This window comes from Tessaracoccus sp. ZS01, assembly GCF_022342445.1.
GTDB lineage: Bacteria > Actinomycetota > Actinomycetes > Propionibacteriales > Propionibacteriaceae > Arachnia.
The window spans coordinates 57,672-115,077 of record NZ_PQFE01000009.1; the positions used below are offsets into that span (position 1 = coordinate 57,672).

45 protein-coding genes, 1 pseudogene and 1 riboswitch (1 of these 47 running past the window's edge) are annotated in these 57,406 nt (G+C 69.3%); of the genes and pseudogenes, 29 read left to right on the top strand and 17 right to left on the bottom strand.

The window, feature by feature from the left end:
• The 3 genes from C3E87_RS09725 to C3E87_RS09735 form a co-directional block, all read left to right on the top strand.
• Positions 1-155: the end of a dicarboxylate/amino acid:cation symporter gene (locus C3E87_RS09725; RefSeq protein ID WP_076062138.1), read on the top strand. 1,102 nt of this gene lie to the left of the window's left edge; 155 of the gene's 1,257 nt are visible here — the last part of the coding sequence; the start codon falls outside the window, past its left edge; the stop codon is at positions 153-155.
• Positions 156-214: 59 nt separating this feature from the next.
• Positions 215-817, top strand: coding sequence for a DsbA family protein (locus tag C3E87_RS09730; RefSeq protein WP_076062140.1), 603 nt, complete (start codon positions 215-217; stop codon positions 815-817).
• A 64-nt stretch (positions 818-881) separates the two neighbouring features.
• Positions 882-1,364: a flavodoxin domain-containing protein gene (locus C3E87_RS09735; protein WP_076062142.1), complete on the top strand. Its 483-nt coding sequence runs from the start codon at positions 882-884 to the stop codon at positions 1,362-1,364.
• Here C3E87_RS09735 and C3E87_RS09740 read toward each other — a convergent pair.
• The 5 genes from C3E87_RS09740 to C3E87_RS09760 all read right to left on the bottom strand — a co-directional run bounded on the left by C3E87_RS09740 (position 1,354) and on the right by C3E87_RS09760 (position 7,625).
• The gene (locus C3E87_RS09740; protein WP_076062144.1) at positions 1,354-2,106 is read right to left on the bottom strand and encodes an extensin family protein; all 753 of its coding nucleotides are present in this window, start codon (positions 2,104-2,106) and stop codon (positions 1,354-1,356) included. The genes C3E87_RS09735 and C3E87_RS09740 overlap by 11 nt on opposite strands.
• Positions 2,107-2,176: 70 nt before the next feature.
• Positions 2,177-3,838: an alpha-amylase family protein gene (locus C3E87_RS09745; RefSeq protein ID WP_076062146.1), complete on the bottom strand. Its 1,662-nt coding sequence runs from the start codon at positions 3,836-3,838 to the stop codon at positions 2,177-2,179.
• An 18-nt stretch (positions 3,839-3,856) separates the two neighbouring features.
• Positions 3,857-4,813, bottom strand: a complete 957-nt coding sequence (locus tag C3E87_RS09750; protein WP_076062148.1) for a TIGR03885 family FMN-dependent LLM class oxidoreductase — start codon at positions 4,811-4,813, stop codon at positions 3,857-3,859.
• A gap of 45 nt (positions 4,814-4,858) precedes the next feature.
• On the bottom strand, positions 4,859-6,532 hold the full coding sequence (locus C3E87_RS09755) for a DUF885 domain-containing protein (protein ID WP_076062151.1): 1,674 nt from the start codon (positions 6,530-6,532) through the stop codon (positions 4,859-4,861).
• A 52-nt stretch (positions 6,533-6,584) separates the two neighbouring features.
• A complete protein-coding gene (locus C3E87_RS09760) occupies positions 6,585-7,625 on the bottom strand; it encodes an LLM class flavin-dependent oxidoreductase (protein WP_076062153.1) in 1,041 nt (346 codons plus the stop codon).
• A 96-nt stretch (positions 7,626-7,721) separates the two neighbouring features.
• Positions 7,722-7,780: riboswitch (guanidine-III (ykkC-III) riboswitch) on the top strand.
• A 35-nt stretch (positions 7,781-7,815) separates the two neighbouring features.
• Between C3E87_RS09760 and C3E87_RS09765 the strand changes: the two genes are divergently transcribed.
• The 3 genes from C3E87_RS09765 (at position 7,816) to C3E87_RS09775 (ending at position 9,891) form a co-directional block, all read left to right on the top strand.
• Entirely contained in the window at positions 7,816-8,130 is a 315-nt protein-coding gene (locus C3E87_RS09765; protein ID WP_076062155.1) for a multidrug efflux SMR transporter, read from the top strand.
• Complete coding sequence (locus C3E87_RS09770; RefSeq protein ID WP_076062157.1) at positions 8,130-8,477, top strand: multidrug efflux SMR transporter; 348 nt, start codon at positions 8,130-8,132, stop codon at positions 8,475-8,477. The genes C3E87_RS09765 and C3E87_RS09770 overlap by 1 nt, the downstream gene beginning before the upstream one ends.
• Before the next feature lie 76 nt (positions 8,478-8,553).
• Entirely contained in the window at positions 8,554-9,891 is a 1,338-nt protein-coding gene (locus C3E87_RS09775) for an ABC transporter substrate-binding protein (RefSeq protein ID WP_076062159.1), read from the top strand.
• On the opposite strand, the gene C3E87_RS09780 is transcribed toward C3E87_RS09775, so the two are convergent.
• Complete coding sequence (locus C3E87_RS09780) at positions 9,884-11,791, bottom strand: penicillin-binding transpeptidase domain-containing protein (RefSeq protein ID WP_076062161.1); 1,908 nt, start codon at positions 11,789-11,791, stop codon at positions 9,884-9,886. The genes C3E87_RS09775 and C3E87_RS09780 overlap by 8 nt on opposite strands.
• A gap of 187 nt (positions 11,792-11,978) precedes the next feature.
• On the opposite strand from C3E87_RS09780, the gene C3E87_RS09785 reads away from it, so the two are divergent.
• Positions 11,979-13,169, top strand: a complete 1,191-nt coding sequence (locus tag C3E87_RS09785) for a TerC family protein (RefSeq protein WP_076062163.1) — start codon at positions 11,979-11,981, stop codon at positions 13,167-13,169.
• 1 nt (position 13,170) lies between these two features.
• On the top strand, positions 13,171-14,535 hold the full coding sequence (locus tag C3E87_RS09790) for a hypothetical protein (RefSeq protein WP_083665546.1): 1,365 nt from the start codon (positions 13,171-13,173) through the stop codon (positions 14,533-14,535).
• 170 nt (positions 14,536-14,705) lie between these two features.
• Here the strand turns inward: C3E87_RS09790 and C3E87_RS09795 are convergent, their stop codons facing one another.
• Both C3E87_RS09795 and C3E87_RS09800 read right to left on the bottom strand, forming a co-directional pair.
• Complete coding sequence (locus C3E87_RS09795) at positions 14,706-15,314, bottom strand: MBL fold metallo-hydrolase (RefSeq protein WP_076062165.1); 609 nt, start codon at positions 15,312-15,314, stop codon at positions 14,706-14,708.
• Entirely contained in the window at positions 15,311-15,904 is a 594-nt protein-coding gene (locus tag C3E87_RS09800; protein ID WP_076062167.1) for a TetR/AcrR family transcriptional regulator, read from the bottom strand. The genes C3E87_RS09795 and C3E87_RS09800 overlap by 4 nt, the downstream gene beginning before the upstream one ends.
• A 91-nt stretch (positions 15,905-15,995) precedes the next feature.
• Here C3E87_RS09800 and C3E87_RS09805 point away from each other — a divergent pair, with 91 nt between their 5' ends.
• The 9 genes from C3E87_RS09805 to C3E87_RS14920 all read left to right on the top strand — a co-directional run bounded on the left by C3E87_RS09805 (position 15,996) and on the right by C3E87_RS14920 (position 29,608).
• Positions 15,996-18,665 (top strand): MMPL family transporter, encoded by a 2,670-nt coding sequence (locus C3E87_RS09805; protein ID WP_076062170.1) that lies wholly within the window; start codon positions 15,996-15,998, stop codon positions 18,663-18,665.
• Positions 18,662-21,271 (top strand): YhgE/Pip domain-containing protein, encoded by a 2,610-nt coding sequence (locus C3E87_RS09810; protein WP_076062172.1) that lies wholly within the window; start codon positions 18,662-18,664, stop codon positions 21,269-21,271. The genes C3E87_RS09805 and C3E87_RS09810 overlap by 4 nt, the downstream gene beginning before the upstream one ends.
• A 111-nt stretch (positions 21,272-21,382) precedes the next feature.
• On the top strand, positions 21,383-22,615 hold the full coding sequence (locus C3E87_RS09815; protein ID WP_076062174.1) for a WXG100 family type VII secretion target: 1,233 nt from the start codon (positions 21,383-21,385) through the stop codon (positions 22,613-22,615).
• Positions 22,615-23,562 carry a hypothetical protein gene (locus tag C3E87_RS09820; protein WP_076062176.1) on the top strand — a complete coding sequence of 316 codons (948 nt, stop codon included), beginning with the start codon at positions 22,615-22,617 and terminating at the stop codon, positions 23,560-23,562. The genes C3E87_RS09815 and C3E87_RS09820 overlap by 1 nt, the downstream gene beginning before the upstream one ends.
• Before the next feature lie 186 nt (positions 23,563-23,748).
• The gene (locus C3E87_RS09825) at positions 23,749-24,090 is read left to right on the top strand and encodes a hypothetical protein (protein WP_143570980.1); all 342 of its coding nucleotides are present in this window, start codon (positions 23,749-23,751) and stop codon (positions 24,088-24,090) included.
• A gap of 1 nt (position 24,091) precedes the next feature.
• Complete coding sequence (locus tag C3E87_RS09830) at positions 24,092-24,790, top strand: hypothetical protein (protein WP_076062181.1); 699 nt, start codon at positions 24,092-24,094, stop codon at positions 24,788-24,790.
• Between the two features lie 185 nt (positions 24,791-24,975).
• Positions 24,976-25,737, top strand: a complete 762-nt coding sequence (locus C3E87_RS09835; protein ID WP_076062184.1) for an MIP/aquaporin family protein — start codon at positions 24,976-24,978, stop codon at positions 25,735-25,737.
• Between the two features lie 42 nt (positions 25,738-25,779).
• Positions 25,780-27,300, top strand: coding sequence for a glycerol kinase GlpK (gene glpK / locus C3E87_RS09840; protein WP_076062186.1), 1,521 nt, complete (start codon positions 25,780-25,782; stop codon positions 27,298-27,300).
• 169 nt (positions 27,301-27,469) lie between these two features.
• Positions 27,470-29,608, top strand: a complete 2,139-nt coding sequence (locus tag C3E87_RS14920) for an ATP-dependent DNA ligase (protein ID WP_076062189.1) — start codon at positions 27,470-27,472, stop codon at positions 29,606-29,608.
• 9 nt (positions 29,609-29,617) lie between these two features.
• Here the strand turns inward: C3E87_RS14920 and murJ are convergent, their stop codons facing one another.
• The 3 genes from murJ to C3E87_RS09865 are packed head-to-tail and all read right to left on the bottom strand — an operon-like array spanning position 29,618 to position 36,118.
• Positions 29,618-33,259, bottom strand: coding sequence for a murein biosynthesis integral membrane protein MurJ (gene murJ / locus C3E87_RS09855; protein WP_143570981.1), 3,642 nt, complete (start codon positions 33,257-33,259; stop codon positions 29,618-29,620).
• Positions 33,256-35,166 (bottom strand): DUF6049 family protein, encoded by a 1,911-nt coding sequence (locus C3E87_RS09860; RefSeq protein ID WP_076062194.1) that lies wholly within the window; start codon positions 35,164-35,166, stop codon positions 33,256-33,258. The genes murJ and C3E87_RS09860 overlap by 4 nt, the downstream gene beginning before the upstream one ends.
• A gap of 7 nt (positions 35,167-35,173) precedes the next feature.
• Positions 35,174-36,118 carry a 1-phosphofructokinase family hexose kinase gene (locus C3E87_RS09865; RefSeq protein WP_076062197.1) on the bottom strand — a complete coding sequence of 315 codons (945 nt, stop codon included), beginning with the start codon at positions 36,116-36,118 and terminating at the stop codon, positions 35,174-35,176.
• A 105-nt stretch (positions 36,119-36,223) separates the two neighbouring features.
• Between C3E87_RS09865 and C3E87_RS09870 the strand changes: the two genes are divergently transcribed.
• A complete protein-coding gene (locus C3E87_RS09870) occupies positions 36,224-38,035 on the top strand; it encodes an ABC transporter ATP-binding protein (RefSeq protein ID WP_076062200.1) in 1,812 nt (603 codons plus the stop codon).
• Between the two features lie 20 nt (positions 38,036-38,055).
• On the opposite strand, the gene C3E87_RS09875 is transcribed toward C3E87_RS09870, so the two are convergent.
• Positions 38,056-38,742, bottom strand: a complete 687-nt coding sequence (locus C3E87_RS09875; protein ID WP_076062203.1) for a Crp/Fnr family transcriptional regulator — start codon at positions 38,740-38,742, stop codon at positions 38,056-38,058.
• Between the two features lie 119 nt (positions 38,743-38,861).
• On the opposite strand from C3E87_RS09875, the gene C3E87_RS09880 reads away from it, so the two are divergent.
• From C3E87_RS09880 to C3E87_RS09895, 4 genes are all read left to right on the top strand, one after another.
• Positions 38,862-39,095: a heavy-metal-associated domain-containing protein gene (locus C3E87_RS09880; RefSeq protein ID WP_076062205.1), complete on the top strand. Its 234-nt coding sequence runs from the start codon at positions 38,862-38,864 to the stop codon at positions 39,093-39,095.
• Between the two features lie 14 nt (positions 39,096-39,109).
• Complete coding sequence (locus C3E87_RS09885; protein WP_076062208.1) at positions 39,110-41,026, top strand: cation-translocating P-type ATPase; 1,917 nt, start codon at positions 39,110-39,112, stop codon at positions 41,024-41,026.
• Between the two features lie 112 nt (positions 41,027-41,138).
• Positions 41,139-41,762: a hypothetical protein gene (locus C3E87_RS09890; RefSeq protein ID WP_076062210.1), complete on the top strand. Its 624-nt coding sequence runs from the start codon at positions 41,139-41,141 to the stop codon at positions 41,760-41,762.
• Between the two features lie 60 nt (positions 41,763-41,822).
• The gene (locus tag C3E87_RS09895; protein ID WP_083665549.1) at positions 41,823-43,859 is read left to right on the top strand and encodes an MDR family MFS transporter; all 2,037 of its coding nucleotides are present in this window, start codon (positions 41,823-41,825) and stop codon (positions 43,857-43,859) included.
• Between the two features lie 47 nt (positions 43,860-43,906).
• Here the strand turns inward: C3E87_RS09895 and C3E87_RS09900 are convergent, their stop codons facing one another.
• Together C3E87_RS09900 and C3E87_RS09905 are read right to left on the bottom strand one after the other, a co-directional pair.
• Positions 43,907-44,977 (bottom strand): FAD-dependent oxidoreductase, encoded by a 1,071-nt coding sequence (locus C3E87_RS09900; protein WP_076062213.1) that lies wholly within the window; start codon positions 44,975-44,977, stop codon positions 43,907-43,909.
• A 175-nt stretch (positions 44,978-45,152) separates the two neighbouring features.
• Positions 45,153-50,672, bottom strand: coding sequence for a carboxyl transferase domain-containing protein (locus C3E87_RS09905; RefSeq protein ID WP_076062216.1), 5,520 nt, complete (start codon positions 50,670-50,672; stop codon positions 45,153-45,155).
• A gap of 314 nt (positions 50,673-50,986) precedes the next feature.
• On the opposite strand from C3E87_RS09905, the gene C3E87_RS09910 reads away from it, so the two are divergent.
• The 7 genes and pseudogenes from C3E87_RS09910 (at position 50,987) to C3E87_RS09940 (ending at position 56,015) form a co-directional block, all read left to right on the top strand.
• Positions 50,987-51,103, top strand: coding sequence for a DUF72 domain-containing protein (locus C3E87_RS09910; protein ID WP_143570983.1), 117 nt, complete (start codon positions 50,987-50,989; stop codon positions 51,101-51,103).
• 244 nt (positions 51,104-51,347) lie between these two features.
• Positions 51,348-53,531, top strand: a pseudogene (locus tag C3E87_RS09915) (nitric-oxide reductase large subunit); the annotation flags it as partial.
• Between the two features lie 128 nt (positions 53,532-53,659).
• Positions 53,660-54,295 (top strand): hypothetical protein, encoded by a 636-nt coding sequence (locus C3E87_RS09920; protein WP_076062218.1) that lies wholly within the window; start codon positions 53,660-53,662, stop codon positions 54,293-54,295.
• A complete protein-coding gene (locus C3E87_RS09925) occupies positions 54,285-55,118 on the top strand; it encodes an SPFH domain-containing protein (protein ID WP_076062221.1) in 834 nt (277 codons plus the stop codon). Before C3E87_RS09920 ends, C3E87_RS09925 begins: the two co-directional genes overlap by 11 nt.
• A 5-nt stretch (positions 55,119-55,123) precedes the next feature.
• Positions 55,124-55,432 carry a hypothetical protein gene (locus C3E87_RS09930; RefSeq protein WP_076062224.1) on the top strand — a complete coding sequence of 103 codons (309 nt, stop codon included), beginning with the start codon at positions 55,124-55,126 and terminating at the stop codon, positions 55,430-55,432.
• A 5-nt stretch (positions 55,433-55,437) separates the two neighbouring features.
• Entirely contained in the window at positions 55,438-55,863 is a 426-nt protein-coding gene (locus C3E87_RS09935; RefSeq protein ID WP_198928275.1) for an HIG1 domain-containing protein, read from the top strand.
• Positions 55,860-56,015 carry a hypothetical protein gene (locus C3E87_RS09940; protein ID WP_158069071.1) on the top strand — a complete coding sequence of 52 codons (156 nt, stop codon included), beginning with the start codon at positions 55,860-55,862 and terminating at the stop codon, positions 56,013-56,015. Before C3E87_RS09935 ends, C3E87_RS09940 begins: the two co-directional genes overlap by 4 nt.
• A 33-nt stretch (positions 56,016-56,048) precedes the next feature.
• Here C3E87_RS09940 and C3E87_RS09945 read toward each other — a convergent pair whose 3' ends face one another.
• The 3 genes from C3E87_RS09945 to C3E87_RS09955 all read right to left on the bottom strand — a co-directional run.
• Positions 56,049-56,207 carry a leucine-rich repeat domain-containing protein gene (locus C3E87_RS09945; protein WP_143570984.1) on the bottom strand — a complete coding sequence of 53 codons (159 nt, stop codon included), beginning with the start codon at positions 56,205-56,207 and terminating at the stop codon, positions 56,049-56,051.
• A 117-nt stretch (positions 56,208-56,324) separates the two neighbouring features.
• Positions 56,325-57,059 carry a hypothetical protein gene (locus tag C3E87_RS09950; RefSeq protein WP_076062226.1) on the bottom strand — a complete coding sequence of 245 codons (735 nt, stop codon included), beginning with the start codon at positions 57,057-57,059 and terminating at the stop codon, positions 56,325-56,327.
• A 124-nt stretch (positions 57,060-57,183) separates the two neighbouring features.
• The coding region (locus C3E87_RS09955; protein ID WP_158069072.1) for a hypothetical protein at positions 57,184-57,406 on the bottom strand (223 nt) is incomplete at its 5' end.

Here is a 57,406-nt window from a genome sequence, read left to right on the forward strand (position 1 = left end):
TCGACTCCTTCGGCACCGCCACCAACGTCACGGGCGACGGCGCCATCGCCGCCATCATCGACAAGTGGGTCCGCTCCTCCAAGAGCCAGGAACAGCTCGCCGAGGAGTCGGCGGCCAAGGCGGACGCCGAGGCGGTAGACGCGCTGGCCAGCTGAGCCTGACGCCGACGGCGAACGTCGCTTCCGTCAATCCGCCGGTGTGGTGAGATGGAGCCATGACGACACACGTTGATTTCTGGTTCGACCCCGTCTGCCCCTGGGCCTGGATGACGTCCCGCTGGATGCTCGAGGTGGAGAAGGTCCGTGACGTGAAGACCACCTTCCACGTCATGAGCCTCTCCGTCCTCAACGACGGTCGCGACCTGCCTTCCGATTACCAGGAGCTCATGGACAAGGCCTGGGTGTCGGCTCGCGCGGCGCTGCTCGTGGAACAGCGCCACGGCTCTGAGAAGCTGCTCGAGTTCTACACGGAGATCGGCACCCGCTTCCACCTCAACGATGAGGAGCGCTCCCCGGAAACCGTCAGGGCGGCGCTCGCCGCCGTCGGGGCTGACGCCGACATCGTCGACATCGCCCAGACCCGCGACATCGACGACGACCTGCGCCGTTCACACCACGAGGGCATGGACCCGGTGGGCGACGAGGTGGGCACCCCGGTGCTGCGCGTCAACGGCATGAGCCTGTTCGGCCCGGTCATCTCGCCCGCGCCGAAGGGCGAGGAGGCGGGGGACCTGTTCGACGGTTTCGTGAAGGTCACCGCCTACCCCGGGTTCTTCGAACTGAAGCGCACCCGCACCGTCGGGCCCATCTTCGACTGAACCCGGGCCCGTTAGGGGCGACCCCGGAGTCGGCGGGCACAACCGCGTCACTATCTTATGGTTCATGACTTCGGTTCTCGTCGGGTACGCCACCCGCACCGCCTCCGCCCGCGACGTCGCACTCACCGTCGCAGATGTCCTTCGTGAGGGCGGCCACGACGTGCGCGTGGCCGACCTCAAGGACAAGCCCGCCGTCGACGGGGCCGGTCTCGTGATCTTCGGCAGTGGCATCAACGCCAACAACTGGTACTCCGAGGCAACGACGTGGGCCGCCTCCCATGCGGAGGCCCTGAAAGGCACCAGGGTGGCGGTGTTCAACACCTGCCTCAGCGCCCAGGACCCGGCCGCGCGTGACCAGTCCCTTGCGTACAACGCGCCGATGGTGGAACTGACGGGTGCGGAGGCCAGCGAGTCTTTCGCGGGGCGTTACGTCCCCGGGAAGGTGGGCTTCTTCCGCCGCCTGTTGATGAAGTCGATGAAGCACGGCGAGCAGGACCACTTCGACCCCGCCGCCGTGCGGGCCTGGGCGGTGACGCTCACCCCCTAGCCGCGGCGTCGAGGAACGCTGCCCAGCCCTCCGTCGTGCTCAGGCGTTGCGTGATGCCGAACTCCTGCTGCAGGGCGCGGGCGGCGTCGCGGGTGGTGGCGTCGAAGTCGCCGTGGGCCGGTACGTCGCGCCCGAAGACCCAGCGCAGCACGCCCTGCACGAGCGTCACGTGCGTGCGTGAGCCCTCGTTGAAGCCGAACGGTTCGTAGCCGCTGACGCCGTTGTCGACGTGGATGTGATTGTGGTGCTGCTCGTTGTAGCGGTAGGTGAGCGTGTAGTTGAAGTGCTTCGCCAACGACGCCGCCAACCGCCAGTACAGGGCGAGCCGCGTGGGGTCCTCCCCGTAGAGGTCGTAGCGGCAGGAGACCTCGGTGCCGTCCTCATGGGTGAGGACGCCGAAGTCGAACGCCCGGCCCGCGGCGTGCCAGGACCCGCACTTGTCGACGTGGGCACCGTAGGTGGACACCGCCGCCAGCGCGCCGAGCCCGCTGACCGCCACCCAGTCGTCGGCCCAGCCCTGCAGTTGCTCGACGAACCGCGGGTCCGCGTTGAAGCTCTGCGGGGTGCCCGTGATCTCGTAGCGCAGGGGCGCTCCGCCGAGCGTGTCGAAGGCGGTCAGTGACTCAGGCGAGCGGCAGGCCACTGGCCCGTCCAGGGGCACGTCGAAGCCGGGGTCGAACCGCCCGCACGCGGCCAAGGGCAGCACCGCAGCGCCGAGGAGCAGGGCGCGGCGGGACGTCATGGCAGCCAGCGTAGATCTGCCGCCAAGCCCCCGCCATCCGCCGGAAGTGCCGGCGCACCCCGACCCTGCCTCAGGTGGCCCGCTTCGCGACGCGGAACCACCGGTAGCCATACCCGTCGAGCGGCACCTCGAAGCCGCCGCCCTCGTGGTGGACCACGGCCTCGCCGTCCAGCAGGTCCTCCACCACGTCGTCGTCCCCGAAGACATCCGTGAGGGAGACGACGGCGCCGTCGGAGGAGAAGTTGTGGAGAGCCACGATGGAGGAGTCATCCAACTGCAGGCGGTTAGCAAGCACGGAGGGGGTCTTGTGCGCCAGCACGCTGAAGTCGCCCCAGCCCATCTCGGGCCGCCGTCGACACACGCCGATCAGGGTGCGGATGAAGGACCACAGCGAGCCGGGATCGTGCTCCTGGTCTGCGACGTTGACGTGGTCGGGGCCGAAGCCGTCCGCCACGGGCCGCTGGATGAGCTTGCCGGGGGGAGCGCTGGAGAAACCTCCGTTGCGGCCGCTGTCCCACTGCATGGGCGTGCGCACGGACATGCGCCCCTCGGCCGAGAGGTCCTCGCCCATGCCGATCTCCTCGCCGTAGTACAGCGTGGGGGAGCCGGGCAGCGAGAACATCAGCGAGTAGGCCATCCGGACGCGGCGGGGGTCTCCGGCGAACATGGGTGGGAGCCGGCGCTTGAGGCCGCGGTTGTAGACCTGCATCTCCTCCTCGGGGCCGAAGGCCTCGAAGACCTCCTGGCGCTCTTGGTCAGTGAGCTTGTCGAGGGTGAGTTCGTCGTGGTTGCGCAGGAACGTGGCCCACTGGCAGGTGGGGTGGATCTCGGGGCGGTCCAACAGCGCCTTGATGAGCGGCGCCGGGTCCTCGCGGGCGAAGGACAGGTAGCAGGCCTGCATGGCGATGAAGTCGAACATCATGTGGAGCTCGTCGCCGCGGTCCTCACCGAAGTACTTCAGCTGCTCCTCGTGCGGCACGTTGACCTCGCCGAGCAGCATGGCGTCGCCCTTGCGGCGGCCCAGGAAGTCGCGGATGCCGCGGATCACGTCGTGCGGGTCCGTGTACTGGGTGGGCGTCGTCGTGGTCTCGGAGTTCTGCAGCAGGAAGGGCACGGCGTCGACGCGGAAGCCGTCGATCCCCAGCTCCAGCCAGAAGCCGACGGTGCGCAGGAGCTCGTCCATCACCTTCGGGTTGGCCACATTGAGGTCCGGCTGGTGGCTGTAGAAGTGGTGGAGGTACCAGGTGCCGGTGCGCTCGTCCTTCGTCCAGATGCCGTCCTCCTCGCCGGGAAACACGACTTCGGCCGAGGTGTCGCCCGGGTCGTCGTCGCGCCAGATGTAGTAGTCGCGGAACTTGTTGGTGGTGCTACGCCGCGACGCGACGAACCAGGGGTGCTGGTCCGAGGTGTGGTTGATGATGAGGTCTGCGATGACCCGGATGCCGCGGCTGTGGGCGGTGCGGATGACCTCCAGCAGCTCGCCGTGATTGCCCAGACGTGGGTCGACGCCGTAGAAGTCCTTGATGTCGTATCCGTCGTCGCGGTCCGGGCTGGGGTAGAACGGCATCAGCCACAGGGTGTTGACCCCGAGTTGGGCGAGGTAGTCGATGCGCTGGGAGAGCCCGGCGAGGTCGCCCACGCCGTCACCGTCGCTGTCCAGATAGGTCTCGATGTCCAGGCAGTAGATGATGGCGCTCTTCCACCACAGGTCGCTCGTATCGGTAATCCTCATGGGTCCATCGAAGCCAGGTCAGGCGAACTCTGGCAAGACCCTTGAGCCGAACTCCTCGATGAAGGGCTGCTGGTGTTGGCCCACGAAGTGGAGGTAGATGTCGTCGAAACCGAGTGCTGCGTACTCCTGAATCCAGGCCACGTGCTGGGCCGGGTCGTCGGAGATGCGCACCGCACGGCGGACCTCGTCGACGGTGATGTGGGACGCCGCCACGTCGAAACCCTCCACGGTGGCGATGTCCCAGGTCAGGGGTGCGCCCACCGCGTTGCCCGCCCACTGCTCGTGGGCGATGTGCTCCGCCCTCTCCAAGCTGGGGGCCCAGCTGAGGTGCAGCTGGAGCGCGAGTCGGCCCCTCCCGCCGGCGCCCCGGTAGGCGTCGATGACCCGGCGGAGGGAGTCGTGGTCCTGGTTCACCGTGATGAGGCCGTCGGCCCACTGCGCGATGCGCGCGGCCGATTCAGCCGAGACGGCCGGGCCGATGAGCAGCGGCCGTTCCTCAGGCCGGTCCCAGATGCGCGCGCAGTTCACGGTGACCAGGCCGTCGTGGGAGACCTCCTCACCGTCGAGCAGGCGGCTGATGATGCTGACGCATTCGTCGAGGCGTTGTTCGCGAACCTCCTTGCGCGGCCAGACGTCGCCGGTGATGTTCTCGTTCATCGCCTCGCCGCTGGCGAGCGCCGTCCAGAAGCGGCCCGGGAACATGGAGGCCAGCGTGCCGATCTTCTGCGCCATGACGGCCGGGTGGTAGCGCTGGCCGGGGGCCGTGACGCAGCCGAACGTGAGCCCGGTGGTGGCGAGCGCCGCGCCCAGCCAACTCCACGTGTAGCCGGAGTGGCCCTGCGCCGTGGACCACGGCACGAAGTGGTCTGAGCACATGGCCATCTGGAACCCGGCCTGTTCTGCGAGTTGAACGTCGGTCAGGAGCTGGCCGGGGGCGATCTGCTCGTGGGAGGCGTGGAAGCCGAGTCGCGTCATGGCCTCTAGTCCAGCCCATCCGGGGCCATGGCGCAACGGTTTCGGCTACTTCAGGAGTGCCTCGCGGAGGGTGTCGAGGCCCACGGAGCCGAGGTCCAGGGCCCTGCGGTGGAACGACTTCACGTCGAACGCGTCGCCTCCCCGGGCCGCCGCCTCGTCGCGCGCCTGCTCCCACAGCCGCTGGCCCACCTTGTAGGACGGCGCCTGTCCGGGCCAGCCGAGGTAGCGGTCCAGTTCGAAGCGCAGGAACTCTTCGGCCATGTTGGCGTTGGCCTTGAAGAACTCCCAGGCCTTGGGCTCGTTCCAGGTGCCGCCGCCCCATTCCTCCGGCGCGTCCTTGCCCAGGTGGACGCCGATGTCGAGGACGACGCGGGCAGCGCGCATGCGCTGGGCGTCGAGCATGCCCATCCGGTCTCCGGGGTCGTCGAGGTAGCCGAGGTCCGCCATCAGGCGCTCCGCGTAGAGGGCCCAGCCCTCGCCGTGGCCCGAAACCCAGCACGCGAGCCGGCGCCAGCGGTTGAGGAGCGAGGAGCGGTAGATCGTCTGGCCCAGCTGGAGGTGATGGCCCGGGACGCCCTCGTGGTAGACGGTGGTCTTCTCGCGCCAGGTGCCGAAGCGCTCGACGCCCTCGGGCACCGACCACCACATGCGGCCGGGGCGGGAGAAGTCGTCGGAGGGGGCGGTGTAGTAGATGGCACCGGTGTTGCTGGGGGCGATCATGCACTCGAGCCGGCGCACCGGGGCGGGGATGTCGAAGTGGACGTCCGCCAGTTCGGCGACCGCCTGGTTCGAGGTCTCCTGCATCCAGCGCTGGAGGGCGTCCACGCCGCGGAGCTGGCGGTTGACGTCGTCGTCGAGGCGCGCCATGGCCTCCTCCGGTGAGGTGCCCTCGCCGTAGAGCTGGAGGGCGACGTCGTCCTGCTCGGCGACGATGCGGTGGAGCTCTTCGCGGCCCCACTCGTAGGTCTCGTCGAGGTCGACACGGGCGCCCAGGAAGTAGCGCGAGAACCGCTCGTAGCGCTCCCGGCCCACGGCGTCGTCCTTCGGGGCGCGGGGGGCGAGCTCACGCAGCGCCTCGGCGAGCCGGCCGTAGGCCCCGCGGGCGACATCAGCGCTACGGAGCAGCGAGGCGGAGGCGGCGTCCGGCACCTGCGCGCCCTCGGCGAAACGGGTCCAGAAAGAACCGCCGCCGGCGAGCTCCTCTGCCTGCTTGACGCCCAGCTCGATCTGGCGGAGCGCAGGGAACGGGCCGTCGGCGTGGGTAGCCGCGTGGCGGAGCGATTCGATGTAGCCGTCCACCGCTGTCGGCACGGTGGCCATGCGCTGGTCGATGACCTCCCACTGTTCGAGGGTGTCCGTGGGCATCAGGTCGAAGATGTCGCGGATGCCCTGCAGCGGCGAGGCGAGGTTGTTGAGCGTGGCGTAGCTCTCGCCGGCGTCGTGGAGTTCGAGTTCGAGGCCGAGCCGCTCGTTCATGGCGGCGGCGGTGACCTCGTCGATCGCATCCTGCGGGGCGGTCTGACGCACCTTCGCGAGCGTGGCGCGCGTGGCGTCGGCGAGGGCGTCGAGGCCGGCCGGGGAGAAATCATCGAGGAGATGGTCCTGGCCGGGGATGCCCCAGTTCGTCGCGGCGATGGGGGAGAGCTTGGCCAAGGTCTCGACGTAGTCGTCGGCGATCTGGTCCAGGGGCGAGCTTGGTCGCGCGGGCGTTTCTGTCATGGATCCGACGCTAGCACCGGCCTCTGACCGCCCGGCGGGGGATCCTCACGGCTCAGGCGTCGGTGAGCATGTCCTTGACGAGCGGGACCACCTCGGTGCCGTAGAGCTCGATGGAGCGCAGGATCGCCTCGTGGGAGAGACGGCCGGCGGACACCTTGAGCTGGTAGCGGGTGGCGTCGAGTGCCTTCATGCCGTCGGCGATCTTGCGGGCCACGGTCTCCGGAGAACCCACCGCCATGGAGCCGTGGGCGGCCTCGTGCTCGAAGTGTTCCCGGCCCATCTGGCCCCAACCGCGCTCACCGCCGATGCGGCGGCTCTGCTCGAGCCACGCGGGGTAGAGCTGCTCCAGAGCCTCCTCGTCCGTCGGCGCCACGTGACCGTACGTGTGGTAGCCCACGGGCTGCGGCGCCTTACCCAGTTCCTCGAGGGCCCGACGGTGCAGTTCGGCGAACGGCGCGAACCGGGCGGTGGGACCGCCGATGATGGCCAGCATGAGCGGCAGGCCGTGCGACGCGGCACGCACCACGGACTGGGGGCTGCCTCCCACGGCGACCCACGTCTTGAGCGGCCCGTCGGCCAGGGTGGGGAAGAGCTCGACGTCCTTGAGGTTCTGGGTGAGCTTGCCCTGCCACGTGTTGATGCCGCCTTGGACGAGTTGGGCGAAGAGGGCGAGCTTCTCCTCGAAGAGCTCCTCGTAGTCGGCCAGGTTGTAGCCGAACAGGGGGAACGACTCGGTGAAGGAACCGCGCCCCACCACGATCTCGGCCCGGCCGGAGCTGATGGCGTCCAGGGTGGCGAAGCGCTCGAACACGCGCACCGGGTCGTCGGAACTGAGGACCGTGACGGCGGAGGCCAGCTTGATGTGCTGGGTGCGGGCGGCGATGGCCGCGAGCACCATCTCCGGCGAGGACACGGCGAAGTCGTCGCGGTGGTGCTCGCCGATGCCGATGGCGTCCAGGCCCACCTGGTCGGCGAGGATCCCCTCATCGACGACGTTGCGCACGACCTGGTCGTGCGGCAGCAGCGTGCCGTCGGCGGCTGCCGTGACGTCGCCGAAGGTGTCGATGCCGAATTCAAGCGTTTCGAGGTCCATGCCTACTCCAACAATGTTTAGGGTTCAACTATTCCCGGAGTCTAGCCGATCAAGCGCCGGTGACCTTGGCGGGCTCCCTGGACTCCTTTAGACTCGGCGCTGGCGACCCGCCCCGGACGACGGATCAGTACCCGGTGAAGACAAGACTGGCCCCCTCGCGTGAGGGCAGTGCAGAAGGAGTTGTGTCTTCATGGATTGGGTCATCCTGCTCGCCTCCGGTGTGATGGAGGCCGTCTGGGCCACCGCGCTCGGCCGCTCGAACGGGCTCCGGCGCCCCCTGCCCACCATGGTCTTCGTGGTGGCGTCCGTCCTCAGTCTCATCGGCCTCGGGGTGGCGCTCGACACGCTGCCGACGGGCACGGCCTACGCCGTCTGGACCGCCACCGGCGCTTCGCTCACCGTGATCTGGGCGATGGCCACGGGCGCGGAGCCGGCCAGCATCAAGAAGGTCCTGCTGCTGGTGGGCATCGTGACGTGCGTCGTGGGCCTGAAGGTGGTGGCGTGATGCGGCTGCCGCAGTCCTGGGCCTGGCCCGTCCTGCTGGTCAGCGCCGTCCTCGAGGCGGTGTGGGCCAACGCGCTGTCGGCCAGCCAGGGTTTCGGGAGGCTCGGGCCCACCGTCGTGTTCCTCGTGGCGGTGGCACTGTCCACCGTCGGCCTCGGGTTGGCGATGAAACACATCCCTACAGGGACGGCCTATGCGGTGTGGACCAGCCTCGGGGCGGTGCTCACCGTGACCTACGCCACCCTGACCGGCCAGGAGCAGCTGTCCTGGCAGAAGGCGCTGTTCCTGGCCGGCATCATCGCGTGCGTGGTGGGCCTGAAGCGGATGGATCGGGACAGCCCCCACTGAGGAGATCCTCGCCGCCGGCCGATGGGCACTGCTCCGGGCTGGCATTCTTGGAAGCCCAGCCACTGAGAAGGCACCCATGAAGCGACGCACGTTCCTCGCTGTTGCCGCAGGCAGCACCGTGGTCTCGTGCGCGCCCGGCTCCCATCAGGAACCGACTGCCAGCACCCAGCCCGTTGCCGTCGCCGACCCTGATATCGCGTCGCTCGGCGACCTCACGTTGACCGTGTGGGACCAGGAGGTCCGCGGGGGTCAGAACGCCACGATGGAGGCCTTGAACGAGGGCTTCCAGGACGCGTTCCCCAACGTGACGATCCGGCGACTGTCGCAGTCCTTCGACGACCTCCGCAAGCAGGTCACACTCGCGCTCTCCGGCAACGATGTGCCCGACGTGATGCAGGTCAACAACGCCCGGGCCGACATGGGGGCCTTCGTCCGTGCGGGTCAGATCCTCGACCTCTCCGGGTTCGCGGCCGCCTACGGCTGGGACGACCGGTTCACCGGCTCGGTGCTGGGCAAGATGCGCTACTCACCAGATGCGGTCAGTTTCGGGGAGGGGAACCTCTACGGACTGCCGCAGACGGGGGAGATCGTCGGGTTGTACTACCGGCAGGCGACCCTGGACAGGCTCGGCGGCGAGGCCCCCGGAACGTGGGAGGGCTACTTCGCCCTGCTCGACGCGGCGCGCGGCGACGGCCTGCAGCCGATGGTGCTCGGCAACCTGGACAAGTGGCCCGCCCTCCATGTGTTCGGGCCGCTCCAGGCCGCCTACCTGCCCACGGACGACATCATCAAGCTCGGCATGGGCAACTCGGGGGCCAGTTGGACCAGCGCCGCGAACCTCGAGGCGCTCACGAAGTTCGCCGCCTGGGGTGCGGAGGACTACCTGGGTGACTCGCCCAACGGCACGGACTACGACTCGGCCTGGCTCCACTTCGCCGAGGGCAAGGCTGCCTTCCTGCCGGCCGGGAGTTGGCTCGCCACCGACCTGCAGGATGCCGTGGGCGAGGGACTGCGCTTCATGGCTCCACCCATGGGCCTCGACGGTGCGCTGGCCACCACCGGGGGTACCGGCATTCCGTGGTCCATCCCGTCGAGGGCGGCCCATCCGGAGGTCGCGGCCGCCTATCTGGACTTCATCACCAACGAAGGGGCCATGGAGACGGTCGCGGCAAACGGCGGGCTCCCCGTGCTAAGGGCAGGCGAGCTGGCGCCGGAGACCGGCGTGCTGCACGACGTTTTCGTGGAATTTGAGGCCGTGTCGCAGCGGGGCACGCTGTTGCCCTACCTCGACTACGCGACGCCCACCTTCGGCGACACCGCGGGCGCGGCCTTCCAGGAACTGATCGGCGGCCAGAAGGACCCCGAAGCGGTGGCCGAGGTCCTCCAGGCCGACTACGCGGCCTTCGTCAGCTGAACAGAGCCGTGATCAGGGGCGCCGCGGTGGTGCCGCCGCTGTCGCCGACCTCCACGAACGCCGACACCGCCACCTTGTCGTTGTAGGCGATCATCCACGCGTGCGTCTGCTGGTTGCCCGTCGGTCCCCACTGGGCGGTGCCCGTCTTGGCGCCGATCATCTTGCCCTTCAGGGACTGCGCGGTGCCGGTGTCCACCGTCGCCTTCATCATGGCCTGGAGGCTCTGCGCCTCGGCGGCCGCCAGCGGAGCGGCCGTCGGCGACGCCTGGTGGCCCTTGACGAGCCACGGCACGACGGTGCGGCCGGCGCCGACGGAAGCGGCCACCGCCGCCATGCCCAACGGCGACATCGTGATCTGGCCCTGACCGATCATCGACGCGGCCCGGTCGATCCGGTTGCTGGGGGCCACCGTGCCGAAGTTCGACGTGAACCCGGCGTCGTAATCGGTGCCCACGCCCAGCGACCCTGCGGCCGCGGCCAGCTGGTCTGAGGTGACGGTGTCTGCGGCCGTGACGAACGCGGTGTTGCACGAGTACTTGAAGGCGTCCATCAGCGTGATGGCACCGGTGCGGCTGTAGCCGGTGTAGTTGCCGAAGGTGTAGGTGTCGATGGCGAGCGTGGGTGGGCATTGCACCGTCGACGACGGCGACAACCCGTTGCGCAGCATCGCCAGCGACGAGACGACCTTGAAGGTGGACCCCGGAGCGAACTTGCCGAACGTCGCGTGGGGGTAGGTGCCGCCCGACGGCGACTGTGCCGCCGCGAGCAGCCCGCCGTCGGCCAGGTTGATCACCACGAGCGACGCGAGACCGGGCTGCGCCGCGAGGACCGCTTCGGCCTTTGTCTGCAGGTCGCGGTCCATGCTGAGGTCGATGCCTTCGCTGACGGATGTGTCCTGGAGGAACAGCGGTCGGGGTTCCATGGGGGTGGGTGACGGTGACTCGCCCTCCTTCGCGGCCCGCGATACCAGGTCCACCCGGATCAGGGGCACGCCGCGGAGTTGCTCGTCGTAGCGCAGTTGCAGGCCGGAGATGCCCACGCGGTCGTTGACGGTGAGCTTCCCCCCGGACTTCTCGATCATCTCCGCGGTGGGCTCCCCGATCGCGCCCAGGATGGGTGCGGCGAACGTCGAGCTGGGGCCCAGCACCGCGCGGATCTCGCGCACGAGCCTGCCCGGCACATCGGCGACCCCGGCGGGGATCTCCGACTGCGGCAGCGTCTTGGCGATCACGAAGGCCTTCGGCCCGCCGCCCAGCACCTTGGCCGTGAAGGCCTCCGCGTCGGCGCCCAGGAGGGTGGCCAGTTGGGTGGCGGAGGTGGCCCATTCGGCTTCGGCCAGCGCCGCCTTGTCGATGCCCACCTCGTAGAGCGCGCGCTCCTCGACCAGGGCGAGGCCGGTGTTGTCGTTGATGGGCCCCCGCTTGGCCTCCTCCTGCGTGAAGCGCAACCTCGTCGACCCCGTCAGCTCCGGGTGCGCCAACGTCGGCGACCACTCGAGCACCCACTGGTCGTCGCGCAGCGTGAACGCGGCAGGCGTGGCGTAGGTCCAGCCTTCCACGCCCAGCGGGTACGTCACCGTCAAGGTGCCGACGGCGCCCTCACCCTGGTAGGTCAGCTCGCCCGGTTCGAACGTGGGGTAGATGCCGTCCATGCCGGCGAAGATCGTTTCGAGTTCGGCCTGCGCCGCGGCGTTGCTGGCCGACATCGTGAGCTTGGAGACATCCCTGGCCGTCAGTGCGGCGGCCACCTCCGCCAGGACGGAGTCTGCGGCGGGCAGGTCACCGGCAGGGCTTGCCGCCGTCGGCGACTCCTGCGGCTGGGGCGACTCCCCGTCGGTGCCCGGGGCGCAGCCCGAGGCGAGTAGGACGGCGGTCAGTGCCGCGGCCAGCAGTCGACGCATAGGGGACCTCCTCTTCGGCGCCACCCCAGGCTACCCAAGGGTGACGTCAGCCCTCGCAGAACGCGCGGTGGCTTCCGGCGTTTCCGGGCGGGCCGTGCCGGACGGTAGACTTGATGAGTCATCGACGTTGGCCCTGAAGGGTACCGATGGCAGAAACCCCGTTTTCTCGCCAGTCAGGAGCTTTTGCGTGTCGACAAACGTGCCCCTCTGGGTCTGGGCGATCACTCTGGTCGCCATTCTGGCCCTTCTCGCGTTCGACTTCTTCTTCCACGTGCGTCAGGCGCACGAACCCACCCTCCGCGAGGCCACCATCTGGTCGGCCTTCTATGTGGGGGTGGCGATCCTCTTCGGTGTCATCCTGCTGGTCTTCGGTGGCACCACCATGGGCGTGGAGTACTTCTCCGGCTATCTGCTGGAAAAGGCGTTGTCAGTTGACAACCTCTTCGTGTTCCTGGTGATCATCTCCAGCTTCGCAGTGCCCCGCGCGGACCAGCAGAAGGTGCTGCTGTTCGGCATCGTCTTCGCGCTGATCGCCCGCTCGGCCTTCATCTTCGCCGGCAAGGCGATGATCGACAACTTCACCTGGACCTTCTACCTCTTCGGCCTGATCCTCATCGTGACGGCCGGCAAGCTGCTGGCGCCGGAGAAGGAAGACTCGGAGGCGGACAACTTCATCATCCGCCTGGCCAAGCGCTACCTCCACACCACGGACCACTACGACGGCGACAAGCTCTTCACCATGGAGAACGGCCGCCGGGTCCTCACCCCGATGCTGCTCGTGATGGTGGCCATCGGCGGCACGGACATCCTGTTCGCCCTGGATTCCATCCCCGCCATCTACGCGGTCACCACCAACGTGTACATCGTGTTCGCCGCCACCGCGTTCTCGCTGATGGGTCTGCGTCAGCTGTACTTCCTCATCGACGGGCTGCTGGACCGCCTCGTCTACCTGAAGTACGGCCTGTCGATCATCCTCGGCTTCATCGGCGTCAAGCTGGTGCTCGAGGCGCTGCACACCAACGCGCTGTTCTTCATCAACGACGGTGAGCCTGTCAACGTGTTCACGTTCGACGCGTACACGTCGCTGCCCGTCATCGTCGGCGTCCTGACCCTCACCGTGGTCGCGTCGCTCGTCTCGCCCAAGGGCAAGCTCATGGCCGCCGTCCGCCGCGTGGACCGCCTGGCCCACGGCTACCTCAACCACGATTACGAGGGTGAGCCGGGTGAGCGCACCGCCAAGTACGAAGAGATGCTGGCAGCGCAGAACGCCCTCATGCGCTTCGACCGCGACAAGGTCGACGCCATGATGGAAGAGGTCGGTGCCAACTGGTCCGTCGAGAAGGCCGAGCGCGCGCACGCCGAGGCCAGCGGCTACTGACGTGCAGCTGATCAGCGCCCTCAGGCGACTCTGGCGCCACGCAGCCTTCCGTCGGCTGCTGACCCTGCGGATCCTGAGCCAGGCTGCTGACGGCACACTCCAGGTGGGGATGGCCAGCTACATCCTGTTCTCCCCACAGTCGCAGGCCAGCGCCTGGGCGATCGCGGGTGTGCTGGCGCTCACCCTGCTGCCGTTCACCGTGATCGGCCCGTTCGTGTCGCCGCTGCTGGACCGCTGGTCACGACGCGACGTCGCCCTCTACTCGGACCTCACCCGTGCGGTCCTCGCCGCCACCATTGGCGTGATCATCGCCACGGGGGCCACGACGGGGGGCTGGGCCGTCGTGCTGTTCGGCGCCCTGCTGGTCGCGATGAGCATCAACCGGTTCATGCTGGCCGGGCTGTCGGCCGGGCTGCAGCACACCGTCGAGCAGGACGAGTACCTCACGGCGTCGTCGATCGTGCCGACGGTGGGGCCCATCGGGGTCGTCATCGGCGCGGTCGCCGGCTTCGCCGCCCGGTTCGCGCTCGGCGACGCGCTGGGGGCCAACAGGGCCGATGCCATGGTGTTCGGGTTGTCGGCGGTGATGTTCGTCGGCTCGGTGCTGGTGTGCCGCGGTTTCCACCGCGACGCCCTCGGCCCCGCCCCCGTTGACCCAGCCGCTGGCGGCGTGGGTTCCACCGTCGTCAGGCGGCGTTCGACCACGGAGGTGGTGGCCGGCCTGGCAGATGCCGCCCGCCATCTGCGCACCCGTCCCGTCGCGCTCCTGGCGCTGCTGTTGATGGCCGCCACACGGCTGCTGTTCGGCCTGCTCAGCGTCGCGGTCATCCTCGCCGCCAGGCACCTGTGGCACCCTTCGGACCGCCCGGAACTGGCGCTCGCCGACCTGACGGTCTGGGGCCTGGCCACCGGCGCCGGCTTCATCCTGTCGGCACCCGTGGTGCCCGTCATGGTGCGGTGGCTGGGGCTGCGTCGCACCTCGATCGCGGTGCTCCTGCTCGGCACGGCCACCTCGGCGGCGTTGGCCATCAGCTCCGCGAAGCCCGTGGTCTTCGTGACCAGCTTCTTCGTCGGCCTGGCCGTCCAGGCATTCAAGGTCTGTGTGGACACCATCGTCCAGTCGCACGTGGAAGAGCAGTACAAGGGTCGCGTCTTCACCTTCTACGACATGCTCTTCAACGCCGCGTTCGTCACCGCTGGGGTCGTGGCTGCCTTCGTGCTGCCCACCACGGGGCTGTCGACTGCGGCCTTCCTCGGCATCGGGGTGGGTTACGTGGCCTGTGCAGCGGTGCTGTTCGGGGCAGGGGCGCGTCTGGGGCACGCCACGTTCGAACGCGGGACGGAAGACCTCACGCGCGCGTCCTGAACGCCGGTGTCAGTCTGTCGCCTCAGCCCACAGCTCGCGGCGACGCGCGGCCTGCCGACGGTCCACCGCCCCCACCACCACGCAGGCCAGGGTGATCAACCCGACGAGCCACAACAGTTTGCGCATCATGGCCGCCAATCTACCCGGCCGGCCCTGTGTCCCGCGGCTGCTCACCAGCCGCGGGCGATCCAGTCAGCGAGCTGCGGGCGCTCGGCCCCGATGGTGGTGGAGGGCCCGTGCCCGGTGTGGACCACCGTCTCGTCGGGCAGCGTGAAGAGCCGCTCGGAGATGGACCCGATGATCTGTTCGAAGCCGGAGTAGCCCCAGCGCGTGGCGCCCGGGCCGCCCTCGAAGAGGGTGTCGCCGGTGAAGACGCAGCCGAGATCCTCCGCCACCAGAGACACCGCCCCGGGCGTGTGGCCCGGGGTGTGCCGCACCTCCAGCTCGGTCCCCGCGACGGCGAGGCGCTCGCCGTCGAGCAGCGGGTTGAAGTCGTCGCCCGGGTGCTCCTGGTCCCAGAGGAACCGGTCTGCCTCGTGGAGCCGGATGGGCGGGTTTCCCACCTGGGGCGCGAAGTCCAGCACCGCCCCGACGTGATCCCAGTGCCCGTGTGTCAGCACGATCTGCGTGACGCGCCGCCCGCCGACGAGTTCGACGACGGCCGAGGCGTCGTGGGCAGGGTCGATGACGATGGCCTCGGTGTCGTCGCCCACCAGCCACACGTTGTTCTCGAAGCCCTGGCCGGAGGCGGTCACCAGGTGTTCGACGCGGGCGCTCACGCCCCGGTCCCGATCGGCTCGACGAAGGCCTGCGAGGCGAGGGTGATGAGCCGCTTCGATTCCTCGTTGTAGCCGATCTGGCGGGGGGAGTAGTGCAGTGTCTCGAGGATCTCCAGCGCATCGGCGACAGGGACGGTGAACCGCACGCCGGCGCGGGCGGCGGCCTGCTCGGCGACCTCCAGGTACATGGGCAGCAGCCCGGCGCGGGTGGCGCGCAGCCGCTCGCCGAACTCGGGCACCCGCGCGGCCCGCAGCGACAGTTCCACCTCCGTCGCATGCAGTGCGGGGGACAGGTGCGCCACGTCGAGGATGGCCGTGACGATGCTGTCCGCCGGGATCTCGTCGGGCATGGTGGCCAGCGCGTCCCGGATCCGGGCCGACGCCTCCTCGGCCACGGTCTGGGCGATCTCGATGCAGAGGTCGTCCTTGCTGGAGAAGTTCGAGTAGAAGGCCCCGCGCGTGAAGCCGGCCGCCTCACACACCTGCTCGACGCTGGTGGCGTCAATGCCACGGGTGCCGAACTCGCTGATGCCGGCCTCGACGAGGCGGGCGCGCGTGGCCCGTCGTCGGGCTGTGTCCAAGACCGTCATGTTGCTCACTTTCGCGACGGGTACAGGAATGTATTGAAATCGGTACACCGATGTATCCTGATGCCGGTACACCAGAGGATAGGGCAATCTCATGTCAGCTTGGCTTTACGCCGTCGGCAAATGGTGCTTCCGGCGCCGCCTCACCGTGCTCGCCATCTGGCTGGCGGTCCTCCTGGGCCTGGGCGGCGCGGCCGCGGCCTGGTCAGGGAGCTTCAACAACGACTTCGACATCCCCTCCTCCAACTCCCAGGAGGCGTTGGAGAAGCTGAGGATGACGTTCCCGCAGGGTGCCGCCTTGTCGGCCATGGCGGTGATCGTGCTCCCCGAGGGCGAGTCGGTCGAGACCTACCGGCCCCAGATCGAGGACGCTGTCGCCAGCTTCGCCGCGCTCGACGAGGTGGAGGCTGACGGTGCCACCTCGCCCTGGAATGAGTTCGTGGACGGACTCATCTCCGACGACGAACGCGCGGCGCTGATCCAGCTGAGCCTCGGGTTCTCCGGAGTGACCCCGACCGCCGACGACCTGGCGCCCATCACCGAGGTGGCCGACGCCCTGCAGGCGGAGCTGCCGCCGGGCAGCGAGGTCGCGATGGGCGGCGAGGCCTACAACATCGAACTGCCCGCGCTGAGCCTCATCGAGATCATCGGCCTGGTGGTGGCCCTCATCGTCCTCACCGTGGTGCTGGGATCCCTCGTTGCTGCGGGACTGCCGCTGCTGACCGCCATCATGGGCGTCGGCATCACCACGGCGCTCATGTTCCTGCTGACGTCGGTCTTCGCCATCAACTCCACCACGCCCATCCTCTCCGTGATGCTCGGCCTCGCCGTCGGCATCGACTACGCCCTCTTCATCCTGTCGCGGCACCGCGACCAGTTGCGCCAGGGCCTCGAGCCGCAGGAGTCGGCCGGCCGCGCCGTCGGCACCTCCGGGTCGGCCGTCGTGTTCGCCGGCCTTACCGTCTTCATCGCGCTGCTCGGCCTGTCCGTCGCCAACATCCCGTTCCTGACCGTGATGGGCATCTTCGCTGCACTCGGCGTGGCCCTGGCCGTCGCCGTCGCGCTGACCCTGCTGCCCGCGCTGATGGGGTTCATGGGCGAGAAGATGCGCCCCCGGGAACGCGCGCCGAAGGCCAGGAAGAAGTCCCGTTCCGGGACGGGTGCCTTCGCCTGGTGGGTGGGCGTCACCACCAAGCACCCGGTGGCCACCATCATCAGCGTCGTGGTGCTGCTCGGTGCGTTGACGATTCCGACGGTGGGGCTGCAGGTGTCGCTGCCCAACGCCGGCCAGCAGCGCGCGGAACAGCCCGCGCGGATCGCCTACGACCTCATGGCGGAGCACTTCGGCGAGGGCGTCAACGGCCCGCTCGTCGTGACCGCCGACATCATCGGCTCGACGGACCCCCTCGGCGTCATGGCCGACCTCAAGGCCGACATCGAGCGGATGGACGGCGTCGCCTCCGTGCCGCTGTCCACCCCCAACCCCAACGCCGACACGGGCCTCATCCAGGTGGTCCCCACCACCGGCCCGGACGACCCCGCGACCGCCGTCCTCGCCCGCGCGCTGATGGACCGACACGACGAGTGGCTGGCCGAGTACGACGTCAACACCAACGTCACCGGCATGACCGCCGTCCAGATCGACATCAGCGACAAGCTCACCCAGGCGCTGCTGCCGTTCGGGCTGCTGGTGGTCGGCCTGTCCCTGGTACTCCTGGCCGCAGTGTTCCGCTCGGTGTGGGTTCCGGTGAAGGCGACGGTGGGCTACCTCCTCAGCGTCGGCGCGGCGTTCGGTGCCACCACTCTGGTGTTCAACCACGGCTGGCTCAAGGAGTTGGTCAACCTCGAGCGCGGCATGCCGGTCATCTCGTTCCTGCCCATCCTGCTGATGGGCATCCTGTTCGGCCTCGCCATGGACTACGAGGTGTTCCTCGTCAGCCGGATCCGTGAGGAGTACGTGCACGGCAAGAGCGCGCTCGACGCCATCCGCAGCGGCTTCGTCGCCTCAGGGCCGGTCGTGGCCGCTGCGGCCGTGATCATGTTCGCCGTGTTCGCGTTCTTCGTCCCCGAAGGCATGGGGCCGATCAAATCGATCGCGTTCGCGCTGGCCGTGGGCGTCGCTGTGGACGCGTTCCTGGTCCGCATGACGCTGGTGCCGGCCGTGATGACGCTGCTCGGCGACCGCGCCTGGTGGCTGCCCGCGTGGCTGGACCGCCTGCTGCCCACCTTCGACGTGGAGGGCGAGGTGCTCTCCAAGGAGATGGCGCTCAAGGAATGGCCCGGCGACGGGTCGGCGCTGCACGCCGAAGACCTTGAGGTGGAGGGCATCGTCGAGCCCCTCACCCTGTGGCTGATGCCCGGCCAGGTGGCCGGAGTCGTCGGCCCCGTCGGCGCCCGCACCGGCGCCCTCCTGGCGCTGGGCGGCAGGCTCCAGACCACCGGTGGCCGAGCCCGGGTGGCCGGCGCGTTGCTGCCCGAAGGGGCAGGCCGGGCCCGCCGTCGGGTGACCTACCTCGACCTCGCCCATGTCGAGGACGTGGCCGCCGCGCTGGAGAGCACCCGTCCGGCCACCGTCGTGATCGTCGACTCCGTCGACGTGGTGACCCCGGGCGCCGCGCGGGACGCCCTCGACCAGCTCATCCAGAACACCCGTGCGCGGGGCGCCGTCCTCCTGGGCGCCGCCAGCGCGGAGCACCTCATCGACCTGACCCCCGACGGCGTGCTGAACGTCGCCACCCCCCTGCACGAGGAGACAAGGGCATGAGAAACACCCGCCCCACCCCTGCACAGATCGTCGCGATGGCGCTTGTGCCGCTGCTGGCCGCAGGCCTGCTGCTCGGCCTGATCGGCCGTGGCGGCGAGAGCCGCATCGAGGCCGCCGTCGTGAATCTCGACCAGGCGGTCACCGTCGGCGACCAGTACATCCCCATGGGCCGCCAGCTCGCGGCCGCCATGCTCGAGCGCGAAGGCGACAACATCAGCTGGACCCTCGCGGACGCGCCCAGCGCCACCGAGGGCCTCAGGTCCGGCAGGTTCTCCGCCGTCGTGACCATCCCGGAGAACTTCTCCGCCAACGCCACGTCCTGGTCCGAGAACGACGCGGCCAAGGCCGAGCAGGCTGGCATCCAGGTGGCGGTCAGCGACAACGCGCCGGTCACGGACGCCCAGGTGGCCGAGCAGATCGCCCGCATGGCCACCGACACCATCAACGCGCAGCTCACCGAGGGGTACCTCGACGGCATCTACGTGGGCTTCAACACCGTGGGCGAGCAGTTCGGCACCATCGTCGACGGCGTCTCCGAGTTGGAGGACGGCGCCTCGCAGCTGTCCGACGGCGCCCAGCAGTCGGCCGACGGCGCCGCCCAGCTCAACGACGGCATGACGCTACTCAAGGACAACGGCGGCAAGCTGGCCGACGGTGGCTCGCAGCTCGCGGAGGGCGTGGGCGACCTCGCCGTGGGCGTCGGCGCCCTGAACACAGGCGCCGGCCAGCTCGCCTCGGGAGCCGACCAGTTAGCCGACGGCGTGGACCAGTTCGCCGGTCAGGCGCCCCGCCTCGTCGACGGCGCCGAACAGTTGGCCGACGGCGTCGAGCAGTTCTCGGGACAGGCGCCGGCCCTCGTCGACGGCGTGACGCAACTGGCGGACCAGGGTGGGCAGTTGCTCGCCGGGCTCCCCGAGTTCGCCGAGGGTTCCGCCGCAGTGGTCGGCGGGGTCGACCAGCTCAGCGACGGCCTCAGCCAGATCATCACCGGCATCGAGAACCAGCCGGTCGACACCGCGGAGCTCGATCTGTTGGCCCAGGGCGCCCGCGCCACCGCCGACGGCGCTGCCGGGCTCAGCGGCGGCCTCGCCCAGGCGGACCAGGCCCTGCAGGGCTATGCCTCCGGCGCCGTGCCCATGCCCGCCGAGGTCGCGGCGGTCGCAGACCAGATCGCGCAGGCCTTCACGTGCCCGGTGGAGGATCCGGCCACGTGCGAGATGCTCCGCCAGACGTTCGCGGCCGGCGCTGCCGCCGGCGTGCAGGGCGGGTTCCAGGCCGGCACCGGCGCGGGTTCGGCCGCGCTCAACACGCCAGACCCGCAGAGCGGGCTGTCGCTGGTGGGCGGCGCGGGCCAACTCGCCGGCGGCGCCGACGCGCTGGCTGACGGGGTCGACACCCTTGTCGCCGAACTGCCGACGCAGACCGCCGAGCAGATGGCCGTCCTCAGCGGCGCCCTCACGCAGGTGCGTGACGGCGCTGACCAGATCGTCACCGAGGCCCAGCCCCTCGTCGACAACGCCCCCCTCATCGCGGACGGCGCCACCCAGTTGAACGGCGGGCTCCAGCAACTCAAGGGGCAGATCGGCGCGCTGCCGACCGGAGTCACGCAGTTGGCCGACGGCGCCCGCAGCCTGGCAGACGGCATCGCCCAACTCCCGGCCGGTGTGCAGCAGTTGCAGACCGGCGCCCGCGGCCTGGCTGACGGGGCCTCGGGCCTCGCCAGCGGCGTGGGGCAGCTCGACTCGGGCGCCCAGCAGCTGCAGACCGGCGCCGAGGAATACGTCTCGGGCGTCGGCCAGTACACCACCGGCGTGCGCTCGGCGGCCGAGGGAACCGACGCGCTCAGCGGCGGGCTCAGCCAGCTGTCGTCCGGCGCCGGCCAGCTCTCTGACGGTCTCGAGCTGTTCAACACCGAGCTGACGAAGGGCGCCGAGGAGCTGCCCAGCTACTCGGCCGAGGACCGCAAGCAACTGTCCAGCGTCGCCGCGTCGCCGGTGGCCGAGGAGAAGGATTTGATCACGCCCACCGAGGTGGGTTCCACGGCGCTGCTGATCGTGGCCGGCCTGTGGCTCGGCGCCCTGGCGGCGTTCGCCTTCTGGCGTCCCGTGCCGCGCAACGTCGTCAGCTCCCGTGCAGCGAGCATCGTGCTCTGGGGCCGCACGGTGTGGCTGCCTCTGGTGCTCGTCGTCGGCCAAGGCCTCGTGCTGGGACTCATCGGTTCGGTCGTGCTGGGCCTGGGCGTGGGCACGGCCGCGGTCCTCGTGTTGCTGATGATGCTGTTGGGCGGCTCGTTCGCGTTGGCCAACCACGCCCTGGCCGGTTGGCTGGGCAACATCGGGCGGTTGATCTCCGGGCTGCTGCTCGTCGTGACGGTGGGCCTCGGCCTCTCCTCCGCCGTCGGCTGGCTCTCGCCGATCGGCGCGGTGTCGCCGCTGCAGAACGGTTTCGAGCTGGTCCGCACCCACATGGCGGACGGCACCGGCGAGGTGGGCCTGGCCTCCGTCGCGCTCCTGCTCGGCGTCGTCGCCCTCACCTTCTCGGTGACGGCGATCGCCGCCAAGCGTCGTCTGACCCCCGCGCAGTTCCGGGCGGCCCACGCCGGCTGATACTCCAACCAGGTGGGCGTACGGGCCCCCGCCACCGGCGGATCAACGGTGTGTGACGTGACCCGAACGGCTGGTTAACTTGTCAACGGTCTATGCCCGGAGGAGATGGCCATGGGTGACGCTGACAAGGCGTGGGAGCAGCTGATGAAGCGGGCCGCCGAGGGCGGTTTCGCCGGGCTGCGCGCAGATTCAGACGACGAGATCGACGACACAGACCTGGGCGAAGCGCCCATCAACCCCAACTCCACCGGAGCCAAGGGCAAGAAGGGCGCCGGCGGCCCGGCGATGATGCCGCCCATGATGGGCGGCCCGGGCGGCGCGGGCCGCCCCGGCGCGCCCGGTGGCGTGGCCCCCGGAGACATGGCGGGCGTCATGGGTGGCGGGATGATGCGAGGCGCCCCCGGCGCGGCCGGAGCCGGCTTGCCCGGTGGTGCCACGTCGATGGGCGGCGGCCTCGCCGGAGGCGGCGCGGGCGCCCCCGCGATGGGCGGCGTGCCCGGTGGTCCGGGTGGCCCCATGGCAGCGGGCCTCGGCCCGGACGGGACCGGCCCCGGAGACCCTGGCCACGTCCTGCGGCCCGGTGACCCGGGCTATGTGCCCCGTCCGGGTGATCCGGGCTATGTTCCCGGCCCCGGGGAGCCGGGCTATTCTCCCCGCCCCGGGGAGTCCGGCTATTCGTTGCGTCCGGGTGATCCGGGGTACGTGCCGGGTCCGGGTGATCCGGGGTACGTGCCGCGTCCGGGGGATCCGGGCTACGTGCCGCGTCCGGGTGATCCGGGCTACGTGCCGCGCCCGGGTGATCCGGGCTACGTCCCCGGCCCGGGCGATCCGGGCTACGTCCCCGGCCCGGGCGATCCGGGCTACGTCCCACCGTCGCCCGGCTCAGAGGGTCCCTCGCCGTACCAGCCGCCGAGCTATCAGCCACCCTCCTATCCGGCGCCCTCATCCCCGCCCGCGTACCAGCAGCCCGGCGCCGAAGGTTCTGGGCAATACACGTCACCCAGTTACCCGACAGGCCCAGGGTCGTACTCACCGTCCGGCGGTGGCTCGGGCGGCGGCGGGGGCACCGGTGACTATCAGGTGGATCCGGCCCAGCTGGAGGCTGCGGCCCAGGAATGGGAGGAGCTGTCCGGCGAGATGGAGTCTGTGACGTCGACCCCGGTCCCCACCGAATTCGGTCTCGTGCCGGACCTCGGTGTGAACTCCCTGACGTCGTCCACCACTGACTGGTCCTCCGGGGCGGGCGGCGAGTACAACACCATCTCGTCGATGCTGCGGGCCTCGGCCAGCGACTACCGGGGCACGGAGCAGGCCAATGCCCAGCAGGCGAAGGGGATGATCTGATGATTCTGCCGATCGATCTCGTTGACGGGTTGTTCATCAGGCTGGGCGGCCAGCCGAGCGGATTCTCCCTGACCGAAGCGGAGGGCGTGGGGGCCCACCGGCTGGGGCCGGCCGTCGACGCGCTCAAGGCTGCCGTCGACGCCGCGGTGGAGGCGGATCGGAAGGACTCCGTGAACTGGTGGGACGAGTTCCTGTCGTTCGTGGAGCACGGCCTCTTCGGCTACCAGCAGGACCGCCGCGAGTTTGAGGCGAAGGGCGAGAAGATCATCCGGGATCTTCAGCGCGAGGTTGAGGCCGTTCGCGAGCAGATGACGGTCGTCCGAACGGAGGTGGGGCATGTCCCCGGCGACCTTGAGGCCGATGCGAGGCGGTGGCGGACCAAAGCCGAACAGGTGTCACAGGTGCGCAGCAGGATCACTTCACTGCGACAGATCCCCGGTTGGATCAGCGGCGCCAGCAGCAGTTACACGGCGCGCAGCATCGTGCAGGACGGCGCGACGGAGGAACTGCGGGGGTTGGCCACCAGCATGGCCAATGCGATCAGCCAGCTCGCGCTGTTCAACCGGGCCCTCTTCCTCGTGATGGAGCGGGAGATCAAGGCCACCACCCAGGCTGTCCAGAGTCTGCAGCCTGGCGCCAAGGGCTATCACTACCGACGGGTTGCCAACGCGCTCGATCTTCTGAGGGCGTTGCGGACGAACCTGCAGGACGCCCAGTTCGGACGCCCTGTCCGAGACAGCGCCGATGCGCTTGCCGGCAAGGTGACGGAATGCCTCTCGGCTCCTCAGCTGCTTCAGCCTGGCACGTGGCCCACAGGCGGTGGGCAGGCCTCTGTCCCGCCGGCCCCCACGGACTCGGTGCCGGATCCGGATGAGGCAGAATCTCGGGTGGACGATCCGGCCGGCGCCCAGCAGCCCGGCGGAACCAACGACGGGGTGAAGAGGTAAGGAATGCGTGGAGCCGTTTCGATGGGATTGCGGTCCCTGGCCGCTTGCAGTGTCACGCTGTTGATCGTGAGCACCGGCTGCACCCCGGACGGCCCGGCACCCCCCAGCCCCACAGGGACTGTTGAGGCGTCGACAGCTGCTCCCTCGGCGACCCGGTCGTCCAGTGACCCGGCGGCCACTGGGTCGGTGCAGCTGGAGGAGTTGGGCGAAGACGAATACCCCACGACCGTCGGCGATTTCACCCTGAACTGGCTGCTCGGACAGCCGGTGTACGACGCCGGAAAATCGGATCGGATCGTTGTCGCGCCCTGGGCATGGAGTGAGCGGGCGGCCGAGTGGAGCGAGGGCCTCGAGAAGGGGCAGACAGAACTGCGCCCCGGTGTCTGGTGTTACGAGGCCAATGACGCGCAATGGTGCGTCGGGAACTCGGAGAGCGGTCGCCTCTTCCTCAACCGGGACATGTTTGACACCTTGACGCTGGAAGAACTCGCCGCCTGGACCGAGAGCTTCGTGGCGGAGGTTCCCTGACGTGACCGAATTCGACGACGACCTGGACCCGCTCGCGCCGCCACCTTACGGCGGCAATGAACCCGAGGAAGAGGCGATCGACGAATCCGACGGCGGGTTCTCAGACCGCGAAGGCATTGTGCGCCTCTGGTCTGAGCACGGCCGCCTCACCAAGGTGCGGCTGAGCCCCGTCTGGTTCCACAAGGTGCCGGACGCCGCGGCGTTGGAGGCCAGGTTCCGCGAGGCGCTGATGCTGTCGACCCTCCAGCTGGCGGCACCGCCAGAACCCGGCGCGGCTCCCGAGGAGCCCGAACTGCCCCGTGAAGTGCGCGAGCGTCTGCGCGACCTGCCCGCGCTCAGCCGTCGGTCACTGGTGTTGTTCGACCGCGTCGGCCGGGATCTCGACGCGCGGCATGCCGCAGCCCTGGCTGCGACCAGGGAGACGGAACCAGGGGCGCCGGCCAGGGGCCGCTCGAAGGGCGTCACCGTCATCCTCAACGGCGACGGTGGGGCGGAACGCATCATGTTCGATCCGAAGTGGCTCGATGATGCTCAGGTGGGGTCCATCTGCACCCACATCATGCTGGCGGCCGAACGGGCCTATGCACGCCACGATGAGGTCGAACGGCCACCCTCTGGGCTGGATGAACTGGCCCAGGAAAGAGACGTGTTGAGGACGGCCCTCCTCACCATGCTCAAACCTCGCGACAGTCGGCCCTGACAGGGTCCTCTGCCTCTTCCCCGTCGGCATCGACAGCATTTCATCACGCAGTTATGTGCACCGGTGTCTAACCGTTGTGCACAAGTGTGCATGGCTGTTGCAATGACGTGCAACATGCCCTTTGCTGGAGCAAACGCGTCTATGGAAGACGTCTATCTGACACTGCAGTCAGGAATGGAGAAATCATGGGAACCATCTTCCTCTCTGAGGCCGTTGGCTCGATGCTGCTGCTGCTACTCGGTGGTGGCGTGGTGGCCAACGCATTGCTCGCCAAGACGAAGGGCAACGGCCAGGGCTTCCTCTTCATCAACTGGGGCTGGGGTCTTGCGGTGTTCGCGGGCGTCCTCGCCTCCTACGCATCCGGTGGCCACATCAACCCCGCCGTCACCGTCGGCCTGCTCGTCAACGGCGCCGAGGAGATGGGTGGCGAACCCGTCTCCGTCGGCCTGGTGCTGGTGTACTTCGCCGGCCAGCTCGTCGGCGCCATGGCCGGCGCCGGCCTCGTGTGGCTGACGTACAAGCAGCACTTCGACACCGACACGGACCCCAACCTCAAGCTGGCCGTCTTCTCGACCGCACCTGAGATCCGCAACCCGCTCTGGAACCTCATCACTGAGGCCATCGGCACCTTCGTGCTCGTGTTCGTCGTCATCGCGGCCGGCAAGTTCACTGAGGCCGGCGGCGAAGGCCCGGCCAACCTCGGCTGGCTCGGCGCCCTCGGCGTGGCACTGCTCGTCGTCGGTATCGGTATCAGCCTCGGTGGCCCCACCGGTTACGCCATCAACCCCACCCGTGACCTCGGCCCCCGCATCATGCACGCCATCCTGCCCATCCCCGGCAAGCGCGACTCCGACTGGAGCTACGCCTGGGTACCGGTGGTCGGCCCCCTGATCGGTGGCGCCCTCGCGGGTCTGCTCGCGCTGGTCCTGCTCCCGCCGGTCGCCTGATCGCATCCATCCACCCTCACTGACGAGAAGGACTGAAGACACATGACTGACAAGTACGTACTTGCCATCGACCAGGGCACGACGAGTTCCCGTGCCATCGTTTTCGACCACAAGGGCACCATCGTGTCCGTGGGCCAGAAGGAGCACGAGCAGATCTTCCCCCGCGCCGGCTGGGTCGAGCACGACCCGCAGGAGATCTGGCGCAACGTGCGCACCGTCGTGGCGGATGCACTGAGCCAGGCCGAGCTGAACCAGAAGGACATCGCGGCCGTCGGCATCACCAACCAGCGCGAGACCACCGTCGTGTGGGACAAGAACACCGGCGAGCCTGCCTACAACGCCATCGTGTGGCAGGACACCCGCACCGCGAAGATCGTCGACGAACTGGGCGGCGCCGAAGGCCAGAACAAGTACAAGGCCCGCGTCGGCCTGCCGCTTGCCACCTACTTCTGTGGACCCAAGGTGAAGTGGATCCTCGACAACGTCGACGGCGCCCGCGAACGGGCCGAGGCCGGTGACCTGATCATGGGCACCATGGATTCCTGGGTGCTGTGGAACATGACCGGTGGCACCGACGGCGGCGTGCACGTCACGGACGTCACGAACGCCTCCCGCACCATGCTGATGGACCTGAAGACCCTCAGCTGGGACGAGGAGATCGCGGCCGACATGACCATTCCCCTGTCGATGCTGCCCGAGATCCGCAGCTCCGCAGAGGTCTACGGCGAGGGCCGCGAGAAGGGCATGCTGGCCGGCGTCCCGATCGCCGGCATCCTGGGCGACCAGCAGGCCGCCACGTTCGGCCAGGCCTGCTTCGAGGTGGGCATGGCGAAGAACACCTACGGCACGGGTAACTTCATGCTGATCAACACGGGCACCGAGGTCGTCCCGTCGGAGAACGGCCTGCTGACCACCGTCTGCTACAAGATCGGCGACAAGGACGCCATCTACGCCCTCGAGGGCTCGATCGCCGTGACCGGCTCGCTGGTTCAGTGGCTGCGTGACAACCTGGGCATCATCTCGTCGGCTCCCGAGATCGAGAAGCTGGCCGCCTCGGTCGAAGACAACGGCGGCGCGTACTTCGTGCCGGCGTTCTCCGGCCTGTTCGCCCCCTACTGGAAGTCCGACGCCCGCGGCGCGCTCGTCGGCCTCACCCGCTACGTGAACAAGGGCCACATCGCCCGCGCCGTCCTGGAGGCCACCGCCTACCAGACGCGCGAGGTGCTCGACGCCATGGAAGCAGACTCGGGCGTGAAGCTCGCAGAGCTCAAGGTGGACGGCGGCATGACGGCCAACGAAACCCTCATGCAGTTCCAGGCCGACATGCTCGGTGTCGACGTGGTGCGCCCCGTCGTCGCTGAGACCACGGCCCTCGGCGCGGCCTACGCGGCCGGGATCGCCGTCGGCTACTGGGAGGGCGAGCAGGATGTCATCGACAACTGGGCCGAGGACAAGCGCTGGACCCCGTCGATGGACGAGGCTGAGCGTGATCGCAAGTTCCGCCTGTGGAAGAAGGCCGTGACCCGCACGTTCGAGTGGGTCGACGAAGACGTGAAGGAGTGATCCTTCCGGCTGTGCTTTCATAGCTGGTTCCCGCTGCGCCGCAGGGCTTCCGTCAAGGAGGCCCTGCGGTTCTGCGTTTCGCCAGCTCCCGGCTCGACGGCAGAGTGAAGTTGTGCACCAAGTCCGCTGCACAACTTCACTCTGCCCCCTCGGGAAGTAGCCTTGGCGCATGGCTGAGCCAGTGATCCTGAAGATCGACGGTCCTGAAGGTCAGCGCGAGGTGAAGTTCTCCTCGCCGGACAAGGTGCTGTGGCCCGACGATGGGGCAGGCGCCGTGACCAAGCGCGGCCTCGCCGACTACCTCCTCAGGATCTCCGACGCCTTCCTGCACCTGAACGGGAACCGGCCGATGACGCTGCAGCGGTTCCCTGAGGGGATCGAGGGCGAGGAGTTCTTCTCCAAGCGGCCACCCCGCGGCGCGCCGGATTTCCTCCGGACAGTGATGTGCACCTACCCGTCGGGCCGACGGCACGAGCAGCTCCTCTTCGACGAGCCGGCGGACCTCGCCTGGGCCGCGCAGATGGGCACCATCACGTTCCACCCCTGGCCGGTGCGTGAGGACGACGTCGACAACCCCGACGAGCTGCGCATCGACCTCGACCCCCAGCCCGGCACCGACTTCAAGGACGCCGTCAAGGCCGCCCACGCGCTCCGCGAGGTGATGGCCGAGGTGGGCCTCAAGGCCTACGCCAAGACCTCCGGCAACCGCGGCGTGCACGTCTTCGCCCGCATCAAACCAACGCACGAGTTCCGGGACGTGCGCCACGGGGTCATCGGCATCGCCCGGGAGCTCGAGCGACGGATGCCGGATCTGGTCACCACCAGCTGGTGGAAGGAGGAGCGCGGCCAGCGCGTCTTCGTCGACTTCAACCAGGCCAACCGCGACCGCACCATCGCCGCCGCCTACTCTCCGCGCCCCCTTCCCGGTGCCCCGGTGTCGATGCCGGTGCGCTGGGAGGACCTCGACGACGTGGAGCCGCACCAGTTCACCGTCCACACGGCGCCGGGCATCGTGGCGGAGCGCGGCTGCGCCTGGGCCGACATCGACGACGAGGCGGGCACCATCGACGGCGCCCTGGCCCTGTGGGAGAAGGATCTCGAACGCGGGCTCGGCGAGCTGAACTTCCCGCCCGACTACCCCAAGATGCCCGGCGAGCCGCCTCGGGTGCCGCCGTCGAAGCGCCGGGAGGATAAGGCCGACGACGACTACCTCGCGCCCAAGGCCGAGCGCGACGCCGAGTGGGGCACCGCCGTCGTGCCGCCGTTCGGGCCGATGCTGGCCAAGCCGGTCAAGAAGCTGCCGAAGGGTGAGTACCTGTTCGAGCCCAAGTGGGACGGCTTCCGCTCGATCATCTGGCGCTCCGGCGACAACGTGGAGATCGGCAGCCGCAACGAGCGCCCGATGACCCGGTACTTCCCGGAGCTGGTCGAGGCCATCATCGACAACTTCCCGGACCACTCCGTGATCGACGGTGAGATCATCATGATCGACCCCGAGACCGGGGACCGCCTCAATTTCGACGCCCTGCAGCAGCGCATCCATCCTGCCGCCTCGCGCATCGAGAAGCTGTCGAAGCTCATGCCCGCCAGCTTCGTCGCGTTCGACGTGCTGGCCCTCGGCATGGACAACTACACCGAGAAGCCGTTCAAGGAGCGGCGCAAGGCGCTGGAGAAGGCGCTGAAGAAGGCGAAGCCGCCGATCTACCTGACCCAGGCCACCAGCGACGAGCCGACCGCAATGGAGTGGTTCGAGCAGTTCGAGGGCGCCGGGCTCGACGGCGTGATCGCCAAGCCGCTGGGCGAGGTGTACCAGGAGGACAAGCGCGTCTTGTACAAGCTCAAGCACGAGCGCACGGCCGACTGTGTCGTGGCCGGCTACCGCCTCTACAAGGGCGAGACCGAGGCGATCGGTTCGTTACTGCTGGGCCTGTACACCGACGACGGGACGCTCAACTCGGTGGGCGTGATCGGGTCGTTCCCGATGGAACGGCGGCGCGAGCTGTTCGCGGAACTCCAGACCCTCGTCGACGAATCCGATGCGCACCCATGGGCGGAGATCGCCGCGGCGCAGCGCACGCCGACCTCTGCGCAGCATTCGCGGTGGAACGCGAAGAAGGACCTGTCGTTCGTGCCGCTGCTGCCGGAGCGGGTGGTGGAGGTGAAGTACGACCACATGGAGGGGGACCGGTTCCGGCACACGGCGCAGTTCGTGCGGTGGCGCGACGACCGGGAGCCGGAGTCGTGCACCTACGACCAGCTCGAGGAGCCGCTCAGCTACGACCTGGACAAGGTGCTCGGGGCCGGCTGACCTGCCCGGTTACTTCAGCGTGACCTCGGCTACCTCAGCGCGGAACCCGCCCTCGACGGCCGGCAATTCAGTGAAGTACACCAGCACCCACTGGCTCTCCACAGGCTCCGTGAGGGTGATGGTGGCCGTGCCGGTGGCGGCTGGGTCTGCCCCGACGATCTCCCAGTCGGCCTCGGTGCGCATCGATGGGGTCTCGCCCTTCGGCACCCGGATCTCCACCGAGGTGGCGCCCACCAGCGTCAACGACACGCTGCTCACCGTGCGCGGCTCGCCCAGGTCCAGCAGCAGGCCCACGCCGGGCTTCAGCCCGCCGAGTTTGGGGTTGCGGAGGTAGCGCATGGTCTGCCAGGTGGTGGCCGGGTCCCCGTCGACGACATTGGCGGCCCGGTCTGGCACTTCCTCGTTGTTGCCGCCGTCGGTCTCCGGGTCGAAGTCGGTCACCTCTGCCACGGTGATGGGCCCCGACGCGACGGTGCTCTCGCCGTTGCCGGGTGTCGTCTCGCCTGGCGAGACCGGAATGGCGCTGGTCCCGCCGGGGGTGGTGGGGTTGGCCGGCTGCGGATCGTTGCCGCCGAAGAGGCTGAAGACCAGTGCGATGGCGAGCCCGATGACGGCCAGCGCCAGCAGGATCCACCAGAGGCGACCGTTGCGGCTGGGGCGTGCGCCCTCCCTGACGGGCGCCTCGTCCTGGCGCGACTCCCGGCCGAAGCCGAAGAGCGAGTCGTCGTCCGCGGCAGGGAGCGTCACGGTGGGGGGCGCGGCCACAGCGTCGTCGGAGCGGCGGATGACCTCCGTCTCGCGGAACAGGGCGGGGCGGGGCGGAACGTCGTCGAGGCCGTGCCACGAGCGCACCCGCTGCTCCAGGTCCAGGGAGGCATCCGCGGTGCCGAGCACCTCGTCGAGGGCGGCGACGAGCTGCGAGGCGCTGAGGATGCGCGGGACGCTCAGGTCGCCGCGCTCCGTGAGCGTGGCCGAGCAGATCCGGTCGAGGGCGGGCGAGATGCCCACCTGCACCGTGTGGGCGGGTGCGGTCTCGCCGGCGATGATGGGGGCCGCCGGCAGGTCCCAGGCGGCGCCGCCAGGCCAGTGGCGCACCAGGGTGGCGTACAGCAGGCTGCCGAGGGCGACGACGTCGGCCCGTTCCCGGGTGGACCAGGCCGTGTCCTCCGCGTCGCCGCGGGCCAGCGTGGCCTCGATCCCGAAGCCCACCAGCCGCACGGCGCCGGAGGTGGTGATGATGACGTTGTCCGGGGTGATCTGCTCATGGAACAGGCCCTGCGCGTGCACGCCGACCAGCGCATCTGCCAGTTCGCGCACGATGTAGGCGGCCTCGATGGCGCTCAGCGGACCCTTCGATAGCAGGTCCGTCAGCGAGCGCCCGAAGGCGTACTCGGCCACCACGTACGCGCCGATGCCCTGGTCGCGGTCCACCGTCTCGTCCGCGTCCAGCACCCGCAGGAAGCGCGAATCGGTGGCGGCTGCACCCTTGCGCGCGGCCCGGAGCAACTCGGGGCTGCGGGGGTCGCCGGGGGCGAGCACGTGCACGACGACATCGCGCGACAGCACCTGGTCGTGCGCCCGCCACGTCTCCGCGCCATGCCGCTCGGCGAGTTGTTCGACGAGTTCGTAGCGCGTGTTGAGCAGCGTGCCGACGCTGGCGATCTGCCCCTTCTGCTCCTCGCGGAAGAGACCCTCCAGGTCCAGCGGACCGGTGGGGTCGTCGTCGATGTCGGGTTCGGGATGACGGTCCATGGCGATGTCCTCAACTTCAGCTCCGGCGGCGACCTCGTTGTCGACGGGCCAGGCGGGGTGGGCATCGAACGTGCGCTGCACGATCGGGGGACGGTTACGGATGACGGTGGGCGGCCCCGAGTCGAAGTCGAGCGGGCCGGTGATGGCGGTCATGACGAGCGCCTCGTCGTCGCGGTCGGCGCTGTCATCACGGTCGCCGTGCGGCGCGTCCGTGGCGGGCTGGGCCCCCGGCGTGGCTGGGCCGCGGCGGCCGAAGCGGCTGCTCAGCAGGGTGGAGAGGCTGGTCAGCTCGCGCACCTTCAGCAGCTTGCCGATGCCGACGAAGCTGCCGAGGATCAGCAGCCCGCCCAGCGCCAGCGCCACGACGTTGCCCAGGAACTGGGAATCGATCAGGCGGGTCAGCCAACCTGCAAGGAAGTAGGCCGGCACGCCGCCGACGGCCGAGGCCAGCAGCAGCCGGAGGATGTGCATCCCGATGGCCCCGCCGTCGATGCCCGGCACCCGCCGCTTCAACAGCCGCCAGGACACCAGCACTCCGGCCAGATAGGCGACCGAGTAGGCCAGCGCGAGCGCGGTGGCCACCCACGAGGACGGCTCGTCCATCCAGGCCTGCGCGGCTGAGACCAGGCCGATGGCGCCCACCATGTTCAGCCCCGCGATGAGGACCTGCACGAGGAACGGGGTGCGGGTGTCCTCCAGCGCGTAGAAGGTCCGCAGCGTCACGAACTGGACGGTGAACGGGATGAGCCCGAGAGCGAAGGCCATCAGGGCCCAGGCCACCAGGTCTGAGCTGGAGCGGCCGGCGCCCTGCCCGAACAGGATCCCGGTGGTGGGCTGGGCCAGCGCGAGGAACACGACGGCGGCCGGGACGATCACGATCAGCGCGAGCCGCACCGTCTTCATGAACTCCTGGCTGACGCCTTCCGTGTCGCCTGAGGCCGCCAGGCGGGAGGCGCTGGGCAGCATGGCGGTGGCCAGCGACACCGTGATCAGCGAGTGGGGGAGGATCCACAGGAGATGCGCGTTGGCGTAGGCGACGACGCCGGCGCCCTCGCCGGTGGCCGTGGCCGAGGTGGCGAGGCGTTGCACGACGACCAGCGCGAGCTGGTTCACGGCCACGAAGCCGATGGTCCACTTCGTGAGCGAGAAGGTGTGGCCGAGGCCGGTGCCCTTGAGGTCGAAGCGTGGCCTCAGCTTGAAGCCCACCTTCCTGACGTACGGCAGCAGCACGAGGGTCTGCACGGCGATCCCCGCCGTCGACCCGATGCCCAGCAGGAGGATCTGCGGTGTGGTGAACGCCTGGCTGTGGTCCTGCTGGTTGCCCCAGACCACCAGGTAGGTGCTGAGCACGATGATCGCCACCACGTTGTTGGCGATGGGGGCCCACATCATGGGGCCGAACTTGTCGCGGGCGTTGAGGATCTGGCCCAGCAGGAAGAACGCGCCGTAGAAGAAGATCTGCGGCAGCGTCAGGAACATCAGCGCGATGAGGGAGCCGTACTGCGCCGCCAGACCGGGGTCACGCCAGGAGCCGGAGGTGTAGATCCCGGCGACGATCGGCGCCCCGATGGTGACCAGCACCGCGACGGCGGTGATGATCAGCATGAACGCCGTCATGATGCGGTTGGTGTAGGCCTCCCCGCCGTCCTCGTCCTTCTTGATGGCGCGCACGATCTGCGGCACGAGCACCGTGTTGAGGGCGCCGCCGGCGAAGAGGATGTAGAGCGAGTTGGGCACCATGTCCGCGAGGCCGTAGATGTCGGCCTGACGGGTGGCGGTACCGAGGATGAACGCGAGCAGGGCGACGCGGACGACGCCCAGGACGCGCGAGATCAGAGTCCCCGACGCCATCACCGCACTCGCGGAGACCAACCTCTTCGTACTGCTGACCTGACTCACTCGCTCCCCTTCGGCGGAAGGCCTTGATCCGCCCGCGCCCGTTCGCGGCGGACGGCGGCGATGCGCCACGCGGTGCCTCCCAGCACCACTGCACCCGATACGACGATGATGATCCAGCCGACGCGCCCAAGATCGGTGGCTGTGATTTCGATGGGCGGGCCCTCGGAGAGGAGCTGGCCCTCTGCGGTCACCAACCGGGGCCGCACCAGGGCGACTCCGTTGGCGGCGGCCTCCGGCGTGATCGTGATGGTGGCGGTGCCCCGTGCAGGCACCTCGACTGCCTTGACGCCCGGCACGCTGATGCGCTGCGGGGCGTCGGAACTGAACTCGACCCCGACGACGATGGGGATGTCCAGTTCGTTGCTGAGCGTGGCGGGGAACTCGTTGACCCGCGCCCCCATCACGTAGTTGGCGGCGGCCCGCAGCGTGACGCGGGAGAGGTCCACCTCCGCCGGCGACGCGGCGTTGAGGTAGTCGACGGCGGCCGCCTCCGTCGGGAACCCCTTCGAGTAGACAGTCGCCCCCACGGCGGCCAGGTCGTAGGCCTCCGCGCTGGGGGTGAGGTCCGCCATCAGCGAGGCGTTGCCGGTCTGCTCGTCCAGCGCCGCCACCAGTTTCTGGTAGGCCGCCGGCGTCTGGGCGTCGGCCCAGCGCAGCGGCTCCGCGGGGGTGGTGGTGGCGGGGACGTGCTCGCGGTAGGGCGCGAGCTCGTTGTCGATGGCGGCGGCCTCCGGGGTGTCGATCACGTACAACGGCGGGCGGGGCGCGAGCAGCTCGTCGGCGATTTTGCGGGCCAACTGCACGCCGGCCGGCAGGGCGGTGACCGCGCCCTGCGGGGCTGCGGTGAGCACGCGGGGCGGGCCGACGCTGGCGCCGGTGGCGTTGCGGATCACCACGGTGCTGAATTCGCCCAGTTTGCTGACCAGATCCGTGTTGGCGCCCTCGTCGAGGACGGCCACCGACGGCAGCTCGAGGAGGTCCTCGGGCGTGGCCTCGCGCGCCCAGGCCAGCACACGCGGCAGCTGGCCGGTCGCGTCGACGCGGACCAGATCCGGGTTGGCGAACGGGAGGCGCCACAGGCGACCGTCGTCGGCCAGGGCGTCGACCCGCTCGATCCAGCGCAGGGCCACCCCGTTGGCGGGTCGTGCCTCACCGGCGACGGTGTGCTCGGCGCTGAGCCACTGCACGGCCTGGTAGAGCGCCGGGTCCACGGCGCTGATGACGCCGGGTCGTTCGGCGGAGCTGAGGAGGGTCTCGAGGCGGCCACTGAGCTGCTCCGTGAGGGAGTCGTCGAGGAACGTGCCGTCCGGCAGCCACGACGGGGTGCCCGCCAACACCACGAGGGCGCTGGAGCCCACCGGCTGCTGCGTGGCGGGGGTGACGACCTGGGCGCGGCCGACCACCATGTTGTCCCCGTCGTCGGGGATGCCGCGCACCTGGACGCCCAGCAGGTAGACCGCGTCGTCGCGGCTGAGGGGGATCTGGGAGGGGGCCTCGGTGATGAGCTCGGCGACGGTGGCGCGGACGGTGAAGTTGGCGCGCTCGCCGGGGCCGAACGGCTCGTCGCGGGTCAGGATGTCGAGGTTTCCGGCGGCCTCTTCGAACAACCGGTTGCCGACGGGCAGGTTCGCGGTGATGGAGGTCAGCTCGTCGGTGGTGAGGATGGGCACCGGGGCGCGCCAGAAGTGCACGTTGACGTAGCGGATGGGGGTGGTGGAGACGTTCGTCAGCCGCCCCTGGATCTCGACGACCTGCTCGGGGTTGTCCAGATTGAGCGTGGGGGTGGAGATGGAGGTGATCTCCACATCGAGGTATTCGGAGGCTGCGTTCGCCGTCGACGGGGTGCCGACGAGGCCCATCGCCAACAGCATCGCTGCCAGCAGGGCACGCAGCAACCGACCGACCATCACCGTCTCATGGTAGACGGGCCGCGGGAAGATTGAGTTGCGCGCGCTCCCGGAGGGCGGATCCGGCGCGGCCCTCGACGTGCGCGGCGGCGGCCGCCAGGGCGTGCCGCAGCCACTGCGTCGGCTCATCCGAGGCGAGCCGGCCCCAGGCGAGGCCGGCCACGAAGGAGTCGCCTGCCATCACAGATTGGATGGGTCGCTCGACGGGCAGCGAGCCGTACTCCGCGGCAGCGTGCGGGTCCGGGACATAGGCCACCCCGCGCGCCCCCAGCGACACCATCGGTAACCGAACCCCCGCGCGGCGGAGGACCTCCAGCGCGACGGCGACCCGGTCCTCCTGCGGTGCGGCCGCGACCTCCGGGATGGCCAGGATTTCGTCGTCGTTGGGCTTGAACGCCAGCACTCCCGGCACGTCGAGAGCGGCCACGAGGGCGTCCTTCTGCGCATCGACCACCACCTCCGCGCCGCGTTCCAGCACCGCGCGGGCCACGTCTGCCCACGTGGTGACGGGCAGGCCGGTGGGGGTGGATCCGTTGAGGGTGACGATGTCGCCCGGCTGCACTTCCGCCAGCAGGGCGTCGACGAGGGGGCGCACGTCGGCCGGTCCGGAGAGGGTGAAGCCCTGCGCGACGAAGTGCGCCGCCACCTTCTCGCCCGCGGCGTCGATGAGGGTGAGGTTGTGCCTGGTCGCGCCCGGCACGGTGACGAGCCGGTGCGCGATCCCCTCCGCCGTGAGCCAGCCCGAGTAGTCCTTCTCGTCATCGGCCCCGACGAGGGCGTAGGCGACCGTCGGCACGCCCAACGCGACGGCGGCCCGGGCGCAGCTGATGCCCTTCCCTGAACAGACGCTCCGGAAGGCGTGCATGGGGGAGACGCCGCCCCAGACGGGGTCGCCGACGGTGAAGTAGTCGTCGTAGCCCGTGTTGAGGGTGACAGTGCGCAGAGTCCGCATGCCCTCAACCTACTCACGCCACCATGTCGGCGTCGCAGGATTGCCTGCGTCGCTGTCAGGCCGGCGCCGGGGCAGGGCAGCTGTCGGTCGTCGTAGAGTTCAGTTGTGCGCAGCATCATTCGGATCATGGCTACGGCCAGGGAATTGTGGCCCCTCTACGTCAGTATCGTCCTGGGGGCCATCCTGGTGTCGGCCACCGCGCTGCTCACGCCGTTCGTGATCGGCCGGGCCACCGACACCGTCGTCAGTATCGCCTCGGGCGACGGCGGCAACTGGACGGACCTCATCTGGTACGCCGTCGTGTTGCTGGTGATCGCGCTGGCCAACTCGCTGCTGACCAACATCGCCGGCTACTTCGGCGACCAGATGTCGGTGAAGCTGCGCGCCATCCTGTCGGGTCGCTACTTCCACAAGCTCCTGCGGCTGCCGCAGCGCTACTACGACAACGAACTGACCGGCAAGATCGTCAGCCGGCTGAACCGGTCCATCACCTCGATCACCGACTTCCTGCAGACCTTCGCCAACAGCTTCTTCCCCACCGTCGTCACCTTGCTCGCAGTGCTGGTCATCACGGCGTTCTACTCGCCGTGGCTGTCGCTGCTGCTGATCATCATCTACCCGACGTTCGTGTGGCTGACCGCCATCACCTCGCGGCGGTGGATGGTGTGGGAGAAGCAGAAGAACGACCACTACGACATCGCCGGCGGCCGCTTCGCCGAGGTCATCGGCCAGATGCGCGTGGTCAAGTCCTTCGTCGCGGAGAAGCGCGAACTCAAGGGGTTCAACGAGCACTACGACAACACGCTGACCCTCACCAGGTCGCAGTCCGCATTCTGGCACCGGATGGACTTCTGGCGCCGGGCCGCCCTCGACCTGGTGTTCTTCGGCGTCTACGCCATCATCTTCGTCCAGGCTGCCCGCGGCGACTACACCGTCGGCGCGATGGTGCTGCTCATCCAGCTCACCGCCATGGCCCGCCAGCCCGTCACCTCCATGAGCTACTGGGTGGACCTCACCCAGCGCGCCGTGGTGGGTAGCGAGGAGTACTTCAACGTGATGGCGGAGATCGATGAGCCCAACAACGCTCTGGAGTCTGAGCCCACCGCGGAGGTGAAGTGGACCGACGACGACCCTGTCATCGCGTTCGACGACGTCGACTTCGGCTACGACGACGGTGACGGCGGCAGCGACAACCTGGTGCTGCGCGGCATCGACCTGGCCGTCAACCGCGGGGAACGCGTGGCCTTCGTCGGCGAATCCGGTGGGGGCAAGACCACGCTGGTCAACCTCATCATGAAGCTGTACCCGGCCACCCGGGGCGAGATCCGGGTGCATGGCCAGTCCGTCCGCGACGTGCCGACGGTGGCGCTGCGCAAGGCGATCGGCGTCGTGTTCCAGGACGCGAACCTGTTCAGCGGCACCATCCGCGAGAACATGGAGTACGGCCGCCCGGGGGCGACCGACGAGGAACTCACCGTCGCGGCGCAGCGGGCCAACGCCTTGGACTTCATCTCCCGCCTGCCCAACGGTTTCGACACCGAGATCGGCGAGCGGGGTATCAAGCTGTCCGGCGGCCAGAAGCAGCGGCTGTCCGTGGCGCGGGCGCTGCTGAAGGACGCGCCCATCCTGATCCTCGACGAGGCCACCAGCTCGCTCGACACCAAGGCCGAGCGGGCCGTCCAGGCCGGGCTCGAGGAACTGATGGTGGGCAGGACGACGCTGATCATCGCGCACCGCCTCTCCACCATCGCCTCGGTGGACCGCATCGTGACGCTCCGCGAGGGTCGCATCGACGAGGTGGGCTCTCCCGCCGAGCTGGCGCGCTCCGGAGGCATCTACGCCGAACTCCTGGCGCTGCAGGGCTCGGAGAACAAGGCGGACAAGGCACGCCTGCTCGCGTACGAGATCACGCAGTAAACGCACCGGCGACTTCTGACTCAGCCCGTGGCGCCGGACCTGTCCAGCAGCGCGTCGATGTCGCGGATCACGATGCCCCGGCGGCCGTGGAGGCCGAGCACGCCGTCGTCGACGAGCTTGCGCAACTGGCGGCTGAGCGTCTCGGGAGTGGTGCCCAGGTGCGAGGCCACGTCCTTCTTGGCCATCGGCAGTTCCACCTCTGCCCCCTCCGGAGTGGAGGTGGAGGGTAGATCCAGCAGGTAGCTGGCCAGGCGCGCGCCGACGTCGGTGCCGCTCATGGCGGCCAGCATGCGCTCGGCGTTGGCCAGCCGCTCTGACTGGACCTGCAACATCCGCACGGCGATGCCGGGATAGCGGGCCACCAGGGCGGCGAGGTCGTCGTGGTCGAAGGTGCACATCGACGTCTCGGTGTCGGCGTAGGCGTAGTGGGTGGGGCGACGGCCCAGGACGAAGGCGTCCTCCCCGAGCACGTCCCCCACGCTGAGCACCCGCACGACGTGTTCGCGGCCGCCCTCGGACAGGTGCACCACCCGGACCCGGCCGGAATGCACCACGAAGAGGCGGCGGCTGCGGTCACCGGAGGCCACCACCTGGTCGCCGGCGTCGAAGTGCAGCGGACGGGCGAACCCCGCCACCTCCAACTGCTGGGTGTGGTCCAGGCCCTTGAAGATCGGCACGAGGGAAACGCAGGTATCTCCGGTTGACATAGCTCAAGTATGCACCCGCCTGCTCGGTTGGCGCTTGACGCCGATCAAGGAACCGGTGGCGGTTCCGGCGTAGCTTCAACTCATCGGCAACAACGCCGGAATGAAGAGAAGGAACCGACATGACCACGCAGACCACCACCCACACCATCCTCCGCGCCGAGGGCTTCAGCTGCCCCTCCTGCGTCGCCAAGATCGAGAAGGCCGTCGGCCAGCTCCCCGGCGTCGCCCTCGTCAAGGTTCACTTCGCCTCCTCGCGGATCGAGGTCGACCACGACGACCAGGCCACCAGCGTCGACGACCTGGTCGCCGCCGTCGCCAAGGTCGGCTACACCGCCCGCCCGTCGGCTTTCTGAGGGGTCAGGTAGCCATGCATGCCCGTCTTCATCGCTGGGCGATCCCCGCCGTTTCCGGCGCCCTGATCGTCGTCGCACTGGTCCTCGGCCAGGTCGCTCCGTCCGTCGGCGAGTACTTCATGCTCGCCGCGGCGGTGGTGGCCGGCGCCCCCGTCGTCAAGAAGGCCTGGCTCGCCCTGCGGGTCAAGGTCATCGGCATCGACCTGCTGGTGGCCGTCGCGTCCATCGGCGCGATCGCCATCGCCAACTACTGGGAGGCCGCAGCCGTCACGTTCCTCTTCGCGTTGGGTCACGCCCTCGAGAACGCCACCCTCGCCAAGACCCGCTCCGCGCTGGCCGAACTCGTCGCGCTGGCGCCGACCACCGCCACGGTGATCCGCGACGGCGAGCAGGTCGAGGTGCCCGCCCACACCGTCGGCATGGGTGAAACGGTCGTCGTCAAGAACGGTGGTCGCGTGCCCGTCGACGCCGACGTGGTCAGCGGCCAGGCCGCCGTCGACGAGGCCGCCATCACCGGCGAGTCCATCCCGGTCGAGAAGTCGGCTGGCTCAGAGGTGTACGCAGGCACCATCGTCGCCGACGGCTTCCTGACGCTCAGCGCTACCGGTGTCGGTGCCGACACCACGTTGGCCCGCATCGTCCACCGGGTGGAGGAGGCCCAGGACGCCAAGGCCCGTACCCAGCAGTTCATGGAGCGCTTCTCCAAGTGGTACACCCCCGGCATCATCGCGCTGGCCGTCGTCGTGGGCCTCCTCACGATGGACCTCGAACTGGCGCTCACCCTGCTCGTCATCGGCTGCCCCGGCGCGCTGGTGATCTCCGTGCCCGTCGCCCTCGTGGCCGGCATCGGCCGCGCCGCCCGCGACGGCATCCTCATCAAGGGCGGCGAGTTCCTCGAGACCGCGGCCAAGATCGACGTGGTGGCGCTGGACAAGACCGGCACCATCACGCGCGGCGAACCCCGGCTCACCGACATCCGTAGCCGGACCCTCAGCGACGACGAGGTCCTCCGCTGGGCCGCCCAGGCCGAGGCGGGCTCCGAGCATCCCCTCGCCGTGCCCGTCCTCGACGAGGCCCGCGAGCGCGGCATCACCGTCCCTGCCGTCCCGGAGCACGTCCGCTCCGTGCCCGGCCACGGCGTGGTCGCGATGGTCGAGGGCCGCGAGGTCGCCGTCGGCAACCTGGCGCTCATGGAGGAGATCGGCGCGGAGTTGAGCTTCGCCCGGTCTGTCGTCGAGGAGTTGTCGTCAGCGGGCCAGACGCCGCTGGTCGTCGCTCTGGACGGCACCGTGATCGGGGCGCTCGGGGTCGCCGACACCGTCCGCGAGGAGGCCGCCGAACTCGTCGCCTCCCTCCACGCCGCAGGCGTCAAGCGCGTCCTGATGCTCACCGGCGACAACCAGCGGGTCGCCGACTCCGTCGCCGCCCAGGTGGGGATCGACGACGCCCGCGCGTCGCTGCTGCCCGAGGACAAGCTGGAGGTCATCCGCAAGCTCCAGGCCGAGGGCCACACCGTGGCCATGGTGGGCGACGGCGTCAACGACGCCCCCGCGCTCGCGCTGGCCGACGTCGGTATCGCGATGGGCGCCGCCGGCTCGCCGGTGGCCGTGGAGACCGCCGACATCGCGCTGATGACCAGCCGCCTCAGCCGCATCCCGGACGCGATCTCGCTGGCCAAGCGCGCGGCCGGCGTCATGCGGGCCAACATCGTCATCGCCCTGATCACCGTGGGCACCCTGCTGGCCGGCGTCCTGTTCGGTGGCGTCACCATGGCGATCGGCATGCTCGTCCATGAGGCGTCCGTGCTGGTGGTCATCATCAACGCGATGCGCCTCCTGCGCCGCAGGAGCAGCGCCTCGCAGCCCCGGCTGCGCACCGGGTCGGGCGGCACCCAGCGCACCGCTGAGCGGAAGCCTGAGCTGGTCCGCTGAACCTGCCCCATCGAACCTGTGCGGCGTCCTGCCGCACAGGTTCGATCTGCTTCTCCCCGAGCGGCCCACGCGTCGATAGCATCGATCGGCAACAGAGCTGAAGGGGATCCGCATGCCGTGGTTGGAGATCGTCGGGTGGCTGGGCTCGATCCTGGTGGTGTGGTCGCTGACGCTGGGCAGCGTGCTCCGGTTCCGCTGGATGAACCTCACCGGGTCCGTCATCGCTGCCGTCTACAACGGGATCATCGAGGTGTGGCCGTTCATGGCGATGAACGCCGTCATCGTGCTGATCAACATCTACTGGCTGAGCCGCCTCTACCGCGAGCGGCACGACGCCGCCGTCTACGAGGTGGTCCCGGTCAGCCCGGACGACGCGTACCTGGCGCGGGTGCTCAGCGTGCACGCCGACGACATGGCCGCCACCCATAAGGGCTTCAGGCCCGAGCTGCTCGGCTCTGGGGGCCGCCACGCCTGGCTGGTGGTGCGCGGCGACGAGACCGTCGGCGTCACCGTGGTGCGTGACGACGGCAACGGTGAGGGTGTCGTCGAACTGGACTGGGTCAGCCCCCGCTTCCGCGACTTCACCCCCGGGGAGTTCGTCCACCGGCGCTCCGGGATCTTCGAGGACCTGGGCCTGGAACGGGTCGTGGTGGAGCGGCCGGACAAGCACCTGCGCGAGTACCTCAGCCGGGTGGGCTTCGCGCCCGACGGCGACCGCTGGGTGCGCACCGTGTGACACCGTTGCGCCACGCAACGATTTTCGGAGTCGAGTGGGCCAGGCGTACATTGAGCGGTTGTGACCAAACAGCCAGCCACCTTTGAATTCGCGACCATCCGGTGGGCGTATTTCGGTCTCGTGATCGGTATGTTCAGCGCCTCGATCTCGCAGACGATCGTCGGCCCCGCCATCCCGCGCATCGTCGCAGACCTCGGCGGCCTCGCCTGGTATTCGTGGCTCTCCACGATCGTGATGCTCGTCAGCGCCGTGGTCACCCCCATCTCGGGCAAGCTGTCCGACATCTTCGGCCGCCGTCGCTTCTACATCATCGGCCTGCTGCTGTTCATGCTCGGTTCCGTGCTCTCCGGCATGGCGTTCAGTTTCTGGTTCCTCATCGTCGCCCGCACCGTCCAGGGCATCGGCATGGGCATCCTCATGCCGCTGTCGCAGACCATCCTCGGCGTGCTGATCCCGCCGCGGCAGCGGGGCAAGTACCAGGGCTACATGGGCGCGGTCATGGGCGCCTCGCAGGTGGCCGGCCCGCTGCTGGGCGGCTGGATCACCGACGTGTCGAGCTGGCGGTGGCTGTTCTACATCTCGATGCCCGTGGGCCTGCTCGCGCTGCTGATCATCCTGCGGCACCTGCACATCCCCGAGGAATACGTGCGCGGAAAGATCGACCACGCGGGTATCTCCACCATGACCATCGGTGTGTCGGCGGCGCTGCTGGGCATCAGCCTGGGCGGGCAGAACGGCTGGGCCGAGCCGCAGGTCATCGTGCTGCTGTTGGTCGGTGTCGTCTTCAGCGTCGCCTTCGTCTGGGTGGAGCACCGGGCCGACGAACCCATCGTGCCGATGCACCTGTTCCGCAACAAGATCTTCACGTTCTCCACGGTGGGCGCGTTCTTCATGAACATGGCCATGATGGCGGTGCTGATCTACGTCCCCGTCTATGCCCAGGGCGTGCTGCAGGTCTCCGCCACGGAATCCGGCCTCATCCTGATCCCGATGAACGTGGTGCTGTTCGCCATGGGCATCGTCGTGGGGCAGCTCACCAGCCGCACCGGTCGCTACAAGGAGTTCGCCGTCGCCGGCGCCGTGGTGCAGGTGATCGGAGCGCTGTTGATGTTGCGGCTGGGGGAGGATTCCAGCCGCCTGGAACTGGTGGCCTCCACCGCGGTGCTGGGCTTCGGCTACGGCATGGCGTTCCAGATCTACGTGCTCGCGGTGCAGAACGCGGTGCAGCGACGCGACCTGGGGGTGGCCACCTCCGCCCTCCAGTTCTTCCGCAACATCGGCAACACGCTGGGCACGGCCATCGCCGGCACCATCATGACCACCCACCTCATGAGCGGCATCGAGCAGCGCCTGACCCCCGAGCTGGCGGCGCAGGTGCCCACCGGCGGCCTCAACCCCAACGCGGTGCTGCATCCCGTTGACCTGCTCTACCTGCCTGAACCGCTGGCCGACCTCCTCCGCTCTTCGCTGGGCGACGCCATGCAGGCGGTCTTCATCATCCTGCCCGTGCTCACGCTGCTGTCGCTGGTGGGAACGATGTTCATCAAGGCCGTGCCGCTGCGCGACACGCTCGCCCAGCCGGAGGAGCGTGGACGCGAACTGCTCGACGCCACCGCTATGTCGTCACCGGACCAGGAGCGCGTGCGGCTCACGCCCGAGGACTCCCACGCCCGGAGCAAGGAGCGCATCCTGGGCGCCCACCTCGTGCTGCTCGCGGAACAGGTGCGCGACGACAACCCCATCCTCCGCGACGCCGTGGCCGAGTTCGGCGGCGGCGACCTGGGCAGGGGCCTGCAGATGCTGCGCTCCACCGGCACGATGCTGCTGACCGAGGACCCGGACCTGATCGACGAGCACGAGGCGTTCGCCGTCGAGATGTCGAAGCGTGGCCGCAGGGAGCGGATGCTGAGCGAGCAGATGACGGCGCGCCTCGACGCCGTGGCCGAGTTGGTGGCCCACCGGCCGACGGGGGACGTGACACGCCCGCGGATCGACACCGCAGAGGGCATCGACGGCGCCGGGTTGCGTCGGGCCGTGATGATGCTCGACAGCGCGCTGGTGGCGGACATCGCCACCCGCCGCTGGGACCGACCGTGAGCAATTGGATGGGGTCACGGCGCGACACGCCGGGAAATGCGGCCTGATCAGGCGGCGACCCCATCCAATTGCTCACGGATGGTCAGCGCGGCGACCCGCCCCGCCCGGGTGGCGCCGATCGTCGAGGCCGAAGGGCCGTAACCCACGAAGTGGATCCGGCCGTCGACGGCCGACGTGGTGAAGGTGTGCGGATCCCGTGGCGCGAGCAGTTCGATGCCGCCCTCCGGGGAGCGCAGCCGCAGCGGCGCCAGGTGGCCGATGCTGGGCCGGAAGCCCGTGGCCCACAGCAGGACGTCGGCCGGCTGGAACGATCCGTCGGCGAAACGCACGCCGTCGGGCTCGATGCGGGTGAACATGGGCCGACGGGCGGCGTAGACGCCCATGGCGGCCGCCTTCTGCTCCTGCGGACGCAGCATCAGGCCCGTCACGCTGACCACGGACCTGGGCGGCAGACCCCGCTTGACGCGCTCCTCGACGAGCGCGACGGCCTCGCGCCCGGCGTCGGGATCGAACTCGGTGCTGCGCCACACGGGCGGGCGGCGGGTGACCCAGGTGAGGTCCGCCCGGCCCGCGAGCTCGCCGAGGAACTGCACGGCCGAGGCGCCGCCGCCGACGATGACGACCTTCTTGCCCGCCAGCGCGGCCGGCCCGGGGTAGCGGGAGGTGTGGAACTGCTCGCCGCGGAAGGTGTCGGCGCCGGGGTAGTACGGGATGAACGGCGTGTCCCACGTCCCAGTCGCGTTGATCAGCGACCGCGCCCGCCAGGTGCCGCGGGTGGTGCGGACCAGCAGGTCGCGGGTGCCGGGGTCCGACTCCACGCGGCTGACGCGCACCGGCCGCTGGACGGGCAGGTTGAAGCGCCGCTCGTAGTCAGCGAAGTATTCGGGCACCTCGACGTTGGCCCGGGCCGCGCCGTCCCAGGCGGGCGCGTCGGTGCCCGGGAGGTCGGCAACGCCGTGCACGTCGTGCATGGTGAGCGAGTCCCAGCGGTGCTGCCAGGCCCCGCCCGGCGCGGGGTTGGCGTCGAGCACGACGAAGTCGATGCCGAGGCGTTGCAGGTGGTGGGCCGCGGACAGCCCTGCCTGTCCGGCTCCGATCACGACGGTGTCGACGTTCATGTCAGGTACAACAATACTTGAACATTCAATATTCCGCGTCGGGGTGCGGGTCAAGGCCGAGTGAAGTTGTGCAGGAAGTCCGCTGCACAACTTCACTCTGCCTGAGCCTGGGCGTGAGCCGAATCTAGATCCAACGTCATCAGAGACCCCGAATCTAGATTCGGCGCGCGCAAGGTCAGCGGCCGGGCGCCTCGATCACCTCGAGGATCGCCGGGCGCAGCTCTGCCGGGGTGATCACGCGGTCCACAGAGCCCACCTCGACGGCGCGGTGGATGGAGTGCACGCCGTCGAACTCGCCCGCGATCTCGGAGATCTTCTCGGCCCGCACCGCGGCCCGGGCGTCGGCGAGTTCCAGCTGCAGCGGGGCCCGGTCCTGCGGCGCCGCCTCCTGCAGGCGGTTCTCGAGCTCCCGGACCCGGGCGTCGGCCGCCGTGCGCTTCGCGACGTCGCCCGCGAAGACGACCGCAGCTGCCGGGGCGCCGCCCAGCACCGAGGCGTAGGAGCCCTCGATCGCCAGCACGGTCATGTTCTCGTTGAGCTGCTTGGAGAACACCACGAACGCGCCGCCGTGGTAGCGCGAGATCACCACGAAGACGATGGGGCCGTCGAAGTTGACGATGGCCCGGCCGATCTCGGCGCCGTACTCGAGCTGCAGGTTGCGCATCGACTCCGGCGAGCCGTCGAAGCCGGACAGGTTCGCCAGCACCACCAGCGGACGGTTGCCCGACGCGGCGTTGATGGCGCGGGCCGCCTTCTTCGACGAACGCGGGAACAGCGTGCCGGCGGTGAAGGTGTCCGGGCCGTCGGTGGGCGGGAAGCCCGCGCGCGGGACCGGCTTGGACTCGATGCCCAGCACGCTCACCGAATGGCCGCCGATCCGGGCGTCCATGACGACGGCGGTCTCCGCGTCGGCCATGCCCGCCCAGCGCTCCACGCGCGGGTGGTCCTGGTCGCACACCGCGGCGATGACCGCGCGGATGTCGAACGGCTTCTTCCGGTCCGGGTTGTGCTCGCGGGAGAAGATCTGGCCCACCGTCGCGAAGTCTGAGCCGTCGCAGTGGTGCGGGAAGTCCGAGATGTCGCGGCTGCCCGGGTCAGTGGTCTCAGCCCGACGCGGCCCCGTCTCGCCCGGGGCCACGTAGGTGTGGTCGTAGTGCGACATCAGGATGCCCATGGCGGCGCCCAGGTTCGGCGCCCAGTACTGGGCCTGGCCGTTGGGGCCCATCACGCGGTCGTAGCCGCCGATGCCGAAGTTGTCCTCGGCGGAGACGCCACCGGAGAAGTCCAGCGACTGCTTGCCGGTGAGCACCATCGCCGAATCCGGCGTCATCACGAGGATGCCCTTGGTGTGCATCAGCATGGTGGCCTCAGCGTTCCAGTACGGCTGGGCGCCCACGTTGATCCCGGCGACCACGACGTTGATCTCGCCGCCCGCCTGCGTGAACTCCACGATCCGGCGCAGCGCGGCGGCCACCCAGTCCATGTTCTCGGTTCCGGATTCCATGGAGATCCGGGCGCCGGAGGACAGCGTGAACCACTCGACGGGGACGCGCATCTCCTCGGCCAGGTTGATGGCGGCGATGATGCGTGCGCACTCGGGCTCGGCCACGGCGCCCAGGCCCTTCGTCGGGTCGCCGGACAGCACGATGCGGGTCATGCCCTCCGGGTGCAGCGCGGTAAGGGTGGTGACGCGGGCGCAGATGATGCCGGCCTTGTTGCGGCCGGGCTCGCGGTCCACCTCCACCAGGCGACCGTCCGCGTCCAGATCCAGCTCGACGAGGGACCCGCCCTCGCCGGCGAGGCTGGCCGACAGTTCGTACGGGTACACCAGGCCACGACGGCGGGCGCGGAGCACCTTGCCCGCGTAGTCGTCGAGCGGCTTGAGCGGCTCGGACGGCGGTGCCGTCACCGACGTGGTGACCCCGGAGCCGGGCTTTGCGTGGAACCGGACGGCCAGGGGCCGCAACTCCTGGGTGCCCGCACCGTCGCGGGTGAGGAAGCGGGCGTGGCAGAGCACCTCTTCGATGCCGGCGCCGTCGGACAGGGGGGTGATCCGGTCCTGCAGGGGCTTGATGTCGTTGACGGTGAGGTCGACGGGCGGCCACACGTAGACCCACACGTGGTTCATGTCGAGCTTCGACCCCGCCGAGCCCCGCGCGGAGCGGGTGCGGCGGATCGCCTCGAGGCAGTTGGAGACCGCCCGCTCGGCGTGGGGGAGGCCGATGAGCTGGCCGGCGTCGTCGCGGACCACGCCCAGTTGGCGCACCTGGGCGATGGCCACCAGGCGGCGGTCGTCCGGGTTGGACTTGGCCACCGCTTCGTAGAGCAGCACGTCTTCGGGGGCGGGGAGCCGCGTCGTGTCGAACTCGCGGAGACGCCACAGGTCGAGGCGGCGACCGGTCATCGGGTGCAGGGCGCGGACGTTGGTGTTCTCGCGGAGGGTCCGCACGCCGTCGATGTCGTCGAAGGTGAACGCCCGGTACTCGACGGTGCCGTCGGCCAGGCAGACTCCCACCGCCACGCGCCGGGTGGCCGGGTCCCAGGCCCAGGTGTTGAGGAGCTCGGCCAGCTCGACGCCGATGCCTTCCTCGTCGGGCGTCTCCGGCCAGGCGACGTAGAGCTCGGCCACAGCGTCGTATCCCTCGGGGCGGGCCGCGAACTGCTCGTTGACCAGGCGCTCCAGGGCGCCGTCGGTCAGTTCGTCACGGGTGCCGACGGTGGTGACGAAGCGGCGGGGTCGGCCTTCGAGCAGGTAGTCGGCGATGACGACGGCGCGGCCGTCGACGGTGAAGCGGTGGATGTTGCTGAGATCGTAGTCCGCGTAGTACTTGTGCAGCAGCACCTCGAGCATGGGCTCGTGGGCGGGCACGCCCTGCGCGAGCCTGCTGGCGAGGTAGTTCGCCGTCCATTCGTGCACGCCGGCGAGCTTGGCGACGCGCTCCTCGTAGTCGACGGCCTGCGGGTTGGCGACTAGGGCCTCCAGCTCGGCGCCGAAGCCGGCCAGGATGGAGGCGCGCTCCGCGTCCACCTGCGGCTGGTCGAACCAGCGGAACCTGACCGAGCGGGCGATGTCGCCGATGACGGGGAAGCGCAGCTGGGTGGCGCGCAGGAGGCGCTCGAGGTCGGCGCGGGCCGAGGCCGCCCGGTCGGCGTCGGGGGCCGGCTCGTCGATCCAGCGGTCGAGGATGCCCAACACGATGGGGACGTCGGCGGCCTGACGCTTCTGCGCCAGGAAGACGCGGAACACGGCCTGCTCCAGTGCGGGGAGGCGGTCCAGGGAGTCGACGCCGTAGTGGCTGAGCACGCGGCCGAGGCGATTGATGAACTGGCCGGGGAGGCCGGCGCGCTCCGCGTCGAGGGTGGTGAGGTAGCGGTGGAAGTGTTCGCGGTCCGAGTGGACGCGCAGTTCCGTGTTGTCCTGTTCGCCGACGGGGCGGTTGCGCGACAGCTCGGCGAGGTCGGCGAACAGCGCGATGAGTTCGATCTCGCCGGGGAGAGTGTCGATGCCCTGCGCGCGGGCCTCGTCGCGGGCGGCCAGGTAGGCCTTGAGCGTCTTGGCGGCCGGGTCGACGTCGTAGCCCATGAGGACGGCCGAGAGTTCGGCGCGCAGCTGCGCCAGCCGCGTGGCCGCGTCGACTTCCTGCGCCTCGGGGAGGTCGACGGCGTTGGTCTCGTCGACGGCCACGCCGCCGTTGCCGTTGCCGAGGGGCTCCAGGCGCACCAGCGGCGCCATCGACTCCACCTGCGAGCCGGTCATCACGTGCAGCTCCTTCACCCGGGCCGCGAACGGGGCGGGGATGACGGTCTCCATCTTCATGGACTCGAGCACGACGACAGGGGCGCCGGCCTCCACCTCGCTGCCGACGGACACGGGGGTGGCGACCACCAGGGCCGGGGCGGGGGAGCGGAGCACGCCGCCCTCGTCGCGGGAGACGCGGTGGGTGACGCCGTCGACCTCGATCAGGTGCACGGGGCCGTGCGTGGCCGTCACCAGGCGGAAGCGCTCTCCGTTGACGGTGATGCGGCCGTGTACCTCGTCGAGCTTCTCGACGGCGACATCCGCGGTGTTGCCGTCCACGGTCACGCGGTAGCGGCCGGGGCCGGTGGCGTAGGCGGTCACGGAGTGGACGACGCCGCGCAGCTTCAGGTCGACGGTGAGGCCGGACTTGTGTTGCGTCTGGGGGCGGCCGCCGTGGGCGGTGGTGAGCAGTCGCTCGGTCTCGACGTGGACGTTGTCGTCGTAGCCCTCGATGGCCGCGGCCACCAGCGCGATGCCGGCGTGCTCGTCGGCGACGAGGCCACCCTCGGCGCGCACCCGGTCGATCCAGCCGGTGTCCGCCCACGCGACGGCGGCGGCGCGCCGGCCGGAGGCCTCGGCGCCCGTGACCTCGGGCTGGGCGAGGAGTTCCAGGATGAAGCTCTTGTTGGTGGCGCCACCCTCGATGACGACGGTGGTCTCTGCCATGGCGCGGCGCAGGCGACCCAGCGCTTCGGTGCGGGTGCGGCCGTAGGCGATGATCTTGGCGATCATGGAGTCGAAGTCGGCGGGGATGGAGTCGCCCTCGGCGACGCCGGTGTCGACGCGGATGCCGGGCCCGGCGGGGAGGTCCAGGCGGGTGATGAGGCCGGGCGAGGGCGCGAAGTCGCGGTCAGGGTCCTCGGCGTTGAGGCGGGCCTCCACGGCGTGGCCGAACTCGACGGGCTTGCCTTCGAGCTTGTCGCCGGCGGCGATGCGGATCTGGGCCTTGACCAGGTCGAAGTCGTTGGTCTCCTCGGTGATGGGGTGCTCCACCTGGAGGCGGGTGTTCACCTCGAGGAACGCGAACTGACGCTCGCCCGGGTGGTAGAGGAACTCGACGGTGCCGGCGCCCTTGTACCCCACCGCGAGCGCGAGGCGTTCGGCGGAGGCCTTGATCTCGTCGTTCTGCTCGGGCGTCAGCAGCGGCGAGGCGGACTCCTCGATGACCTTCTGGTTGCGGCGCTGCACCGTGCAGTCGCGCACGCCGACGGCCCAGGCGGTGTCGCCGTCGGAGATGAGCTGCACCTCGACGTGGCGGGCGCCGGTGACGAGCTTCTCGAGGAAGACGACGCCGGAGCCGAAGGCGCGCTGCGCCTCGTCGCGGGTGCGCTGGTAGGCGTCGGCGAGGTCTTCGGCGGAGTCGACGCGACGGATGCCGCGGCCGCCACCGCCGGCGGTCGCCTTGAGCATGAGGGGATAGCCGACGGCGTCTGCGGCGGCCAGCGCGTCGTCGAGGGTGTCGACCCCGCCGCGCGACCACGGCGCCACGGGGACGCCGACCTCTTCGGCGATCAACTTCGAGCCGATCTTGTCGCCGAGTTTGCGCATGGCGTCGCCCGAGGGGCCGATGAACGTGATGCCGAGGGACTCGACGAGGTCCGCGAAGGCGGGGTCCTCGGCGACGAAGCCCCAGCCCACCCACACCGCGTCGGCGCGGGCCTCGGTCAGCACGTGGCCGAGCAGGTCGTGGTTCAGGTAGGGGCGCTCCGACGCCGGTCCGAGCGGGTAGGCCTCGTCGGCCTCGCGGGCGAACATCGCCGAGCGCTCCGCGTCGGTGTAGAGCGCGACGGTGACGATGGGCTCCCGGTCCGGATGTTCCGCATTGAGATCGCGCACGGCGTGGATGAGCCGCATGGCGGCCTCTCCACGGTTGACGATGGCGATGCGTCGAAACATTCGAACCTCCTGGCACGACAACAGCCCCCTGTTGGGGGTTGGCGACAATCTGTCAGGTTAACGGCTCGTTTGGAAAACGACACGGCCATGTTGTCAGGGGATTTTCGGGCGCTCCACGCGGAAACCAAATCTCGACGCCCAACTTTGTTCGAACCCGACAGCAGCGGCCGATGGGCATGGGGTATGGGGCCACCTCGTGCGGAGGCGTTCGAAGATCCCGCCGCACTTCACCTGGTTCACTCGGCCGCCCCGGGTCGGGCCCGGTAGCTGTCCTTCAGGCGGCTCCGCCCCCCTCGGATCGGGGAGGAAAGCGGTTGCCCGCCACCTGGCCCACCATGCGCGATGCCACCGGCGACTCGGGGCTGGACGCGCACGTCTACTTCGACAACGACGCCCGCGGACACGCTCCCACGACGCGGTGCGACTGCTGAGCAGGCTCACACCTGGACAACCGGGGGACTTTGTCCAAAGTTTCGCCAATAAAGACCCACTCGTGCCCTAGGGTTCCCACATCATGGCCGCGCGGTCATCCGCATCCCCAGATGAATCCAGGTGGTGGGCACAGTGAGCCTCGTCAACAACAACCCCGATCTACAGCCGTCGAAAGCTGAGCTGGTCATCTCCAAAGGATGGGTCCAGGGCATAGCACTGGTCTTCGTCTTCGGCTTCTTCGTGATGGGCTTCCTCGCCTACCGCACCTACACCGACGGCATGCCCCTCCCGCAACAGGTGGTGAGCGAGTCAGGGGAGGTGGTGTTCACCGAGGAGGAGATCACCTCCGGGCAACAGATCTTCCTCCGCCGGGGGCTCCAGCAGTACGGCTCCATCATGGGCCACGGCGCGTACCTCGGCCCTGACTACACGGCCGAGTACCTGCGTCTGGCCACCGAGCACGTCACCGAACAACTGCGGGACGGGGGCGTGCAGGATCCTGCGGCGGCCACCGTCGAGCACATGCGGGAGAACCGCTACGACGAGAGCACCGGCGTGCTGGTCTTCACTCCCGAGCAGATCAGCGCCTTCGAGATGCTCAAGCAGCACTACGCAGACTTCTTCGGCACCGATTCCACCAAGTACGGCTTGATCCCCTCGGCGATCACGGACCCGGACCAGATCCACGATCTCACCGCCTTCTTCGGCTGGACGGCCTGGGCCAGTTCCGCGGAGCGCCCGGGGCACGACTACTCCTACTCGAACAACTGGCCGCCGGAGCCCCGTGTCGACAACCGCCCGACGGCGGACATCCTCGTCTGGTCGGCGATGTCGCTGATCGCGCTGCTGGCGGGCCTCGGCGCGTTGTTCGCCCTGTACGGCAGGTGGAGCAAGAAGATCGGCTGGCAGTCGAGCGAGACCCCCACCCTGTCGTTCCTGCAGCCCGGCAAGGTGGGCATCACGAAGGCCCAGAAGGCCACCGGTTGGTTCTTCTTCGTCGTCTCACTGCTCTTCCTGGCGCAGGCGACACTGGGCGCCGCCGTCGAGCACTACCGCGCGGAGATCGACAGCTTCTTCGGTATCGACCTGGCCCGTGTCCTCCCGTTCAACCTCGCCCGCACCTGGCACCTGCAGCTGTCGCTGCTGTGGACGGCCGCCGCCTTCCTGGCCGCCGCCATCTTCCTGGCACCGATCATCTCCGGCCGCGAACCGAAGCGTCAGCACTGGCTGGCCTACGGCCTCCTCGGCGCGCTCACCGTGGTGGTGCTCGGCATGCTGGGTGGCACGGCGATCAGCACGTTCGGCCCCGAATGGGCAGAGGGCTCGATCTTCTTCGACCAGCAGTGGGAGTACCTGGACCTGCCGAGGTTCTGGCAGATCCTCCTGGTGATCGGCCTCTTCATCTGGATCATCATCATCTACCGCGCCATCCGCTCGCGGCTGCGCTCCGAGTCGAAGTTCAACATGCCGTGGCTGTTCTTCTACTCGGGCCTGGCCATCCCGGCCTTCTACGCCGTCGGGCTCCTCGCCACCAACGGCACGCACCTCACCGTCGCCGAATTCTGGCGCTTCTGGGTGGTGCACCTGTGGGTGGAGGACTTCCTCGAGTTGTTCACCACCGTGATGGTCGCCTACATCTTCGTGATGCTGGGTGTGGTGCGGCGAAAGATCGCCATCCAGATCATCTTCCTCGACGTCATCCTGTACTCGGTGGGTGGCGTGATCGGCACCATGCACCACCTGTACTTCTCGGGCACCCCCGTCGAGCACATGGCGCTGGGCGCGTTCTTCTCCGCCCTCGAGGTCATTCCCCTGACGTTCCTGACGGTGGAGGCCTGGGCCTTCCTGCAGTTGGGTTCGAAGCAGGAGTCGCGCAGCAGCGCGCCCTTCCCGCACCGGTGGGCCGTCATGTTCCTGGTGGCCGTGGGCTTCTGGAACTTCGTGGGCGCCGGCGTGTTCGGCTTCCTGATCAACCTGCCGATCGTGTCGTACTACCAGATCGGTACCGCGCTCACGGCCAACCATGCGCACGGCTCGATGATGGGCGTCTACGGCATGCTCGCCGTCGGCATGGCGCTCTTCGCGCTGCGCTACATCATCAAGCCGGAGAAGTGGTCGGACCGGATGGCGAAGATCTCGTTCTGGTGCCTCAATATCGGCCTGGCCTGGATGGTGTTCGCGACGCTGCTGCCGCTGGGCGTGCTGCAGCTGTGGCACTCGGTCAACGAGGGCTACTACGAGGCCCGCACGCTGGGCTACATCGCCGAGCCCGGCAACGTCATCCTCGAATGGCTGCGCATGCCCGGTGACGTGGTGTTCCTCGTCGGCGGCATCCTGCCGTTCGTGTGGCTCGCCTGGTGCGGGATCCGCCACGCGATCCCCGCCACGGTCACCGTCATGGAGCCCGAGACGCTCTTCGTCATCGAGCACGACGAGGCCAAGGAGGACCGCACCGGGCTACCGGTTCAGGCCGGCGTCGTCGCCGACGAGCTGCCGCCCAGCCGCAGTCGCTACGCCTCGGACAGGCGGGTACCTCCCGAGAATGAGGACCTCTCATGATCGACATCGAGATCGCCGCCTGGCTGGGCGCGGGCTACGGGCTGGTGCTCCTGCTGGTCGCCTACGGCATCGACTCGTTCGCCAGGCGGGCGCAGAGCCGCACGCAGGACGACCGCAACGGCGGTTTCGTCTACCACGAGAGCCACGACGCGTGGCTCTGCCCGGAGGACCAGTGGCTGTACCCGCGGTCCTTCGACCCGGACAACAGGGTGATGCGGTACCGGGGCAGCCCGCTGGTCTGTAACTCGTGCCCCGTCAAGGACAGTTGCACCGAATCCGACGACGGGCGCGAGATGCGCCGGTCGGTGGACCCGTGGCCCTCGTCGGAATCCGCGCGTTTTCACCGTGGCATCGCCTGCTCCGTGACGGTGCTGGCTGTCGTGTGGCCGGCCGTGACGGCGCTGGTGGTGGAGAACTGGACCAGCCAGGTGCTGGCCCTCGTCGCCGCGGTGTTGATCGCCGCGGGGTCGGTGCCGCTCTGGCTCTTCCTGCGCCACACCCCGGCAGACCCCCTGGGCGCGGTCGTCAGGACCGCGGACCAGACCCAGCGGGACCGCGAGGCTGCGGCCGCAGCCCTGGCCCGCCAACGCAGCAGCTATGCATCAGACAGGAGAGCTGACCATGCCAACTGAGGTCGTTCTGGCAATTCTCGCGTTCCTCCTTGTGGTCGCGTTCCTCATCTCTTCCTTCCGGATCGTCCGGGAGTACGAACGGGTGGTGGCCTTCCGTATCGGGCGGCTGCGCGGCGCCCTCGGCCCCGGCCTGGTGTTCCGCCTGCCGTTCCTCGACAAGCTGATCCGCGTGGACCTGCGGACGGTCACTCTGACCATCCCTCCGCAGGAGGTCATCACCAGGGACAACGTCACAGCCCGCGTCAACGCGGTGGTGATGTTCCGGGTGACAGATCCGGTGCTGTCGGTGATGTCCGTGGAGAACCACGCCGTCGCCACCTCGCAGTTCGCGCAGACGACGCTGCGCTCGGTCGTCGGCCGGGCGGAACTCGACACGCTGCTCGCCCACCGGGCAGACCTCAACGAGGACCTGGCCCACTCGATCGCCACTCAGACGAAGGAGTGGGGCGTCGAGGCGTCGGTGGTGGAGATCAAGGACGTGGAGATCCCGGAGATGATGCAGCGGGCGATGGCCCGGGAGGCCGAGGCCGAGCGCGAGCGTCGTGCCAAGGTGATCAGCGCCCGGGGCGAACTCCAGGCGTCGGTGGAACTGCGCGACGCCGCCCTCACGCTCAGCGAGGCACCCGCTTCCCTCCAACTTCGTTACCTGCAGACCCTGCTGGAACTCGGCGCGGACCAGAACTCCACCGTCGTCTTCCCGCTCCCGATGGACATCGTCGGCCCGCTCGTGCAGGCCGTGAAGAAATTCAACGGCGACGACGAGGCCGCTCCGCCGGCCCACAAGCCGGGCCTGGCCGTCGTCGACCGCCCCCTGGAAGGATGATCCCGATGACAGATCTCGACCCCGTCGTGACCGGGCGGCCCGTCCGCCTGGTGCCCACCGCGCCCGGCTTCTGGATGCTCACGCTCGGCGTGTGCATCGCCGCCCTGGCCCCGCTGCTCGGCTTCCTCCTCGGCGTCATGCGGCAGCGCCCGCAGGAGGAAGTGCTTTTCAGCCCGCTCTACATCGGCCTGTTCGTCGGCGTACTCGTGGGCGGTGCGGGGATGGTCCTGGCCGTCCTGGGCGGCATCCGCCTGTGGCGCCACCTGCGTCGCGCTCGGAGCCTGGAGGACGAAGCCACAGAAGCGGTAGCGTGAGCGCCGTGAGCATCCTCGACGACGCAGCCCGGGCGACATCGTCGCCCCCCGCAACCCGGTTCCGTTCGAACGCCGCGCCGGACCGGTTCATGCGCCGTCTCCTCGGCGTGACCGAGGCAGACAGCGCCTCGGGTGTCGGAGCGCACGCCGCCTTCCGCGTGTCCGTGATGTTCTCCGGGGTGCGCTGCCTGATCACCTACCTGCTGATCCCGGTGCTCGTGCCGGTGCTCAGCCTCGCGGGCTGGGTGGCGGCGCCCATCGGCATCGCACTGTGCGTCTACGCGGTGGTCAACGGAATCGTCAGCATGAAGAGGTTCTGGCGCTCGGACCACCGCCAGCGCTGGATGTACACCGGCTTCATGGCGGTGGTGTTCGTGGTGCTGGGCGTGGCACTCGTATCAGATCTCAGCCGATTGGGAGGCATGTCGTGAGCACCGAGAACCGGGAACAGTTCGACGTCGAGAAGTACCAGGCGGAGCACAAGCAGCCGAGCGAGGCGGAGAGCGCCATCCTGACCGTCCTGCTGTTCGTCTCCATGGTGGTCTTCGCCGTGGGCTGCACGATGTTCGGCTGGTTCCAGTAGGTCGCCGCAGGCGGGTGCTCCACGTTCACCTGCTCACGGCCAGATGTCGATCTCGCATCCCTTGTCGACGAGCGGCTTCAGCTGCGCCAGGTTGAAGATGGACGGATTCCCGGCCAACCAGCGCTGCTGCAGCGACGTGAGGCCCTTCAGGGGGGCCACGTCCCCCAGGCAGTTCTCCCTCAGGTACAGCATCTCGAGTGAACGACCGGCTGGGTAACGAGGGGGAAAATCTCGCCTTGGGATAATGCGCCGATGTCGCTCCAGGAGCGAGATCGAGACGATTTCCCAAGGTGAGATTTCATCACCTGTTCAGCGTAGCGTCAGCGAGCTTGCCCGCTGCGCGACCCGCCCGTCGCCGAGTTCGCCCTGCCGGGCCGGTCGGCCGCGGTAGGCCTCGATCAGGGCCGCCACCACCCGGGGGTCGGAGTCGATCTGGCTCACGCCCACCTGGAGTTGGGTCTTGTCGGTGGGGATCAGCAAACGGGCGCCCTTGATCTCCGGCGCGCCGCTGAGCTGGGCCCACGGCACGCGGGTCTCCTTCCCCATGCTCGCGACGGTGGTCACATGGCTGGGTGAGAGCACCAGACCGGGCGGGTTCCGGTACGTGAACCAGCCGTCCGCGATGCCCCACCCGACGATCAGCGCCAGCATGACGGCGAAGCTCATGCCGCCGTCGTCCGTGAGGTAGCCGGTCAGGCGCAGGGTGATGTCGACGAGCACCACGATGCCGGCGAGGCCGGTCAGCAGCAGAGGAATGAGCCGCGACGACGGCGCCGGGCCGATCCGCGTCACGCCATCGCCCAGCGAGAGGCGCAGGGTGCCCGAGCGACCGCGCCGGTTGAGGTACTGGGAGATGAGGATCGCCGAGAGCGCCAGAGTGATGGCCAGCGACGAGGTGACCAGCCAGGGCATCTCGTAGACGATGGCCAGCACCAGCGCCACGACCGCGAAGATCGGGAACAGGACGGTGCCCACCAACGCGGAACCGGGGAAGAGCGGCTCCTTCGGCGCATCGACTTCGATGACGGTGCGGGTCTCGTCCATGAGGTCCTCCGGGGTTGTGACTCCCTGCATCCTAGGGCCGCGCAGCGCGGGGGCAGACGCAGGACCGGCCCGCAGCGCGCTGGGGGACGCGCCGGGACCGGCCTGATCAGGGAGCGATGCGGGCTCAGTCGTCGTCGTGGTCGTCGTCCCGGTCGTCGTCCCGGTCATCGTCCCGGTCGTCGTCGTGGTCGTCGTCCCAGTCATCGTCGTCCCAGTCATCGTCGTGGTCGTCGTCCCGGTCATCGTCGTCGTTGTAGACCGGGGTGGAGGTGGTCTTCTTGACGGTGGCGGCCTTCGTCTTTGCGGGGGCGGCGACGGACGTCTTGGCCGGGGCGGGGGCCATGCCC

Bases quoted from the DNA above. Each gene is read 5' to 3' on its own strand.
- C3E87_RS09835 (WP_076062184.1), top strand. From the start codon at position 24,976: ATGGGAACCATCTTCCTCTCTGAGGCCGTTGGCTCGATGCTGCTGCTG.
- C3E87_RS09925 (WP_076062221.1), top strand. From the start codon at position 54,285: ATGCCAACTGAGGTCGTTCTGGCAATTCTCGCGTTCCTCCTTGTGGTC.
- C3E87_RS09760 (WP_076062153.1), bottom strand. From the start codon at position 7,625: ATGGACCTCGAAACGCTTGAATTCGGCATCGACACCTTCGGCGACGTC.
- C3E87_RS09755 (WP_076062151.1), bottom strand. From the start codon at position 6,532: ATGACAGAAACGCCCGCGCGACCAAGCTCGCCCCTGGACCAGATCGCC.
- C3E87_RS09750 (WP_076062148.1), bottom strand. From the start codon at position 4,813: ATGACGCGACTCGGCTTCCACGCCTCCCACGAGCAGATCGCCCCCGGC.
- C3E87_RS09880 (WP_076062205.1), top strand. From the start codon at position 38,862: ATGACCACGCAGACCACCACCCACACCATCCTCCGCGCCGAGGGCTTC.
- C3E87_RS09900 (WP_076062213.1), bottom strand. From the start codon at position 44,977: ATGAACGTCGACACCGTCGTGATCGGAGCCGGACAGGCAGGGCTGTCC.
- C3E87_RS09905 (WP_076062216.1), bottom strand. From the start codon at position 50,672: ATGTTTCGACGCATCGCCATCGTCAACCGTGGAGAGGCCGCCATGCGG.
- C3E87_RS09945 (WP_143570984.1), bottom strand. From the start codon at position 56,207: ATGCTGTACCTGAGGGAGAACTGCCTGGGGGACGTGGCCCCCCTGAAG.
- C3E87_RS09890 (WP_076062210.1), top strand. From the start codon at position 41,139: ATGCCGTGGTTGGAGATCGTCGGGTGGCTGGGCTCGATCCTGGTGGTG.
- C3E87_RS09805 (WP_076062170.1), top strand. From the start codon at position 15,996: ATGTCAGCTTGGCTTTACGCCGTCGGCAAATGGTGCTTCCGGCGCCGC.
- C3E87_RS09860 (WP_076062194.1), bottom strand. From the start codon at position 35,166: ATGGTCGGTCGGTTGCTGCGTGCCCTGCTGGCAGCGATGCTGTTGGCG.
- C3E87_RS09885 (WP_076062208.1), top strand. From the start codon at position 39,110: ATGCATGCCCGTCTTCATCGCTGGGCGATCCCCGCCGTTTCCGGCGCC.
- C3E87_RS09775 (WP_076062159.1), top strand. From the start codon at position 8,554: ATGAAGCGACGCACGTTCCTCGCTGTTGCCGCAGGCAGCACCGTGGTC.
- C3E87_RS09765 (WP_076062155.1), top strand. From the start codon at position 7,816: ATGGATTGGGTCATCCTGCTCGCCTCCGGTGTGATGGAGGCCGTCTGG.
- C3E87_RS09950 (WP_076062226.1), bottom strand. From the start codon at position 57,059: ATGGACGAGACCCGCACCGTCATCGAAGTCGATGCGCCGAAGGAGCCG.
- C3E87_RS09770 (WP_076062157.1), top strand. From the start codon at position 8,130: ATGCGGCTGCCGCAGTCCTGGGCCTGGCCCGTCCTGCTGGTCAGCGCC.
- C3E87_RS14920 (WP_076062189.1), top strand. From the start codon at position 27,470: ATGGCTGAGCCAGTGATCCTGAAGATCGACGGTCCTGAAGGTCAGCGC.
- C3E87_RS09865 (WP_076062197.1), bottom strand. From the start codon at position 36,118: ATGCGGACTCTGCGCACTGTCACCCTCAACACGGGCTACGACGACTAC.
- C3E87_RS09815 (WP_076062174.1), top strand. From the start codon at position 21,383: ATGGGTGACGCTGACAAGGCGTGGGAGCAGCTGATGAAGCGGGCCGCC.
- C3E87_RS09735 (WP_076062142.1), top strand. From the start codon at position 882: ATGACTTCGGTTCTCGTCGGGTACGCCACCCGCACCGCCTCCGCCCGC.
- C3E87_RS09920 (WP_076062218.1), top strand. From the start codon at position 53,660: ATGATCGACATCGAGATCGCCGCCTGGCTGGGCGCGGGCTACGGGCTG.
- C3E87_RS09875 (WP_076062203.1), bottom strand. From the start codon at position 38,742: ATGTCAACCGGAGATACCTGCGTTTCCCTCGTGCCGATCTTCAAGGGC.
- C3E87_RS09820 (WP_076062176.1), top strand. From the start codon at position 22,615: ATGATTCTGCCGATCGATCTCGTTGACGGGTTGTTCATCAGGCTGGGC.
- C3E87_RS09780 (WP_076062161.1), bottom strand. From the start codon at position 11,791: ATGCGTCGACTGCTGGCCGCGGCACTGACCGCCGTCCTACTCGCCTCG.
- C3E87_RS09730 (WP_076062140.1), top strand. From the start codon at position 215: ATGACGACACACGTTGATTTCTGGTTCGACCCCGTCTGCCCCTGGGCC.
- C3E87_RS09810 (WP_076062172.1), top strand. From the start codon at position 18,662: ATGAGAAACACCCGCCCCACCCCTGCACAGATCGTCGCGATGGCGCTT.
- C3E87_RS09930 (WP_076062224.1), top strand. From the start codon at position 55,124: ATGACAGATCTCGACCCCGTCGTGACCGGGCGGCCCGTCCGCCTGGTG.
- glpK (WP_076062186.1), top strand. From the start codon at position 25,780: ATGACTGACAAGTACGTACTTGCCATCGACCAGGGCACGACGAGTTCC.
- C3E87_RS09745 (WP_076062146.1), bottom strand. From the start codon at position 3,838: ATGAGGATTACCGATACGAGCGACCTGTGGTGGAAGAGCGCCATCATC.
- C3E87_RS09800 (WP_076062167.1), bottom strand. From the start codon at position 15,904: ATGACGGTCTTGGACACAGCCCGACGACGGGCCACGCGCGCCCGCCTC.
- C3E87_RS09740 (WP_076062144.1), bottom strand. From the start codon at position 2,106: ATGACGTCCCGCCGCGCCCTGCTCCTCGGCGCTGCGGTGCTGCCCTTG.